Genomic DNA, 57,671 nt, shown 5'->3' with positions numbered 1-57,671 from the left:
ACACCGCGGCCATACGCAGCGACTAAAAAAGCTGAAATGACCATCATCGCACCTAATCATACCAATGGTTCAGTGCAAGGTCAGAGCGCCAAGAACAAATTAGGCAAAGCGATGTCATCCCAAGTAGCGGCTCAGGTGCAGCAAAAACGCCAAGCCACCGCCCAGCAAGCCACTAAAGTTAACAAACTCAATCAAGACTTAGTGGGCGCTGAAAATCGCTTGAAGATACAAAACACCAAGCTTGCCCAATTAGAAAAACGCTTAAAAGAGTTAAACAAAAAATAATATAGCGCGTGGATGATATTGCCTATGTGCTGTATCATTTCATACCGTACAACAAATTTGTGGTGATTCATTAGTCGCACGGTAGCTTATATCTTGCTATGCCCTAATGATAACTATCTACCGTAACGATGAGGTGAAAGATGGATCCGATAATGATGGGTATCGCAGCAGTAGTGATTTTGGTAATTGTTGCTGGCGTTTTCTTGATGAAAAAAGGTAAAAGCCAGACAACGGTTGATACGCAGACCCAAGTCAAACGTCCAAAAACCTTGGCTGAGCAGCAGCGCGAATTAGAACTGCAACGTCAATCGCAGATGACAAGCCCAGCTGCGCCTGACCTACCGCAAACGACTTTACAGACTGCTCAAACCCTCAATACTGCAGAGAATGCGCAGCATGAGTTACAAGCGGCTGAGCAATTGATTCAAACCCAAGACTATGATGGCGCTATCACAACGTTACGTCGTGCGTTAAAAAATCACCCCTCACATAGCGGGTTGAATTTTACTTTACTTAACAGCTATGCCTTGGCTAAAGATTATCAGCACTTTAATACCTTCTACCCAGAGGTATTGGCACTCAACGATGCTGATCTCACTAGCCAAGCCAATAACCTAAAAATGCTGGTAGATGAAGAACAAAGGATAAATGCACGCAGCACAGTGATGACCCATACCGCTGAAGCTGTTGAATCAGATGGACTTGATTTTGATTTGTCAGGTTTTAAACAAAACAGTGATAAGCCAGCAGTCAATAGCACTTTACAGGTTGCCATGCCGAGCGTCACTGGAGCGGCACAGCCAACAACCCTAGCTAATGGCGCTAGCAACAATGCCGATAATGAATTAGATTTTGACTTTGCACTCGATTTGCCTGAAACCAAAATCGCCCCTGTTAAACCTGTCCGGCCTGAAACTGATCCTACTACTGAAACCACAGCGGCGCAATCGCAATCAAATGAGTTAACTTTTGACGATTTTGATTTTGATCTACCTAGCAAAGAGCCCGCGACCGCTGAGACTGTCGCTGCCCCTGTCCTAGAATCGCCTACCGAAATTGTTGCCCCAGTGACAGAGGAACTTGTAACCACCACTTTGGCAAGTAACGTCAATAACGAGGCTATTAGCGACAGCGATTTTGATTTTGATTTTAGTTTACCAGAGGCGCAACCAACACCTACCGCTACTGCTGTAGAACCAATTATAACGACCCCAACGGCTGCACCGAGCGCTCACGAAAGCGCAGATGAGTTTGATTTCGACTTTGATTTGAACGCTGAGCCAGCGGTTACTCCAACCAATGACGCTACTACAGAAGCAGCCTTAAGCTTTGACGCGTCAGATACCAAAGCATCTAGCAATCTAACTTCCGATGCAGCGACTTCTGTACCGGTTGCAAGTGATGAAGCCACAGATATTACATCGTTTGATTTGGATGATGAATTACTACTCCAAGCAGAAGCAGCCACATTAGCCACAGCTACTACCCCATCAGTCGCTGAGCCTGTTGTTGATTTGGCAGAAGTCAGCGCTCCTATAGAAGTCAAAGCCTCTAGCCAGTCTGATTCGCTACTCATCTCAGATGATATGTTTGATTTTGCGTTAGACGATGACACGACCAAAGCGCAAGACGCTACGTCAAATGTCTTGGTTACTGAGCCTGTCACATCGGACGACTTGATTGATTTGTCTTTTGATGATACACAAGCAACTAATCAGACAACTACGACCCCAACCGCTAGTCCTGAAACGACATCGATAGCAGATAATGCAAGCCTAACAACGGCACCAGTTGTTGAAGATTTATCAGCAATACTCGATATGATTAAGGATATCGATACGGATACGTTAAACGTAGATTTGGCAGAACAGTATGTGAATTTAGGGGAATACGACAGTGCCAAACGCTTGCTTGATGAAATCAAAGACAGCAACAACACGGCGTTGGTAGAACGTGCTACAGCGTTAAGACAACGTATTGCTTAATAGTCAAGTAACAGGAATAACAGGGCATAAAGAAACACGGCATAAAAAAGGAGCGTGCATTCACTGTCCTTTTTTTGCACTGATCTGTATGCGCCAATAGCTGCTATAACTTAATACACTATCGCTAGAGGTTTAAGTCCAGCTTTAAAAGCATGGGCTTTATCAACATAATGTAAAGCTGATTGCTGAAGCATTACTTCACGCGCCTGCGGCAAGGTTTTGACAACTTTAGCTGGGCTACCCATCACGATGGAATTATCTGGGATTTGCATATTTTCGGTGACAAGCGCATTGGCACCGATGATGCAGTTTTTGCCGATTTGGGCATTATTGAGCACAATCGCACCGATACCAATCAAGCTATTATCACCAACAGTGCAGCCGTGTAGCATCGCCAAATGTCCAATCGTCACGCCTTCACCAATGGTGACGGCGATACCTTCATCGGTGTGTATCACGCTGTTTTCTTGCACATTACTATTTTTGCCCAAATAAATCGGCGCATTATCTGCGCGTATCACCGCGCCAAACCACACACTGACGTTATCAGCTAAATGCACATCGCCGATGACTTCAGCCGAGTCTGCGACCCAGCCTGTGAAGGGTGCCTGATAGGTGGGTTTTTTGTCTTGCCATTGATACAGCATATCAAATCCTTATGAAAAAAAAGAGCGTCAACTAAAAAATTGACCCTCTAATTTTAGCAAGTGCGGATAAATTAGCAATGGGTTATTGTAGGCAGCACAGTTAAATCAAAGCCCTGCTTTTAGGCTCGCTTCGATAAATTTATCCAAATCACCATCCAGCACCGCTTGGGTATTGGACGTTTCCACCCCCGTACGCAAATCCTTAATCCGCGAGTCATCGAGCACATACGAGCGAATTTGACTACCCCAACCAATATCCGATTTGGTTTCTTCTAGCGCTTGTTGCTTTTCCATACGCTGCATCATTTCACGCTCGTACAGTTTGGCGCGTAGCATTTTCATTGCCGTGTCTTTGTTGGCATGTTGGCTACGTTCATTTTGACACGCAACCACAATTCCTGTCGGTTGGTGGGTGATACGTACCGCAGAGTCGGTGGTATTAACGTGCTGACCGCCTGCACCGCTTGAGCGATAAGTATCGATACGTAAATCGGCAGGGTTGATATCAATCTCAATATTATCATCAATCTCAGGCGATACAAACACCGCTGCAAACGACGTGTGGCGACCGTTGTTGCTATCAAACGGTGATTTTCTTACCAAACGATGCACGCCGATTTCGGTACGTAACCAGCCGAACGCATAGTCACCTTTGACATGAATCGATGCGCTTTTAATCCCTGCGACACCACCTGCTGATAGTTCCATGATTTCGGCTTTAAAGCCATGTGATTCACACCAACGCAAATACATCCGCAGCAGCATCTCTGCCCAATCCTGTGCTTCGGTACCGCCTGAGCCTGACTGGATATCAACATAGCAATTGTTGCCATCCATCTCACCGCTAAACATACGTTTAAACTCTAAATCTGCGACTTTGGCTTCGGCCTCATCGAGTTCCGCTTGTACGTCTGCCAATAGCGTTGCATCATCGGCTTCCACCGCTAAGTCAATCATGGCTTTGGCGTCTTCCAACTTGTCATCTAAAGCGGTAATCACGCCAATGACATTATCAAGCTGCGATTTTTCTTTACTGATTTTGGTGGCACGCTCTGGGTCGTTCCACAATTCTGGGTTTTCAAGCTCTAAATTGACTTCTTCCAAACGCTCTTGCTTGGCTTCGATGTCAAAGATACCCCCGAAGCTGGTTGCCACGGTCAGTTAAGTCTTTGATATGCTCTAAATACGGGTTAATTTCCATGCGAGGTTACCTTAACGTGTTACTATGAAAAATGCGCTATTATACCTGAATCTGTCACTGGATTCATCTTAGCTGTTGCCCACTAAGCCTGCGCTTTTATCGACCAATCTTCCACTGCCCAATGATACGCTAAGGCATGCGCGTGTAGGGTATCATCGGGGCATACCGCAATCGCCACATCTGCCCATTCTAATAACGGCAAATCATTTTTTGAATCCGAATAGGCATAGGTTTTAGTATAAGTAATACCTTGCGCATTTTTTTGAGCAATCCAATTTTTTAAATGAATGATTTTGCCTTCTTTAAAGTTTGGCTGTCCTGCGACTTTACCCGTGTATCCCTGCTCGGTGACTTCAAGCTCAGTGGCTAAAATATTATCTTCCTCTACCAAAAATAATTTGTTAGCAATCGCTTTGACCACAAAGGCATTGGTGGCAGAAATCACTACTACATCGTGCCCTGCTTGTAAATGTGATTGGATAGCGTTAACCGCTTTTGGACGCACTTTTGGCGCAATTTCTTCTTGCAAATATTGCTCACGCCATTCATGTAATTGGGCTAAGGTATGCTGTTTTAAAAACCCTGCTACAAACTCGTTATACACCACCGCATCGAGCGTCCCTGCGATATAGTGCTCATAGAACTCCCGATTTTTAGCACGATACAGCGATTCTTCTACCAGATTATGTTTGACCAAAAACTCGCCCCACATATAGTCACTATCGGTATCAATGAGGGTGTTATCGAGGTCAAATAGCGCCAATTCTTTGTGTAGTACGGTTGACATAGGACAGCCTTTAGCATAGTTAGTGAAAAGTTAAATTGCGGGGTTTTGGTCATCAACGGTTAAGGTATCACCAAATCGCCAAGTACGGATAATGCGCAGCTCCAAATAATCTTGCATTTCCTTTGAAAATTTACCAAATGGCGCGGCTTTACGCACCGAATTTTTTGCTGCTTCATCCAAGATGGTAGCGCCTGATGACTGTAAGACTTTGATGGATTTGACTTGCCCGTTAGGCTCGATAATCACCATCAGCATGACATCGCCTTTGATGCCTTTGGCGCGGGCTTCTTGCGGATATTGCTGGTTGCCAATATGATAGGCTTGTTGGCGAAAATTCTCGATATAGCGTGCGGCCTCACCCGTGGTGGTTGAGTTACTGCTGATAGTTTTGACCGCAGATTTTTTGGCTAGTAATTGGCGGTTACTGCTGATTTTGGTTTCAAGGGTGGCAATTTGTGCCTGTACCCGTTGTTCTTGCGCGGCTAGATTTTCGCTATCGTCTTGTTTTTTATTATTATTTTCTCTGCGGATTTTTTCAAAGCTTAACGTGGTACGTAAATAACTTTCTTGAAACGCTTCTTGACGCGTTTGGCGTTCTTGACTCACGATATCATCGGTTTCATTGATTGCTTCGTCTTGTAAGGGGCTCATGGTATTGTTTTCAAGCCGTAGCTTTTCGTTGGACTCACCGCCACCTTGCTGGCCGGCATTGGCGATAAAATCGGCTTTTTCATTCTTTTGCAGATTTTCGGTCAACACCGTGGTGACTTCTTGTACCGCTGCGGTTGGTGAGCTTTTATCTTCAAATTGGATACCAAAAATAACAGCCGCATGAATTGCCACTGCCGTAATCGTAGCAAATAGCATAACGCTGTCTTCGTAAGCCGCGGTATGTGGCATTAACTTTTGAAAAAGATAACTGTGGCTGTCTTTGCTATACACCAAAATATAACCCTTTGAACGATTAGGACACGATCACTACAACCTTGCTAAAAAAATACAAATCACTCATGTATTATAACGCGCAGATATTATAGATTAAATCAAACCTTGGCTGAAGCTAAATTAATACGCCATCAGCAATGAGTGGTTCTTAATCAATAAGTAGCGATCAATGTTTACCAATTACTGGTACAAGATTTTTTGTAGACGGGTCAGCAACTTTATGATTAGTGACTTTATGATTAGCAACTTTACAATGCCCAAAAACTGACTACAATAATAGCTTTCAATACAAATATAAAAAAACTGAGAAACGATAGTGATAACGAGCAAAACGCAACTGGATGAATTTTTTGCCACCCATTCTGAAGAAATCGCACGTGAGGTGATGCAAAAATCGCAAACGTGGTATGAAAAAATTGAAGATTTTGCCAGTCAAGAGTTTATCGTACCCGCCACCGAAAAACAGCTAAACGATGCCATTCAAAAATTTGTGGTTGAAAAAGTCAAAGCGATATTGGCCATGCATCTGGAGATTCATGAAGGCTGGCTTCGACTGTATGCAACGGTTAACTATAGTGGCATCTACGCTGACCTTGCTGTCAATTTAGGTGTGGTACATGCCCAATTTGACCGTTATCGCCAGCGCCTAGTATTTCAGCAACTGACTGATACCGATGTTATTGCCTTGTATTCAGATTCCTATGTTAAATCAAAAGCGATTCATGCGGCGCTTTGGTTTTTTAAACGGGTGTTAAAGAAAGACCCGCTCGGCATGATTTTGGAGAAAATCAATTTGGTGCACCAAAAAGATGATATCTTGTATCTCGATATTGGTCGCTGGCTGAAGAAAAACGAAAAAATCATGGCAACGCTGCGCAAGGTGCAAGTTAATCATGGCTATCTTGCTGAACAGCAACTACTGCTGAGAGCCAATGCCAACGTCGGTGAAATTCTCAATATAGGTAGTAGTGACCAATTGATTACCGAAGCGGATAATCCTGCAGTGACCAATAACGCAACAAAAGCGGCTTAGTATTTTTTCATGGGTATCAACCCTCATCCTTTACCGCTTTTGTTTCACCAATTTTTTTTACCAATTGTGCTTTGCCAATTAACGAGATGATTACCAATAGTTTTCAACGGCGATATTGCCTTCGCCGCGGCGATTCATGGTCAATCCAATCGATTTTAAGGCTTCTTTGGTATCTTCGACCATTTGTGGATTACCACATAGCATCACGTGACTACGCTCTTTATCCAGTTTTTGCCCTACCAACTCGGTTAACTTGCCCGACAATATCAAGTTAGGAATACGCGCTTTTTCCCCCGCATAATCCGCTTCCCGCGTGACAATGGGCAAAAATACAAACGCTGCCCCATCGTCGCCATAGATTGACTTAATTGAGCCAATCTCCTCTTGATAAGCAAGCTCTTGCGAGGTGCGTGCGCTGTACACCAAAATAATGCGCTGATATTGCTGCCATACATCAATGGTCTTTAAAATCGATAAAAATGGTGCTAAACCCGTGCCTGTTGCCAGTAACCACAAATCATTGGGCAGGGGTAACTGGTAGCGGGCTAAGGTCAAATAGCCAAATGGCGTGGTATTGAGCAATAAACTATCGCCCACTTGGATATGATTAACCTTACTGGTGAATTCCCCCTTAGGAATGACCACCGAGAAAAATTCAATAAATTCATCATAGGGCGAAGATGCGACGGAATAGGCGCGAAACACATAGCCATCAAGGTCAACGAGCTGACCTTGCGTCTCAGAAGTTATTAACTTGGTCTCATGATTTTGTGCAAAATATTGCAAATCTTTGCCATGGATACCGAGCCTAACAAATTGCCCTGCGGTAAATTTAAAGCCATCGGGACGCGTGACTTTAAAACTTAGCAAAGTGGGTGCCCAACGGGTCACTTCAATCACTTTAACGCGAATACTTTTATCATCTGACATGTTATCTTGACCATTTTTTTTGCATCATTATAAACAAAAAAGCGTACCTTAATGAGCTAAGATACGCTTTTTTATCTCGCAGTCTTAAAATTGGATTAATATATGCGAACTAGCGTGATAATTTTTGATAACGTTTCGGGGAAAATACCGAAGTACAATACCGCTAACGTCACCAACAACACCATAATGCCGCCTGCTTGAACTCCCCAATGATTGACTGCATCGTGCGGCTGTACTTCTTGGGGACGTCTAAACAAGGTGACCATAAGATTTAGATAGTAATACAAGCTAATTGCACTACCCACGATAATCATGGCAGTGAGCCACCAACTTTGCGCTGAAACCGTAGCAAAAATCGCAAAGAATTTGCTGATAAAGCCTGCGGTCAATGGAATACCTGCCAATGATAATAGCATCACAGTCAATACAGCGGTGAGTACAGGACGTTGCCAAAAAATACCTTGGAAGTTGTCAACCAATTCCGCTTCACCTTGACGTTTATACGGGCTTGACATGATAGTCACGACACCGAACGCACCAATGGTGGTAAACGCATACACTGCCATATAAAGGCTAACAAAACCTGCCGATTCAACTTTCACGGCGCTGATGATGGCTAATACATATCCGATATGCGCAATAGAGGAATAAGCTAACAGACGTTTTATATTTTGCTGACGAAGCGCCAGTACGTTACCGATAATCATCGATAAGCTGGCAATTACCACAATCAAGGTATTGACTGCTGGCAAGGCTAAGGTTGCCGTCGACAATAAGAAACGTAACCCTAGCGCCATCATAGCTACTTTGGACACACTGCCTAAGAAAGTCGCCACAGGCGCAGGCGCCCCTTGGTAAACATCTGGCGTCCAAGTGTGAAATGGTACCGCTGAGAGTTTAAAGGCGATACCAAATAGCATTAATGCCGTACCCACCACCAAAATCGGCATAATCATACCATTTTGAAACATGGGAACGATTGCCATACCAATTTGACGGAAGGATAAAGTCCCTGTGTTTGAGTAAATTAATGCCATACCCATCAACATGGTAGCAGAGGCTGTCGCCGATAAAATGAGGTATTTGAAACCCGCTTCTAACGATTTACCACGCGCATAAGTATAAGCCAACATACCATATAGCGGTACCGACAATAACTCTAAGCTGACGAAGAAAGAGGCTAAGTTATCAGCGCATACCATAAACAGTGCGCCCAATGTTGAGATAAGCATTAGCAAATACAACTCTTCTTTGTTGTCGCCGTAGCCCTCAATGTAACCATATGCCAAGGTAAAACACGCCAATGAGCTGATTAAAATAATCACCATATTGAACTGGGCAAAGCTATCCACCACAAATAAGGGGGCAATCAAGCCTTGTGATGGCGTAAATAATTCATACAGACCATGCAACATGCTATCAGGATTGCCACCTAATAATTGTATGAGCACAACAAACAAGGCAGCATTAAGACCAATGACACTAAGGGTACCTGCCACAAAATTTGAACGCTTCATGGCGATGGCAATCATCACCACCACCGTGGTAATAGAAATTAAAATCATTGGAAACAATGGCATGAGCACATTGCTAGCAAATGGAATAATAGGATTCATCTATTTTACCTCCATATGAGCAAATGGCTCTTGAGAAGTAGGTACAACTTGCTGGACATGATATGCCTCACTAATCCACTGCATACTGTGATCAGAGGTATCTAAGAATGATTGCGGATATAGACCTAACCATATTAAACCAAACGCAAGCACCAACAAGATTGCCGCTTCACGCGCATTGATATCACGCATTGGTGACATTTTCTCAATCGTCGCTGTTGGCGTACCAAATAATGCTTTATAAATCATAATTAATGCGTATAAACCTGCAACGACTAAGCTAAAGGTTGCAAACACCACTGCCACAGGATGCGAGGCAAAAGACCCTAGAAGAATTAAGAACTCACCAATAAAGTTACCGGTACCTGGAATACCTAATAATGCCGCAGCAAAGAACATAAGTAACGGTGGGTAATAACGCATTTGACCCCACATACCACCCATTTGGCTCAAATCACGGGTATGTAGACGTTCATAAAGCTGACCGCTCATGATAAATAATGCCGCTGAGCTAAGACCATGTGCCAACATTTGAATCATCAAGCCTTGGAAACTAATTAACGTACCGGCATACAACGCAAGTACCACAAAACCCATGTGTGAAATACTGGTATAAGCAAGTAACCGCTTGATATCTTGCTGCATAAACGCAAGCCAAGCCCCGTAGAAAATACCAATACCGCCCAAAGTAATCGCAATCGGTGCAAACTGAGCACTGGCTTCTGGGAATAGTGGTAGGACAAACCGCAATAAACCATACGCCGCAGTTTTAATCAAAATACCGGCCAAATCCACCGAACCTGCAGTCGGTGCCTGTGCGTGCGCATCTGGTAACCAACCATGCAGTGGGAAAATTGGCAATTTAACCGCAAAGCCAATAAAGAACATCAGCATGATTGGGTATTGCCATTTACCAAGATCTGTACCTAGCAAGTCCATATAGTTAAAAGTTATTTGACCTGTGGTTGATGCATGAATCATCACCAAAATCAAAATACCAATCAACATAATCAGACCTGATGCTTGGGTATAAATAAAGAATTTGGTTGCGGCATATTCTTTGGTTTTACCACCAATCGCATTGTGTCCCCAAACTGCAATCAAGAAATAGATAGGAACTAACATCATCTCCCAAAAGAAGAAGAACAAGAACATATCGATTGCTAGGAAAACACCAATAACGCCGCCCAAGCTCCAAAGTAGATTGAGATGGAAGAAGCCCACACGGCGAGTAATCTCACCCCATGAACACGCCACCGCCATCATACCCAAAAAGGCTGTTAGGCTCACCATCAACAGGGATAACCCATCAATGGCTAGATGGAAACTGACTCCCAATGAGGGCATCCAAGATAATTGAAACTCTGCCAACCAAGTTGGTTTAGCAGTCACTTCCGCAATGGTTTGTGCTGAACCAATAAAGTTACCGTTTTGCCAAATAGCTACCGTAATCAAAAACGTTAATAGCATGCCAAGAAACGCAATCCAACGCGGAAAACGTTCATCAACTTTTTCAACCAACCAGCACAGAAAACCTGCAATGATTGGAATAAATATCAAGGCGGGTAATAAGAGATTATTTTGCATAACTGTTACTTCCCTATCATCATCATTACCAACACCAACAATACTGCCATGCCAAGACCGAAGCTAGCAGCATACCCACGAATCGAGCCAGATTGGAACCATGTCGCCACTCGGTTACCTGCCAGCGATAGGGCTGGTAAAATATTCCAAGTACGGTCAATCGGGTCAATTTTAATTAACTTACCAATCAATAAGAATGGTTTAACAAATACAATGTCATACAAAGCATCAAAGCCTAAACCATGATAGCACCAGTAATTAAGCGCACGGCCCAAACCTGTTTGGTTAAATTTACTCACAATGCGACCTTTATCTAGTGCAAACAAGAACGCACCAACAATCAAACCCGCCAACATCGCAGCCATCACAATCATTTCTGCTGTATGCTTACCTGATTCTACCTCAGGATGAATCATGCTAAAACTTTGTGGCAATACGCCTGCTAATGGTGGATGAATCATCGCCCCCACCGCAGTTGATAACACTAGCAATACCGCGAGTGGCAGCCAGTATGTCCAACCTTTAAGATCGTGAATAGGCGTTTTTTCTTCACCAAAGAACACAATCCAAATCATACGAAACGTATAAATCGAGGTTAAAAACGCACCCACTACTGCCATCCAAAACAAATTCATATGACCTGATGCGAAGGTTTCCCAAATGATTTCATCTTTTGAGTAATAACCAACTGTAATCCAAGGAATCGCAGCAAGTGCCCCACCCCCGATCGCAAACACCGCAAATAGGAATTTATTTTTATAAAACAAGCCACCCATTTTAAAGATATTTTGCTCATGATGATAAGCCAAGATAACAGCACCTGACCCTAGGAATAATAAAGCTTTAAAGAACGCATGGGTCATCAAGTGGAAAATCGCAACTTGCCAAGCGCCTACCCCTAATGCCAAGAACATATAGCCGATTTGACTCATGGTTGAATAAGCTAAGATACGTTTGATATCGGTTTGTGCCAGCGCACAGAAACCAGCAACCAACAATGTTGTTGCCCCAACGATACCCACCCAACTTGCCAACACATCAGGGGTCAATAAGAACACAGGATGTAAACGGGCAATTAAATACACACCCGCGGTAACCATCGTTGCCGCATGAATCAAGGCTGAAACAGGCGTAGGACCTGCCATCGCATCGGCAAGCCAAGAATGCAGCGGAATCTGTGCAGATTTACCCATCGCGCCAAGCACTAGCATCACAGCCGCAACTTTGATGGTAGGATAGCTATGACCAAAAATCGTCACCGTTGACCCTGCCGAAGTTAGCATTTGAGATACATTGGCATTGATATCTGAGATGTTTAACGTACCTAATTCACGGAACAACAAGAATAAGCCAAACGCTAAAAACACATCACCCACACGGGTTACAGTAAAGGCTTTCATCGCGGCACGGCCATTGGCGCGCTCGTGATAATAAAAACCAATCAATAAGTAAGAACAGATACCAACGCCTTCCCAACCTAAGTACAACAGCACTAAATTGTCAGCAAGCACAAGTAACAACATACTTGCGACGAACAGGTTCATATAGCCAAAAAATCTTGCGTAGCCTGTTTCACCGCGCATATACCATGACGCGAAAATATGAATTAAAAAACCGACACCAGTAATCACGCCCATCATGGTCACGCCCAAACCATCCAGCATGAGACCAAATTTTGGGGCAAAACTACCGACTTGCATCCACGTCCACAATGGCTGATTAATGACAGCGCCTTGTGGATGGTTCATTAAAAAATCACTGCCTGCCATCAAGGCGCATAAAGCAGCCAAACCCATACTGCCGACACCGACCACTGCGGCTGCGTTTTCGCTTAAGCGGTCACGCATGGTCGCTAGAATCAGAAAGCCAATCAGCGGCAGCATAAAGGTTAAAGGTAACATACTCATTTTGATTTCACCCTTTCATCTCATTTGCCGTATCGACATCTAAATGACCACGCTTATGATAAAACTGTAAAAGAATAGCCAACCCAATTGCGACTTCAGCGGCTGCCAAAGTTAGCACCAAAATAAACATAATCTGTCCATCAGGACTGACCCAGCGACTACCTGCCACTACAAATGCTAAGGCAGCAGCATTCATCATAATCTCAAGACTCATCAACATAAATAAAAAATTACGTCGTACCATCACACCACAAAAACCAATGGCAAACAAAATCGCTGACAAGATTAGACCGTGCTCTAATGGCACATGCTCTAATGGAAAGTGTCCCATTATGCCTTCTCCTCCTGAACTTCACGTAACACAGCCGGTTGGCTGGGCTCTTTATCAATAAAATTCGTTAAGGCAGGTTGTATGGTATTACCAAGCTCACTGTTATGACTTTCGTTTTCATCATCCAAGGCAGATTTTGCCAAATGATAAGCCGCCACCAAACCCGCTAGTAATAAAAACCCTGCAATTTCGACCAACAATAAATATTCGGTAAATAATTTGGCACCGATCATTTTTGCCGTAACTGGCTCCACCCCGATAAAAGCTGGCATCATTCCTTCAAAACCATGTTTCATGCCAATCAAACTAAACAAGGTCAAACCCACAATAAATGCAAGTCCTGCCGGCACTGCCCAAGCTGAGGATGCCAACCAGCTTTCTTCTTCTAAGGTGCTTTGGGTGCCTAAGTTCAGCATCATCACCACAAAGACGAACAATACCATAATCGCCCCTGCATAAACGATGATTTCAAGTGCACCAGCAAACGGCGCACCTAAGGCAAAGAAAATACCTGATAATGCCAGCAGCGTGACAATCATGTTTAATAACGCATGCACAGGATTGGTACGAGTAATAACTCGCAAACTAGCCAAAATAGCGACAATCGCTAATAAATAAAACCCTATCGTTGCTCCGGTTATCATGGCAATAAACTCCGTAAATCAATCGGTGCAGACTCATTTTGGTGTGCCCCTTTAGGTTTATCTTTAGTCGCCATCCCAGTCACACGGTAATAATTATAGTCAGGGAATTTACCCGGGCCTGAAATTAACAAATGCTCTTTTTCATACACCAAGTTTTGACGGTTGTACTCACCGAGCTCAAAATCTGGCGTCATCTGAATAGCCGTTGTCGGGCACGCTTCTTCACACATACCACAAAAGATACAACGCGAGAAGTTAATACGGAAAAACTCTGGATACCAGCGTCCGTCTTCACGTTCCGCTTTTTGCAGTGAAATACAACCCACTGGGCAAGCGACAGCACATAAATTACAGGCCACACAGCGCTCATCCCCATCTGGGTCACGTGTCAGTACAATACGCCCCCGAAAACGCGGCGGTACAGGAACAGGTTGTTCTGGGTATAAAATCGTATCACGTTTACGGGTCGCATGACTGGCGACCATGATTAGGGTGCGCAGAATTGAGCCAAAACCCGTAATCGTGTTTTTTACCATAGTCAAATACATACGTTAATCTCCACCTTACCCTACACCATGGGTGCGCCATAATACATAGGCCGCCGTCGCGAGTAAATTAATCAAGGTAATGGGTAGACAAATTTTCCAGCCAAAGTTCATTACTTGGTCATAACGTGGACGCATCAACGCCCCACGCGCCAATACAAACATGGTCATGAAAAACAGCGTTTTTAACATGAACCAAATAATCGGCGGGATAAAACTTAGTCCATCAAATAATGGCAACCAACCACCAAAGAATAAAATAGTAATCAGCGATGATACCAACACGATATTCACATACTCACCGACAAAGAACATACCAAATTTCATACCTGAGTATTCAACATGGTAACCTTCTGCCAATTCTTGCTCTGCTTCTGGCTGGTCAAATGGGAAACGGTGGGTGACTGCCACACCCGCCACCATAAAGGTTAAAAACCCTAAAATTTGACCAAACACATTCCAGTGCCAAAAACCACCCGCTTGTGAGTATACGATATCGCGTAAGTTAAATGACCCTGCCAACGCCACCACACCCATTAGCGATAATCCGAGAAAGACCTCATAACTAATGGTTTGGGCAGCAGAGCGTAGGCCACCGAGCAAAGCGTATTTATTGGCTGATGCCCAGCCACCAAACATCACGGCATAAACCGCCAACCCTGCCATCGCAAAAAAGAACAAAATACCGATACTCCAGTCTGCGCCACCGAGGGATGGCGTAACTGGCACAATGATATAAGCGGCTAAAGCGGTAAACAATGAAATCGCAGGCGCCAAGATAAAGATAAATTTATCGGCAAATTTGGGGGTCCAGTCTTCTTTAAAGAAGATTTTGAGCATATCCGCGGCAACTTGAAGCGAACCCTGCCAACCCACACGGTTTGGACCATAACGGTCTTGCCACAGTGCCAACATGCGACGTTCATAAGGAATCATCAATGCGGCAAAAATCACCACCGCCAAGAAAATAACAATTGATTGCACTGCCAAAAATACAATTGACCAAGCTTCAGGGGACATTACCCCAGCCAGCCATGCAGGTAAATCGGGCATCTGTCTAACAGAATAATCCATTATACCCCCTCCCCTGGAGTTACTTGAGCTGTCACGCTACCATTATTAGCTGCTGGTGGTACGACAGTGTTGGTAGTTGCTGATTTTACGATACTGATGTCCGTATAAGGCTGCGCTAGCAAGGCTTCTAAGTCACCCGCCTGACCCACAGGATACCCCACACAGCTTTCGGCTAAGTAATCGACAAGCTGCACAGGTAATGTGGTCGCTACACCCTTCACTGTGACCGTTAACATATCACCTGATTGCAGCTGCCATTTATCCGCATCATCCGTTGATACACTAAAAGCAGCTGGCATCAATTGTGAGGCAACTACTTCACTACGGGCAGTGAGTTCATCACTAGCAAAAATATTATACACCGGCACTAGCTGGGTTGAACCTTGTTGGCTAGCTGCCGCAGGCGCAATATACTCACGTTTTGGCAATGCGGTTAACGCATCAAAAATACGCACCCCTGGATCGCCATGTTTTAAATGACCACCCACTTTATCTTGGTATTTATTCCAAGCTTGCGGTGAGTTCCAACCTGCTGACCAAGCAAATGGAATCATTGATGAATCCGTTTGGGTGCCCACATAACCTTCTTGTGAGAAGGTCAGGCCCGTATCAATATCTTTTGGCTGCTCTGGCTCATGCACAGAAATCGGCGCACGCATCGCTGTACGACCTGAATAACGGCGTGGCTCACGCGCGACTTTTAGACCGGTAATACGGTAATCGGCTGATGGCGCTGCTTGTCTGATTGCGGCTAATTGTGGATTGGTGTCTGCGACCGCAGTAATCACATCATCAAGCTGCGTCCAGTCAATCGCACGGCCATTGAGCTCGGACTCTACCGCATGCAACCAACGCCAGCTTTCTTTGACCATGCTGTGCGGGCGATAGTAAACAGGATCATAAACTTGGAAGAAACGCTGTGCACGACCTTCTGCTGAGATTAGTGTACCGTCTGCTTCTGCAAAGGTTGCTACAGGTACCATCACATCTGCCTGGTTATGCCATTGGTAAGCTTCATGATCAAGTACAATCAGTGATTTGTTGATTAGCAATTGGTTCATTTGCACCGCGGTTAAGCGGCGGCTGATGTCATTTTCCATGACAATCACCACATCGGCATCATCACCTAATTCATCAATCGCTTTACCACCGAGTAAGTTGACGCCTATGCTATTGGCAGCAGGTACTGACAAGTATAAACCCGCTTTTTCTTGATAGCCTTTGGTTGGGTTCATACGGCTTGGGCGTTTAACTTGCTTGGCTTGTTCAGCAAATGCCGCTTCATCCATCTCTTGTTTGAGCTTGGCTTGCTCTGCATCGATTTTGGCAATCTCTGCATCCACTTGGACGTTGTGGGCGTCAACCACGCTTTTTTCATAGATGACCACTTCACCGCGTTTTTGCTCAGCGATATTGGCAATTTGTGCAGCCGCTTCTATGATGGCGGTGTGGTACAGTGACGAGCCTGAGATGATAAGTGGTTTGGTTGCTTTAAGCAGCGTCTGCGCGATATGTTTAGCAAATGCTTGCATATCAGCATTATCGTCTTCATCGATGACCAAATCTTTTGGTAATTGTGAGGTAGCCAACGTTTTCATATGCTCAGCAATGCTAAAGCCTAACGCAGCGATATCGCTTGGGGTGGCGACGCAGCTTACTTCGGCAATATCATCAAGGCGCGTATCTTTCACATCCACAATAAAGATTGGGCTGTAATCTTTTTGACCGATACGAGCCACAGGCTCTGCCAAGAAATCTGGCGTTTTTAGTGCATCTGCCATTTGTTTGGCGCGATTTTTTGCTGCTTGGCGTACTGCCAGTGCAATACGTGGACTGGTTTGGGTAATATCTTCACCCAAAATCAATACCGCATCATAATCCTCAATCTCACGCATGCTTGGATTATGGATATTTTCTGTGGTCAACACATCGATACATTTTTGTACCACGGTTTTTTCTTGACTGGTAATACCAATGCTAAAGTTTTCGGCGCCGACTAAGCGTTTTAGCGCATAGTTTGATTCAAGGCTGGCAACAGGTGAACCAATACCGATGGCTTTTTTGCCTTGCAACCGGTTTTTGATGGCATCGATAGTATGGTCAATGCTTAGATTGGTTTGTTTACCGTTTAGTGTTTCAATTGCTTGAATTGGGCGGTCTTGGCGGTTGACATAGCCATAGCCGAAACGACCACGGTCACACAGGAAGTAAGCGTTAACTTCCCCATTAAAACGGTTTTCGATACGGCGCAATTCACCATAGCGCTCACCCGCTGAGATATTACAACCTGCCGAACAGCCATGACAAATGCTTGGGGCATATTGCATGTCCCATTTGCGATTGTAGCGCTCTGAGTGAGTTTTGTCGGTGAATACCCCAGTTGGACAAACTTCGGTAAGGTTGCCTGAAAATTCACTTTCAAACTGACCGTCTTTATCACGACCAAAGTACACACGGCTTGCTGACGCGTAAACCCCTAAATCTTCACCACCCGCGTAGTCTTTGTAATAACGCACGCAGCGATAACACGCGATACAGCGGTTCATCTCATGATTGATAAATGGACCCAAGTCTTGGTTTTGGTGGGTACGTTTAGTAAAGCGGTATTTACGATGATTGTGACCTGACATGTAGGTCATATCTTGCAGGTGACAATGACCGCCCTCTTCACAGGTTGGACAGTCATGGGGGTGGTTAGTCATTAAGAACTCAACCAAGCTTTTACGGAAGTTTTTCACTTCTGCATCAGTCACTGAGATCCACATGTCTGGGGTCGGATTGACCATACATGACATGACCAAACGACCACGACCCGCTTCATAATCTTCTTTGTTATTATATTGCTTGACGGCACACTGGCGGCAAGAACCCACCGAGCCCAATGCAGGGTGATAACAAAAATAAGGGATATCGATGCCAAGCGATAAACAAGCTTGTAGCAAGTTATCGGCACCATCAACTTCGACGTCTTGACCGTCTATATGAATAATTGCCATGCTAATTCCTTACACTGATTGCCCATTGGTGGTCTTAACCGGTTGATACACTTCAACTTTTCCGCTGTTTGCAGATGAAGGCACGCCCGTTGGGGACAATTGTTCTTCAGGCGCCACATTGTTACCAATTTTGGCTTCAAATTCTGGTAAAAAGTATTTTAACGCACTTTGTAATGGCTCAACCGCACCCGGTGCGTGGGCGCAGAAGGTTTTACCTAACCACAAATCTTTGGTCAATTGGCGCAGCACGTCAATATCGACAGGTTGACCATTGCCTGTATCGATGGCATGCAAGGTTTTGACTCCCCATGGCAAACCATCACGGCAAGGCGTACACCAACCGCAGGATTCACGAGCAAAGAATTTTTGCAAATTGAGCGACAATGACACCATATCTTGCGATTCATCTACCACCATAATCAAGCAGGTACCTAAACGGCTACCTGCTTTCATAATAGGTTCAAAGTCCATTGGCAGGTCTAAATGCTCATCACTGGCGGTTAAGAAGTCGGTTGATGCACCGCCTGGTAACCAAGCTTTTAGTTTACGACCGTCTTTCATGCCTTTGGCATAATCAAAAATAATTTCGCGAGCGGTGGTACCAAATGGCAGTTCCCATAGCCCTGGTTCATTGACTAGACCTGAACAACCCATGATTTTGGTGCCGGGGTTTTCTGATTTGCCTTGCGCCAAGCCTTTATACCAATCTACGCCATGTAGCATGATGCCCGGCATGTTGTTTAAAGACTCTACGTTATTGACCACAGTGGGACGACCCCATGCCCCTGATACTTGTGGGAAGGGTGGCTTGGTACGTGGATTTGCACGGCGACCTTCAAGCGAGTTAATGAGCGCAGTTTCTTCACCACAGATATAACGGCCTGCACCGGTATGCACGTGTAAATCAAAGCTATAACCTGAACCTAAGATATTATCACCTAAATACCCTTTGGCACGGCACTCATCCAATGCATTATTTAAGCGTTTCGCGGCTTCAATGTACTCACCACGGATAAAAATATACCCTGCGGTTGCACCAATGGCATAACCTGAGATTATCATCCCTTCAATCAGCTGAAATGGTAGGCGCTCCATCAATAGACGGTCTTTAAACGTGCCTGGCTCCATCTCATCTGCGTTACAAATCAAGTAACGGGGTCCGCCATCGGGTGGCGTCATAAAGGTCCATTTAAGACCTGCATTAAAACCTGCACCACCACGTCCACGCACGTTGGCATCTTTAATCATGTTGCCCACTTCTTTGGCAGATTTAGCCAAGGCATTTTTTAGACCTTCAAACCCTTTTAGGCTTTCATAGGTTGCCAAATCTAGCACTGAGTCATAATGCGCCAAACGCCAAGTCAAGGGCTTGGTCTCACTGGTGGCTGTCGCTTTATCACCATAAATAGGAATGCTTTGCTCGCCCAATTGACTGGGTGATTTGCCAATTTTTCGATTATTAATTTGACGGGTTATATTCATGCGTATTGCTCCAGCAATTCAGCAATCTCTTCAATTTGGACAGGACCGTAGGTATCTTCATCAATCAAAACCGCTGGACCTTTATCACAGTTGCCTAAACAACAAATGGGTAATAAAGTAAAACGATTGTCTGGGGTGGTTTGACCAAAACTAATGCCTAAGGTGCGCTCAAAAGCTTGACCTAAATTCTCTGCACCTACCAGATAACAACCAATCGAGTCACAGACTAAAATCACATGACGACCAACCGGTGAACGGTAGATACGGTTATAAAATGTTGCAACCCCTTCCACATCGGTGACTGGGATTTTTAAGATATTAGCAATCGCGTTGACTTGTGCATCATCCACCCAGCCGTTACGGCGTTGGACAATTTTTAGCGCATCAAGGGATGCCGCGCGGCTTTGTGGGTAATGATGCATAAATTCATGAATGTCGTGAATTTCTGCTTCGGTTAGAATGCTTTCGACATCCACCTTTGGGGTTTTATCAGTTACAATCTTCATCGGTGGTTTTCTCCTAACGGTCAACGTCTGCCATAACAACGTCAATTGACGCTAGATAAATAATTAAGTCAGAAACCAAGCTACCATTAATGACTGACGGCATTTGCTGTAAGTGCGCAAAGGTCGGGGTACGAATACGGGTACGGTAACTCATGGTTGAGCGATCAGACGTAATATAATAGTTGGTAATGCCTTTCACTGCTTCCACCATAAAGGAGGACTCACCTTCTGGCATAACAGGACCCCACGATACTGAAATAAAGTGGTTAATCAAGGTCTCAATGTCATTTAAAGTGCGGTCTTTGGGTGGTGGGACAGCCAGTGGGTGATCGGCTTTGTATGCCCCCATTGGCATGTTGTTAAGGCATTGCTCAATGATACGCAGTGACTGACGAATCTCTTCAATTTTGACCAAACAGCGGTCATACGCATCGCCATTAAACTCAATTGGCACTTCAAAATCAAAATTTTCATAGCCAAGATAAGGACGCGCTTTACGTACATCGTAAGGGATACCTGTGGCACGAAGTCCATGACCTGATACGCCCCAAGCAAGGGCAGATTTAGCATCGTATTGGGCAACGTTTTGGGTACGCAGTTGTAGCACCTTGTTTTTCATGGTGGCTTTGACGTATTCATCGATACGTTTTGGCATCCAATCTAAGAATTCACGAACCAGTTTGTGCCAGCCGTTTGGCAGGTCCATCGCAGTACCACCGATACGAAACCACGCTGGGTGCATACGATAACCGGTTACCGCTTCAATCACATCATACGCTTTTTGACGGTCGGCGAACATATAAAATACTGGCGTCATACCGCCCGCATCTTGAATAAAGGTACCCCAGTACAGCAAATTATTGGTGATACGGAAGAATTCACTCATCATGATACGAATGGTATTCGCGCGGTCCGGTACCGTAATACCTGCCAGTTTTTCCACTGACATGATGTAAGGTAATTCATTCATTACCCCACCAAGATAATCGATACGGTCAGTGTAAGGAATAAATGAATGCCAAGTTTGGCGTTCGGCGATTTTTTCAGCGCCGCGATGGTGATAACCAATATCTGGGATACAGTCGATGACTTCCTCGCCATCTAGCTGAAGCACAACGCGAAAGGCACCGTGCGCAGAAGGGTGGTTAGGACCCAAGTTTAGGAACATAAAGTCTTCGTCACGGCCACTACGTTTCATGCCCCACTCTTCTGGAACGAATCGTAGGTTCTCCTGCTCAAACATCTGCTTGCCTTTATCGAGATAATAAGGCGGCACTTCAGTCGCACGAGAGGCGTATTCTTTACGCAGTGGATGACCTTCCCAGTATTTTGGCAATAAAATACGGGTTAAATGGGGGTGACCATCAAAGGTAATACCAAACATATCCCACGCTTCGCGCTCATACCAGTTGGCATTGGGCCAAATGCGGGTTGCCGTTGGGATGTGCAAATCAGCTTCTTTGAGCGCCACTTTGATGCGAATGTCCGTATTGCGCTCTAGCGACATTAAGTGATAGAACACGGTGAAATCACTGTCAGGCAAGGCATTGCCGTCCCTGTCTTTACGATGCTGGCGTAAGCGCTCATCAATCGCTGAAATATCCAGTAACATCACGTAAGGCTGTGGCAAGGTGCGAAGGTACAGGAGTACTTCGATGACCTGTTCACGGCTGACCCAAATAGTGGGAAAAGCGTCAAAGGTTTTTTGTACAACAAACTGCCCCTCAAACTTGCGATTTAATTCTGCAATCACTGCTGGGACATCAGTTTGTGCTTGATTATCAGTTACCGTTACCATGAGTGGCACTTTCCTCATTCACAATTATTAAGAAGGTAGTGGAATACCTTTTTTTGTTTTGAACGCAATTCGATAAGCTTTCACTCAGCGAAAATTCATCATAAATCTATCCAGAGACTTACTCTAGCATTACTCAATGTTATCTGGGCTGCGTAGGTTTTTGACCGCGATGCGATCGGCTTGTTTACGGTCGCGTTCTGGCTGCATGACAGGTTGGTAGATACCTTGGTCATTGACATGAATACCGAGTGGACGACGTTCTTTAGTAATCGATTCTTGCAGCAGCATAATGGCTTGAATCAAGGCTTCTGGACGGGGTGGGCAACCAGGGATATAGACATCGACGGGAATGATTTTATCAACGCCTTGCACCACTGAATACACATCGTACATGCCGCCTGAGTTGGCACAGGCACCCATTGAGATGACCCATTTAGGCTCAAGCATTTGCTCGTAGAGACGCTGAATAACAGGCGCCATCTTCATAAAGCAAGTGCCTGCCACAATCATCACGTCAGCTTGGCGTGGTGACGCACGAATAACCTCAGCGCCAAAGCGCGACAAGTCATGCACGCCTGTCAATGTCGTTGCGTATTCTACATAGCAGCACGAGGTACCAAAGTTAAATGGCCACAACGAATGCTTGCGACCCCAGTTTGCAAGGCTATGGGTCAAATCTTCTAATCGCGTCATGACGACGTTTTTATTGACTTCCTCTTCGTCAATAATTTGACGGGTTTGGTCTGGAAATCTGTCGGCATCTGGATTGGCTTTGGTTAATGTATATTTCATAATGCTCGATCACCTTGATTTTTAAAGCAGGATTTCGCTCTATGTCACTACAAATGCAAAAGACCTTGCAACATAGATTGCAAAGTCGGGTTATTATTTTACCGCGTTATTGTTTGGGTTTTGGTTCATTGCGCCAGACAACTGGGCAGGGATTTTACCAGTAGGGTCTACTTCTAACTCTTCAATACCATTAAAGCGGGTAATATCCGCCAGATTAAAGCCCGCAGGCGCCGCAGCCAAACGTTTTGGTTTTGGCTTTTTGTCTGCAGGTGACCAGTTAAGCGCCCCTAGTTTGAGCAGATAATATAGACCGATTAATAGCTCTACCACAAATAGCACAACGGTCCAAAATCCTAGCCAACCTGCTTCTTTGACCGATACCGCATAGGTATATAGATATAATGCTTCTAAATCAAAAATAACAAAGAAGATAGCGACGATATAGAATTTTGCAGATAAACGGATTCTGGCAGAACCAGCACTGACCACACCCGACTCGAAATTTTCTTGCTTTTGAAAGCCTTTAGAAGTACCACCTAACAATCTTGGTACAACAAGCATGAAAATACAAAGTCCTATGGCTGCCAAAATAAATACAATTGCAGACCAATCAATGACTGGAATCATGAGGATACTCCTGGGCAATACGACTAACCGTTACGTAGGTTAAGCAATTCAAGTTGGGACGATATTTTTGATACTTCCACCAAGCCCGTCTGGCTCAAGCGTAATATCACAAAGACGATGGCAGATAACGTCTTAAGAACTATTTTCCTTAAGATTACCTCGTACCAGCTAACAAGCTGCCCCGCTGCACATCCATTGACCATTATTGTAATCGGTGAGTGATTGGCTAGTTACTAAACAGGCTAGTCAAATATATTGCTAAAACCACGATGAAAACCTAATATAAAGTAGCATTACACCACTTTATAAAAATGCGTATTTTAACAAAAGTAACTATATATTGCTGTTAACTGGCTAAAACACGGATAGTTTACTCATTTTATGTAAAAAATGCTAGTAGCAGGCTTCAATCTTCCGTTAATTAACCGTTAATTGAATAGCAACACTTTAGCAAAAAAACCCTGCCATAAGCAGGGTTTATCAGCCAAAAATCATTTAAATAATGTCTTTAATGAAATAGTTAAATACTTATTGGTTAATAACATCAACGCCTTTAGGTGGCGTGAAGCTAAATTGATTACTGCCAATTGACGTATTGCGTTTCACATTTGAGAATCGAATAGTGGTGGTTTGTCCCAAGTTATCATTTAATACCATCATGACAGGATTACCGCTATTAAAAGCGATGCCTAAGCTTTTAAAGTTGGCATTGCCACTTTTTGGATAGAGCACGTAATAATTTTTTGAGGCAATCGGCTGGGTCACATTAAAACTATTGGCGATTTTGCTGGGATCACCTGACAAAATCAGTGCTGGGGTATCACCCACTTGATTGCTCACACTTTGCTTGGTTGCTTGATTTAAGTCTTTATCGTACACCCAAAGCGTATTGCCATTGGCAACAATCAGTTGCGATGCCGTGCCATTAATCTGCCAACGAAACTGATTTGGACGTTGCACGGCCATAGTACCTGAGAAATTTCTTGATGCCTTACTTAAGCCTTTGCCGCCAGTGCCAGAGGTAGTTTGACTAAAATTGGCGGTCATGCTTTTGACATTTTTAAGTAGGTTATTTAAGTTTTTTGCCGCAGTTGATGAGTTGGCAACAGCGGCATTAGCTGATTGCATGGCGACTGTCATCGGCATGCTAGTAATCAATAATGCTGATAATGTACCGGTGGCTAATTTATTGATAATTTTATTGGTAGATGTTGTCATAGTAGGTTCCTCATTCAATAAAAATTGTTAAAAATTTAGAAAAAGTATTCAAAAATAATACCAGCTCAACAGGCTAATCAATAAATTATAAATTAACAAGTTAAGCTAAATTCGCTGACAGGTATTGTCGCTAAATTTTTCTTACCCTACTAGACGCCCCATGCAATGATTATTGTTGAAGTTGTAACAAATGTAACAATAGCTGAGTGATAAGAAAGTTTTGACTAGATAATGACTAACGACTGCCAAGCCATTGAAGACTCTCCAAAACCCGTTAACATGCTTAGCTATAAGCAATAAAAAACCCAATAAGTGCGACTTATTGGGTTGATTTGTTTAACAACAAGCTGAGTGATTATTCAGCTGCGCCTTCAACAAATACGTAGCGACGATTGAATTTACCTTTAACAGCAAATTTTACAACGCCGTCAGTTAAAGCAAATAATGTATGGTCACGACCCATACCTACACCTTCACCTGCGTGAAATTCTGTACCACGTTGACGTACAATGATGTTACCAGCAACAACTTGTTGACCGCCAAAGATTTTTACGCCAAGCATTTTTGGGTTTGAATCACGACCGTTACGGGTAGAACCTGCGGCTTTTTTATGTGCCATGTCGATGTCTCCTAGAGATTAATGTGTTTGAAATAGTCAATTAAGCAGTGATTGCTTTGATTTTTAACAAAGTATACCATTGACGGTGACCTTGTTCTTTATGATAGTGTTTACGACGTCTGTGTTTTACAATACGTACTTTTTCGCCACGACCATGTTCTACTACTTCAGCTTCGACCACTGCACCGGCAACCACAGGTTGACCAATTTTGATATCGCTGCCATCAACGACCATTAAAACGTCTTCAATTTTGATGGTATCGCCTTTTTCAGCTTTTAGCAATTCAACTTTTAAAAATTCATCTTGAACGACGCGATGTTGTTTACCACCACTTTTGATTACTGCATACATCTTGGTTGCTCCAATAAACCCGTACACCGTGGCTACCAAGGGCGATAACACTTCTACGACGGATACACAGGGAAATATAAGGTCGCGATTTTAACGTTTTTAGTGTTTAAAATCAAGTAAAACTTCACGGATGCGGGTGCGATTTTGGCTGATAAATTATTGCGCGTTTCTCAACGCAATGGATGCCCAGTAATACAAGTCGCCAATAAAAATACAGAGCAATAACTTACACAAAAAACGGCAGTATGGTATGATTTTGCCGACTTTCACCACAACCCAAATTTCACGAATTTTCACTCCAAGCTTTGAGCCAACCTATGCTAGACAATCAACAATTAAATCCTACCTCCACTGCTATCAATGCTGATGTCATTAAAGACAGTAACAGCACGCCTGTCACCTATCAGCAGATTCAATCTATTATCGCTGACGATTTCGAGATTATGGATAAGCAGGTGTATGGCAGTCTAAGCTCAAAAGTCAAACTAGTCATGTCGGTGAGTCAGCATGTCATCAATGCAGGCGGCAAGCGTATGCGCCCGCTCATTTCGCTGCTTTGCTCACGTATTTGTAACGACCAGCCCTCACAAGCTGCCATGCATTTGGGCGCAATCACCGAAATGCTTCATACCGCAACGTTAGTACATGATGATGTGATTGATGCGTCAGGTATGCGCCGCGGTAAGCCGACCGCGAATGCAACGTGGGATAATGCAACGGCTGTACTGGTCGGTGACTATCTGATTGCCCGTTCATTCAATCTTTTGGTAGGCTTTGGCTCGTTACCGTTATTGCAGTTATTCTCAGATGGCACCTGTGATATCGCTGAAGGGGAAGTATTGCAGCTCCAACATCAGCATGACCCCAAAGCCACCGAAGCCGATTATATGAAAATCATCGACGGTAAAACCTCTCGGCTATTTATGATGGCAAGTCAAGGCGTGGCTATTTTGGAAAATCGTCCTGAATACAATGACGCCTTCGCCAAATTTGGTCAGCACTTTGGTAATGCCTTCCAAATCATTGATGACGTGCTCGATTTTGTCGGTGACAGTGAGGTGCTCGGCAAAAACGTGGGTGATGATATTGCTGAGGGCAAGCCAACCTTGCCGCTGATTAAAGCGCTTGAAATGACCACGGGTGATACGCATGAAAAATTGCGGATTGCAATTCAGACAGGGGAAGTGCAAGACACGGGCGAGATTATTGAGATTGTCAAAAACAGCGGTGCACTGGCGTATTGCCGCGACAAAGCGATGCAAGAAAGTGAGATTGCTAGACAAGCAGTGCTGACTTTGCCTGATTCACAATACCGCCAAGGTTTACTCGATTTGATGACGCTTGCCAGCCAACGGCTTTATTAATTGTTAATCATTAATAAAGGCGGCGTGGTGATTAGTTTGATGTCCAATTCGATGCGCGGTAAATCATACGTCATTAAATCGTCATACAGGTTTGCTAATTTTTTGATAGTTTTGTGATTGATGGTTTTTTGATGGTTAGCTTTTTAATTATGGATGCTGTATGTCTGATGTTATACCCACTTTATTACCAGCTATTAAACAACAATTTATCGAAGATAAAGCCAAAAAAATTCAAGAGCAATCGGCATTAGACACCATTGAATCACCTACCACGATCGACCCTGCTAACCCTGCCACCATCGACATTAAATTCCGACCTTCCAAACACGCGGATTTTATGCAAGCCGCTAAGGTGCGCACCCCAAAGTATAAATTCTACGTTGAAGTCGGTGGCAACCCTAACCACCCTACCATTGTACTGATTATGGGCTTAGGCGCGCAAAGCTTAGTATGGCCCAATGAATTCTGCTATGCGTTAATTACTGCTGGATTTCGGGTCGTGCGATTTGACAATCGTGACATAGGCAAATCCAGTAAGCTTAAGCACAAAAAACTGACCCCCGCTCATGATTCGCCCATTTATAAAGCCAAATTGCTGGGCAGATTTGGACTGGGTTTACCGCTTAAAAACCTGCAAACACCGTATGATTTGTACGACATGGCAGAAGATGCCTATCAACTGCTCAAAATGTTGGGCATCAAAAAATACTTTGTGATTGGTCAATCGATGGGCGGTATGATTGCGCAAATCATGGCGGTGCGTTATCCACACCAAGTAGAAAAATTGGGACTATTATCCACCAGTAACAATCGACCCTTTTCGCGCCCACCCGCCATTGAAGCCATCAAGGCCTTTACCCAGCCACTACCCAAAAGCCAAGATGCTGACGCATTGACCCAGCAGTTTGTGCAGACCATCAAAACCATCGCCAGCCCCGATTACTTTGATGAACAAGCGGCATTCAGCAAAGCTAAAAAACTGTTTAAACGGCGTTTTTATCCAAAAGGTACGCAGCGGCAGCTACTGGCGATTTTGGCGACGGGGTCACTGGTCGATATTGACAAACAAATCCACCAACCCACCCTCATCATTCATGGCAAACAAGACAAACTCATTCCATTTAGTCATGCCTATTCGCTTGCCAAGCATATTGCGCACAGTCAGTTGATACTAATTGATGAACTCGGTCACGATATGCCCGTGGCACTGGTCGAGGTATTAGCAAGTTATTTTATTAATCATTTTCGTTATGATAGCCAGATGGGCTAGCTTTTTATGATGTCCAGCATTTGTTGCCAATCCATTGGCAAGTTTTTCGGTAATGGCAAATCCCTTTCATAAAAGTATTTCAAACTTGCCATAAAAACAGTTGCCATCATGGTGGCTTGGTAATCAATCGCCTCCGCCGTCAAATAGTCTGTCGCCTTTTGTTTTTTAGCCAGTTCAATAAAGTTTTGTTTACCCATCAAAAACATATCATGATAAAGATTGTGGTGTTGGGTACGGATTTTCCACAGGGCAAGCATCTGTTGGCGGCGTTCAAACAGCTTTTGTGAATGATTTTCCATAATCATTTGTAGCATTTGACTATCGGCATTGAGCCTGTCTTGAAATAGCTGGCTGACTTCCTGCTTGAAATCATCAATCATCTGCCCTGCCAAATCACCCTTACCGCTGTAATATTTATAAAAAGTAGCACGATTGACTTTGGCGCGATTCAAAATTGCTTGGATAGCAATATCGTTGTACTCCTGCTCGGACAACAACATAGTAAAGGCTTCACGGATGGCTTTATGGGTTTTGACAACACGTAAATCAGGTGACTTGTTGTGAGTTAAAGTCATGCGCAAATGTTTCCTTATTAAAAAAATCTATCAATGGCTTTGACATTTTAAAATTTTTATCCATACAAATAGGAAATAATTGTTGCTTAAACATTTACTTTGTTTAATATTGTTGGTTTCCCAATTGCAGATTTTTTTTTAAAATAACCGCTGCCGATAACTAGGTAGTAATATAGCTATCCTTTAGTTATCCTAAAGTTTTGTGTCTTATCGTAAATATTGCAACAACAATGTCGCATTTATTTTATAATATTTTTTTTAAAATTCCCTATTTTTTATGAGGTTGGTATGAGATACCCAGTGTTGTTCATGGTGTCATTAGCGAGTTGTAGCTTATTAATCGGGTGTAATAAGTCAGACACAGCAGCCCAGCAACAAAGTGGCGGCGGTGCAGCAGGTGCACAGGCGCAAATGCCACCCACGATAGTCAATGTACAACCTGTAACATTCCAAACGATTCCACTTACCAAAGAGTTATCAGGTAAAGTGGTCGCCTATCAAGAAGCCACCGTTACGCCGCAAGTGTCAGGTATTATTGACCGCCAGTTGTTTCGTGAAGGCACTTTTGTCAAACAAAATCAGCCGTTATATCAAATCAATACTGATAGCTACACCAGTGTACTTGCCGGTAGTCGCGCAAGCCTTGACCAAAGCCTTGCCAGTGTCAATACCGCAAAAGCCAACTATAATGACGCCCTAGCGGGTCTAGAAACTCGCCAAGCCGAACTTGCGCTGGCTCAAACCAATTTAAACCGTCTAAAACAGCTACGTGGTACTGAGGCTATCTCAAGTCAAGAATATGACCAAGGGGCAACCGCCGTGCGTACCGCTCAAGCAGCGGTTAAAAATGCGCAGGCGCAAGTCGGGGTGGCACAAGCCAATATTGATGCTGCCCAAGCAGCGGCTCGCGGCGCACAGCAATCAGTGAATAGCAATCAGCTCACCATGAGCCGTACTGTGGTTAAAGCGCCTATTAGTGGTATCACCAGTCGCTCAAATGTCAATGTCGGTGCGCTTGCCACCGCGGGCACGACGCAGATGGTAACCGTCTCGCAACTCAATCCAATTTATGTCGATATCAGTCAATCATCCGCCGAGTTATTGGCGCTTCGTCAGCAATTTGCGGCTGGTAAACTTAGCACACCACGTACCGCACAGGTTCAGTTAAAGCTCGCTGATGGCTCAACCTACCCGATGGTGGGGCAACTTCGCTTTGAAGAAGCTAAAGTGGATAGTACCACAGGCACGGTCAATCTGCGTGCCGTATTTAGCAATGATAACTTTGTGTTGTTGCCAGGGATGATGGTGAATGCCCAGTTGATTCAAGGTATTATCAATAATGCCGTATTATTGCCACAAAGTGCCATTAATCGTACAGCTAAAGGTGAATCAACCGTGTATGTGGTTGACGCCAATAATAAAATCCAAGTACGCCCAGTTACGGTTCAAGGTACCCACCAAGGTCAATGGATTGTCACTAGCGGTCTAAAACAAGGTGAGCAAGTGGTGATGGTTGGCGGCGCCAAAGTCAAACCAGATCAACAAGTCAAAGCCATGCCATATGTGGCGTCTACAACTGCCTCAACTGCGGTACCGACCAATGCTTCTACCACGACGACGACCACCAAGACGACCGTAACAAATAGCTCAACTACCGCCAAAACTGCGCAACCATAAGCACGGGAGATATCATGTCACGCTTTTTTATTGATAGACCCATCTTTGCTTGGGTGATTGCCATGCTCATCATGCTGATGGGTATCTTGGCAATTTTTAAATTACCGATTGAGCAGTATCCACGTATTGCCCCACCTACCATTAGTATCTCAGCAACTTATCCAGGTGCTGCAGCCCAAACCATTGAAGACTCTGTCACGCAGGTGATTGAGCAAAAAATGAAAGGGCTTGATGGATTGATGTATATGTCCTCAAGTTCATCATCAAGTGGGGCTGCGCAAATTACCTTGACCTTTGAGAATGGGACAGATCCCGATACAGCACAAGTCCAAGTCCAAAACAAACTGCAATCTGCCATGAGTTCGCTGCCAGAGATGGTGCAGCGCATGGGGGTCAACGTCAATAAGTCCACGAGTGGCTTCTTGATGGTACTGGCTATGACATCTGAAGATGGCAGTATGGATCGTGCCGATATTGCCGATTATCTCAACTCCAATGTGGTCGACCAGCTCAGCCGTGTCGATGGTGTGGGTAACGTCAACGTGTTTGGCTCTGCGTATGCCATGCGTATTTGGTTAGACCCTGAAAAACTTCGTACCTATGGTTTAATACCCTCGGATATCACCAGCGCAATTCAAGCGCAAAACGCGCAAGTATCAGCCGGTCAGCTAGGACAAACGCCGACTGACGAAGCCCGTCAAGCCATTAATGCCACAGTGACTGTGCAAAGTTACTTACAAACCCCAGAGCAATTTCGTAATATTTTGCTTAAAAGTAATACAGATGGTGCGCAAATTCGCTTAGGTGATGTCGCCAAAGTGGAAATTGGTAGTGAAAGCTACAGCGCCATTGCCCGCTACAATGGTAAAGATGCGGCAGGTATCGGTATCTCACTGTCATCTGGCGCCAATGCGCTGAGCACACGTAACGCCGTAGAAGCCAAACTTAAAGAGCTTGAACCTAATTTTCCTGCGGGCTTAAAAGCCTCGGTTGCTTATGACACCACGCCATTTGTACGTTTGTCGATTGAGGAAGTGGTCAGAACACTTGCTGAAGCGATTGCACTCGTATTCTTAGTGATGTTCTTGTTTTTACAAAGCTGGCGCGCAACGATTATTCCTACGTTGGCAGTACCTGTGGTACTACTGGGTACGTTTGGTATTTTGTACGCATTTGGCTATAGCATCAATGTCTTGACGCTGTTTGCCATGGTGTTATCCATCGGTCTATTAGTCGATGACGCAATTGTCGTGGTCGAAAACGTTGAGCGTTTGCTGGAAGAAAATCCAGATATGACGCCACTGGAAGCCACCCGTGAATCAATGCGCGAAATCAGTAAAGTGGTTATTGGTATTGCCTTGATTTTGTCGGCTGTATTTTTACCGATGGCATTCTTTGGCGGCTCAACTGGGGTGATTTATCGCCAGTTCTCAGTGACACTCATCAGCAGTATGGCACTATCTGCCTTAGTTGCGTTAATTTTTACCCCTGCCCTATGTGCAACTATCCTCAAACGCACTAAAGCCCATGACAAACACAGCGAGCATCAGACCGGTTTCTTTGGCGCATTTAATCGCATGTTTATGCGTCTTAGTAAAGGCTATGAAAGCTTCGTGGGTCGCAGCATCAAAATGCGCTGGCTGTATATGATTCCTTATGCCTTGGTGATTGCGGCATTGGTGTTTTTATTTACCCGTATTCCAAGTTCGTTTATTCCCGAAGAAGACCAAGGTATGCTGATGACATTGGTGCAGCTGCCTGCCGGTAGTACCCAAAATCAAACGCAAGCGGTTATCGAAAAGGTCAACGCCTATTATAAAACCCAAGAAAAAGACCTTGTGCAGTCTGTATTTACGGTCAATGGCTTTAGTTTTGCCGGTCAAGGACAGAATATGGGCTTGGCATTTATCCGCTTAAAAGATTGGGATGAGCGCCCTGGTAAAGAAAATACCGCGCAATCTATTGCCAAACGTGCCATGGGTTATTTTATGACCCAAGTTAATGAAGCCCAAGTATATGCCATTGCACCGCCTGCTATTCAAGGTTTGGGTACGGCAACGGGTTTTGATTTGCAGTTACAAGACTCCGGCAACTTAGGTCACGAAGGCTTGCTGCAAGCCCGTAACATGCTACTGGGTATGGCGGCGCAAAATAAACAAGTCAGTGGCGTGCGTCCAAATGGACAAGAAGATTCACCCCAATACAAAGTCAACGTCAATTATGATTCTGCCGCGGCTATGGGCGTGGCGCCAAGCGTGATTAACAGTGTTCTTAGTACCGCTTGGGGTAGTAGCTACGTCAATGACTTTATGGATCGTGGTCGTATCAAAAAAGTGTATATGCAAGGTGAAGCTGATAGCCGTACCACCCCCGAGGACATCAACAAATGGTATGTACGTAACAGTGATAATCAGATGATTCCGTTTAGCTCATTTGCCACCGGTGAATGGCAGTATGGTTCGCCTACGCTAACGCGTTATAACAGCTTGTCATCAATGAACTTACAAGGTAGCGCAGCGCCAGGACTCAGTACCGGTCAAGCCATGACTGCGATGGAACAAATGATTGCCAAACTGCCAAAAGGCATCAGTTATGAATGGACAGGTTTATCATTAGAAGAGAAAAAATCTGGCGCACAAGCACCTATGCTGTACGCAATTTCGATTTTCGTGGTGTTCTTATGTCTAGCTGCGCTGTATGAAAGCTGGTCAATTCCCTTTGCAGTGCTACTTGTTGTGCCACTTGGGGTATTGGGTGCTGCGCTGTTTACGGGTTTGCGCGGGCTTTCAAACGATATTTATTTGCAAGTGGGTCTGCTGACCGTTGTGGGTTTATCAGCTAAAAATGCGATTTTGATTATTGAATTTGCCAAAGAACGACAAGATTTGGGACATAGTCTATATGACTCGGTTACTGTCGCTGCTCGCCAACGCTTGCGTCCGATTATTATGACATCATTGGCGTTTGGTATTGGTGTGGTACCCTTATTCTTGGCAACAGGCGCAGGCTCAGGTAGCCAAAATGCGATTGGTACGAGTGTGTTAGGCGGCGTGGTCAGTGCAACTATCCTAGGGGTGTTCTTTATCCCAATGTTCTATGTGTGGGTACGTTCACTGATTAAAGGTAACAAACCGCATGACCCCAATGATGGCAATGATGGCAACATTGGTGATTTACAACCTGTATCACCCTACTCACCTAATCCTGCTGAACCTGTCGCTGTCACACAGCCAACACAGGTGAGTATCTATAAGCCTGATGATAGTTCACAATCAAACCATCAATAAGACATAAATGGGTAAACATTTTACCCATTTAATCTTTTACAATAACAAACACATTATGTTTATACAGGTAAGTTATATGAATTCTACCTTTCGCCTAGTACCGCTGACCGCTATAGTAGCCACCCTACTATCGCTCAGCGCTTGTCAAACCATTCCAAAAGCCAAAACTGAGCCTGTCGTGGCGCAGCCGCATATCGCAATTAATCAGCCTTATGAAACCTACGACAGTCAGACCGTCAGCGGCACCAATCAGCCGAGCATCGCCTCTCAGCGTTGGCAGGACTTTTATAGCGATGCCAAGTTAAAACAACTGATTCAATTGGGGTTAGACAACAACAAAGACATCAGTGCCACGATTTTGGCGATTCAAAAAGCCCGCGCACAATACCAAATCCAAGACATCGCAGATGTGCCCACTATCAATTCATCTGCCAATGTAAATCGTGCAGGTGATTTTAAGGGCAATGCTGCCAACACTTATAATGTTGGACTAGCCATGTCAAGCTACGAGTTTGACTTTTGGGGACGTATTGCGAGCCTCAAAGATGCCGCCTTACAAAACTACCTTGCGACCACTGCTGCCAAAGATGCTGCGCAAATTAGCTTGATTAGTAACATTGCACAAAGCTATGTGGCATACAGCTATAGTCTGGCACAACTGCAACTTGCCAAACAAACCTTAGCCACACGCCAAGATTCACTTCGCATTAACCAGTTACGTTTTAAAGCAGGTCTTGATTCGCAGCTAACTAGCGTACAAGCGCAAGCTGCGGTTGAAGCCGCTAAAGTGTCTATCGCCCAAGCACAAACCAATTTGTTGACCAACCAAAATGCCCTGCGCTACCTAGTAGGTGCCCCTGTGGATAATAGCCTACTACCTGCAGCGGGCATTAGTAGCATCACCAATAATCGTATTTTTGGCACGGGCTTACCCAGTGATTTATTATTGTATCGTCCTGATTTGCGTCAAGCGGAATATAATTTAAAAGCAGCAGGTGCAAATATTAATGCCGCGCGCGCTGCGTTTTATCCAACCATTAGCCTATCAGGCAATGTGGGGGCTGCCAGCTCAAGCTTAGGCGATTTGTTTAAAACAGGCGCATTTAGCTGGGGTTTTGGACCGAGTGTGAGCTTGCCTATTTTTGATGCAGGTCTACGTAAAGCCAACTATCAAGTGAGTGAAATCGAGCAACAACAAGCGCTAAATACTTATGAAAAAGCAATTCAAACCGCTTTTAAAGAAGTCAATGACGTATTTGCCAATCGCGCAACATTAAATCAGCAATTGGCCGCGTACAACCAGTCGCTCGCTGCCAACCAAAAATACTATCAAATTGTTCAAGCCCGCTTCAAAGCAGGTTTAGACAATTATTTGGGCGTATTAGATGCACAGCGTTCGATTTATAGCAGCCAACAAAGTATTCTAAATACCAAGCAGTCGCAATTGCTCAGTCAAATTCAGCTATACCAAGTTTTAGGTGGTGGGGTGAGTCGCGATGTGCCGCTCGAAACACCCACAGAAAAACATACGAATTACAGCACCAAGTTGTCACAGGTTGCCAATAATGCCCAGCAAAAAATTACTGATGCAGCCCAACAACCTACCCAAGTGACTACTAAAACGACCTCAACAACCACAGTCCAACCTTAATACATTAGATCTAGTGCATTAGATTAGCCATAAGCTATTTATAGTAAAAAACCCACACTGATGTGGGTTTTTTATGGGATTTTTTACTATAAATGGCTGTTTTAAAACGCATAACTGGCGATGCCATGCGCGATGAGTTTTCCTTCATCATTGACTAACATCATCCGCGTGGTGCAGCCTTTGCGTCCCATACGAATCACTTCGGCTGTGACCATAAACTCATGACCGCGACCAGGAGCTAGATAATCAACACGCAAATCGACGGTTGCCATGCGTTTGATTTTTTTGGTCTGCTCCTCAAACGTGCCTTGGTCACGACGATAGATTTCAAGCATGCCTTCAAGCCCGCCTATGGTATCTAATAGCGTAGCTGTCATACCGCCATGCAAAATCTCAAAATTTGGATTGCCGATGAGTGCGGGATTGGACTTGACCTTGCCATATACTTTGCCATCTTCATAATGATAGGTAGTAAAGGTATGCGCAACAAATGGGCTTTGGGACATGATGCTGGCGAGCTGCTGCCCTAGCACATCAATACTAGGTTTGCTGATAGCGTGATGCTCACTGTCTTCATTGAGCTGCAGTTGCAACTCGTTTGCCAAATCAGAATGCTCGTCATTTTCTTTAGACGTCGTGTCAGTCATGTTAGTGCTGTCAGTCGATGACTGAGCGGCTAATTGATTGGCATTTACAGGGTTTAAACTCACGGCGCCCTCCATGCGTAAGTAGATTGTGGTAAGATAGCTTTTTAAAAAATGATCATTCTAGCAAATTTTGCTTATTTATCCTTATACAATTTCTGCGTTACTTGATAACGTTATTTGATAATAAGTGTCACTCGATAACAAGAGGTCTTCATGAGTTATATTTTTAACCGTTCATTCCCCAATACTCGCTTACGTCGCCTACGTTACAACGACAATATCCGCGCCATGGTGCAAGAAACCAGCATTGAACCCAAGCATCTGATTGCGCCCGTGTTTGTCATTGAGGGTAAACAGCAGCGCCAAGCTGTGACAAGCATGCCAGGCGTTGAGCGTTTGAGCGTAGATTTGCTGATTGAGTATGCCAAGCAACTACTCAGTCTAGGCGTCACCACCATTGATTTATTCCCTGTCATTAGCCCAAGCCTCAAATCGCTACAGGCTGAACATGCCTATGATGAAAACGGTCTTGCCTGCACTGCTATCAAAGCAATTAAAGACGCCCTACCTGAGATGGTGGTAATGACTGATGTGGCACTCGACCCCTATACCACCCATGGTCAAGATGGTATTGTCGATGACGATGGCTACGTACTCAATGACATCACCGTTGAAATCCTCGCCAAACAAGCCCTGAGCCACGCCCGCGCAGGCGCGGATATCATCTCGCCAAGCGATATGATGGATGGTCGTATTGCCGCGCTTCGTCAAGCATTGGATGGAGAAAATTTTATTAATACCGCCATTATGGCGTATTCTGCCAAATACGCGTCTGCTTATTATGGACCGTTTCGTGATGCCGTCGGCAGCGCAGGCAACCTTAAAGGCGGACACAAAAAACAATACCAAATGGATTTTGGTAATCGCGCCGAAGCCCTGCATGAAGTCGCCCTCGACATCCAAGAAGGTGCGGACATGGTAATGGTGAAACCAGGTCAGCCCTACCTTGATTTGGTACGCGAGGTCAAAGACACGTTTGGCGTGCCGACTTATGCGTATCAAGTATCAGGTGAATATGCCATGCACATGGCTGCAATGCAAAACGGCTGGTTAAGCGAGGACGTTATTTTGGAATCACTGTTAGGGTTTCGCCGTGCAGGTGCCGACGGCATCTTAACTTATTTTGCAATGACGGCTGCCCAAAAGCTCAATCAATAATATTCTAAAGCTTGATTAAAACTAAAGGCGACACTGGTTTATCAATCAGTGTCGCCTTTTTTGTGATGTTACACTCGTTAACTTAAAGCCATCGAGCGCGCTAACGAGCGTGATAAAAAGTTACTTAATGTCATAGAGAATAACAAATCTGTTAACTTTAATTATTTTTTTATCCATTTATTTACTAAATACAAACTTAGTTTATCCCTCAATTTCATGCACAATAAGCTAAAGCAAAAATACACGCTCTTATTTACCCCTATTGACTAAACTTATTAATTTTGGACGAGCCTTTCTTGAAGTCACTTTTAGCGTTTTGCAATAATTGATTACTTTTTGGCATTATATTTTTGAAAAAAATAAGCAGATAATGGGGTTAATAACAAATAAAAGACGAAAATGGTATCTGCTAGCTGATTAATCGAGGATAAGATGATGAGTAATGAACCAATTTCTAATAGTTCGATTTCTAATAGCCCAATCAAAAATGCCATGATGGCAGTGGCTATGATGTCATTTTTGGCACTCAGCTTTAAACTGTCAAGCGATTTGACAACGGATACTCAGCCATCGATAAGTCCGACTGACGCGGTTGTTAGTACCTTAAATCAGCCAAGCCAACAGGTGGTATTGTCTACCCATAATTAATATATTGTTATCAATTCAATTAACAGAAAATTAAATTAATAGAAGATGCGATGCCGCATCTTTTTTTATGGCAGCACTCTACCACTGGGTTAGCTATTTTTGCAGGGATTTTTCTCAAAATTTTACCGCCAACTATGTCCTTATCTTTTGCGCTTTAGACTATAATAGTCGATTGTCCATTTTTTACTGAGCAACTTTTATTAACGGTGGAAGCGAATATGAGCCAATTAAACCCTCGCCAACAAGAAGCCATGCAATATGTCTCTGGACCCTTGCTGGTACTGGCAGGTGCAGGTTCGGGTAAGACATCTGTGATTACCCGTAAAATCGCTTATCTGATTGAAGAATGTCAAATGCCAGCTGAGCGTATCACTGCGGTCACCTTTACCAACAAAGCGGCTCGCGAGATGAAAGCCCGTGTGCAAAAATTATTACCGAGTGACAAAACCAAAGGTTTAACTGTCTCGACTTTTCACCAATTTGGCTTGCAGTTTTTACGTTACGAGTTATTGCATACGCCGCTTAAAGGCAATTTTTCCATCATGGATGCCGAAGATAGCAAGCGGCTGTTGATGGATTTGATGGTGCGAGACAACATGAGTGGGGCTGAGAGCCGCGAATTGGTCGGTAAAGCTATCAAAATGATATCCGATTGGAAAAATGACCTCATCCCTCCTGAAAAGGCAGCAGATACGCTGACTGACCCTGAAGATATGCTATTTGCAACGCTGTATCAACTCTACGAGCGTAACCTACGTGCCTACAATGCAGTAGATTTTGATGACTTAATTGTAATGCCGACACGGCTATTACAGGAAAATAGCCAAGTACGTGACAAATGGCAAAATCGCATACGCTATCTATTGGTAGATGAATACCAAGACACCAATACCGCGCAATATGAATTGATTAAACTGCTCGTTGGCGTGCAGCCGCGTTTTACGGTGGTGGGTGATGATGACCAATCCATTTATGCATGGCGTGGGGCAAAACCTGAAAACATGGCACTGCTGCAAGAGGATTTTCCCAAATTAAAAGTGGTTAAGCTTGAGCAAAACTATCGCTCTACGTCGCGTATTTTGCACGCTGCTAACTCAGTGATCACCAATAATGAGCATTTATTTGAAAAAAAATTATGGTCAGATAAAGGGCATGGTGAGCTGATTCGCATCATCAATTGTCGTAACGATGATGATGAAGCAGAGCGCGTTGCCAAAGAAATCATCACCCACAAACTTCGCAATGCCAATGAATGGCAAGATTATGCGGTACTGTATCGTAGTAACTTTCAAGCGCGTATGTTGGAAGCCCAGCTACGACAACTGCAAATTCCTTATAAGTTATCAGGCGGCACGTCGTTCTTTGCCCGTAGCGAAATCAAAGACATCATGAGCTATTTGCGCTTGATTCTAAATCCTGAAGACGACAGTGCCTTTTTACGGATTATCAATACCCCAAAACGTGGGCTTGGACCTGCCAGCCTTGAAAAACTCGGACTATTTGCCCAAGAACACCAAGTCTCGCTCTTGATGGCAAGTGGTCATAGTGGACTGACGCATGTGTTACCCAAAAAAGCCAGTGGCGAGCTTAAAGAATTTGCTGATTTTATCGAGCGTTACACCCAAGAGCTATACCAGCATCCCGACCCTGTGCCGCTGGTCAAGCAAATGATTGATGAAACTGGCTATATTGATTTGGTACGAAGCGAAGCAAAAACCCCGCAGCAAGAAAAAATTCGTATCGATAACATCGAAACCCTATACGCCAGTATTCAAAACCTGATTAACCGGGCGGATGATGACGATGATCGCACCATTGATGCAGTCATTCGTAAGCTTGTGCTACTTGATATGCTAGAGCAACAGCAGGAAGAGGAAAATACCAACAAAGTCAATTTGATGACGCTACACGCCGCTAAAGGGCTTGAGTTTGATTATGTCTATATCATGGGACTTGAAGAAGAACTATTACCGCATAAAAACTCCATTATTGCTGAATCCATCGAAGAAGAACGACGTTTGATGTATGTGGGGATTACCCGTGCCCGTAAAGAGCTGACCATGACGATGGCTGCCCAGCGCCGTGCAGGCGGGCAAATGAAAACCACCACCCCTAGCCGATTTATCGACGAGTTGCCGACAGAACATATCGATGCCCCTGGCATGAAAAAATCAGCGGCAGCGCATCAACCCAAGAAAACCGCAGAGGATTATTTGGCCAATATTCAGGCGTTACTCAAAAGCAAAGCCGCCAAATAATTACTTGATAAAAAAATGGCATAGCAGAAAGGGCGTAAAAAAAGGGCAAAAAAGGTAACTTTAAGCCCTTTTTTTATTGCAAAACAGCCTGTATGACAAATATTTGACCCAATCACCCACGTAAATGTAACTAAATATTTCTTGGAAAACAGGTGTTTGATAGGAGATGTAACAAAAAATTTCAAATAGGTAGCTTAGTTACCTTTTTGGCAAATTTCATTTCATAACTTAACGTCCGACCTGTTAAACACAGACAGTAATCTAAATTTATTTTGTTATGATGGCTTTAACAAAACAAGCAGGGCAATATTTGAATTTCACAGATTCAAATTAACTTAACTAATAATTTTACATGACTTGTTGTGACACTTTTCAAAAAACTTCTAAAGGAGAAGACGATGAAAACTTTAAATAAAACCCTTTTAGCTTTAATTGCAGGTACAGTTATGACTGCAGGTGCAAACGCTGCCTTATATCAAACCAATACTGTTGGCTACACCGGTCAACCCTATGTAGGTGTCAAAGCGGGTCAATTTAATACTGATGTTGACCGTCTTGATGCTGACAACCAAACGGCTTATGGTGTATATGCAGGTTATAATTTTACCCCTAACTTTGGTGCAGAAGTTGAATATGTAGATTCTTCAAAAGAAGATCTAAAATATAGCGGTACGAAAGTAGGTGAAATTAGCACTAACACGGCGGGTTTATATGGTACTTATAAATACCAATTCCCAGCATCGAATGTTTACGCCAAAGGTAAATTAGGTATTGCGCAAACCCAAGTTGATGATGGTGATGATAAATATGATGAGTCAGGTCTTGCAGGTGGTGTCGGTTTAGGTTATAACCTTTCACCAAATGCGTCTGTAGAAGCTGAATATACGCGTCTGCCTTCAGTGGACGTAACAAACAATGTTTCAGTTGACTCAGACTTAGTCACTGTCGGTGCTCACTATAAATTCTAATTGAATTAATAAATGAATACTTGACATCAATATAAAAGAGTAGCTTATCGCTGCTCTTTTTTTTGGTTTCTTTTTTGGTATCTTTTTTCTGGTTAAGAAAACTTACTTTGGTATTTGCTCAGTATCGTGCCATTTAGGTTTATAATATAGTGGTTTTTATACCTATATGATAAGTTGGTAAGCATGAAGCAAGTACAAGTCAAGATTTTAAACCCCAAAATTGGTAATGATGATAAATTTCCCCTACCTCATCGCGCGACAGACGGCTCGGCGGGCATAGATTTACGTGCTTGTATCGATGAGCCTATCACCATAAAAGCTGGTGAAAGCCAGTTGATTGGCACAGGACTCGCCATCTATATTCAAGACCCTGATTATGTTGGGTTTATCATGCCGCGCTCAGGGCTCGGACATAAGCATGGTATCGTCCTCGGTAATTTGACGGGCGTGATTGATGCTGATTACCAAGGCGAATTAATGGTCTCTATCTGGAACCGTAGTCAAACCGATTATGCCTTACAACCAGGCGAAAAAATGGCGCAGTACTTGGTTGTGCCGGTTGTGCGTCCGACTTTTGAGATTGTAGCGGAATTTTCTGATATCAGCGTACGCGGTGAAGGCGGTTTTGGCTCAACAGGAACGCATTAGTTATTAGCATTTTTTCAGTTCTTTTTAACAATTTATAACAGAGTATTTGATTATTTTGCCAAATTTCAATGCTATGATTTTGGCAGTGTAAAATCAATTAGATGTTTTTTTATGAATACTCTGTTTATTCATCCTTTTTTTCCGCAAAAATCCCTTTTTAAAGCTTATGATATTCGTGGTGATGTCACCTTATTTACCGATGATTTTGTTTGGTCATTGGCAAGGGCATTTGCCGAGCTTTTTGTCTATGCTCACCAAACCGCAGCAACAACGCAAACTTTAGCGCCGAACAAGCCTACGGTTGTCATCGGTTATGATGCTCGTCACCAAAGCCAAGAAATTGCCAAATATATGGCGTATGCTTGCCAGCAAGCAGGTCTAGTGGTGCAGTGGTTGGGATTGACAACCACACCGATGATGGCATTTATGGCTCAGCAATTTTCGGGTAATGGGCTGATGGTCACCGCCAGTCATTCGCAAAAACATATCAATGGCATTAAATGGCTTATCAATCATGAGTCGCCAAGCGGTGATGATTTGCAGCATCTTTATGAGGCTTTAATTGGGTACAAAGCCATCGTGCCTGATGACAGGCTCATTGATGCCATCAGGCAAACCCATTATTCAACGCCCAAGGATTTTTTTGCAACTTATATCCAGGCTATCGAGCAGGCTTTTACTCACATCAATCAAGCCAAACTCACCCAAACCACCTATTTTCATGCACCCCAGCAAATTGTCATTGACTGTATGAACGGTGCGACCAGTGATTTTGCCCAAGCTTTATTTAGCCAGCTTGGCTATTGTTGCATCATGCTAAATGCCTCCCCCGATGGCAATTTCCCCCAAGGCAACCCAGACCCAACGCAGTCCAATCGCTTGACGCAGTTAGCTCACACAGTCAAAGCTACAGGCTCAGATATCGGTTTGGCTTTTGATGGCGATGGCGATCGGGTGATGGTAATTGATGCACAGGGTCAGATGATTAGCCCTGACAATTTGCTTTATCTACTCTCTCGCATTGCCATTGAAGAGTTGCCCAGTGCGCATACATCAACTGATAAAAAAGTCATTTTTGATGTCAAATGCTCGCATCATGTACCCAATCTCATCGCTTCACATGGCGCCGCCCCGATGATGACCAAAACTGGCAGTAGCTTGATGCGAAAGTCGTTACAAAACAAATCAGACAACGCGATTTTTGCAGGCGAGTTATCAGGGCATTTTATTTTTAACGATGGCTATTTTGTGCTACATGACGATGCCATGTATGCGGCTGCCCGCTTGCTCAATTGGCTGAACCATCAGCCTATTAGCCTCACTGATATCCTAGCGAGTTTGCCCACTTGCATTAGTACGGCAGATATGTACTTACCTATTGTGGATAACCATTATGGTCAAACCGTGATTGCTCGTATCACGGCACTGGGGAAAAAGCCGTTTAAACGGTTAAAATCCTCATTTGCGGTCAAAAATGTCAATACGATTGATGGGTTACGCTTGGATTTTGCTGAGGGATTTGGTATTTTACGCAAGTCAAATACGGGCAGTTTTTTGACCGTGCGTTTTTCTGCCAATGACGTCGCCGAGCTGCGGCATATTCAATCTATTTTTGTTGAATTATGTCGTACGATTGATGACAACCTTGCCGAACAAGTCGCACTGATTCAGCCTGTATAAGCATCGCTGTTAAAAACGAATTTTAAAAAACGTCTCTAGCAAAATTATATAAGGATTTGAAATGGCATTAGATCTTGAGCAAGCCATGCATACCGCTGACGTATTGACCGAAGCACTACCCTACATCCAGCGTTTTGAAGGTAAAGTGATGGTGGTCAAATACGGCGGCAATGCCATGACTGATCCGATATTAGAGAGTTCTTTTGCCAGAGATATCGTCATGTTAAAAACCGTAGGCATTCATCCTGTGGTCGTCCATGGCGGCGGTCCACAAGTCGATAACTTGCTTAAAGAATTGGGGCGCAGCTCTGACCGCATTGATGGCATGCGAGTGACCGACAAAGCCACCATGGATGTGGTGGAAATGGTACTTGGTGGTAGTGTCAACAAATCTATCGTCAATCTCATCAACAAACACGGTGGTCGTGCTATTGGCTTAACCGGTAAAGATGCCAGTCTCATTCGCGCTAAAAAATTACCCATGACCAAAACGGATGAACAAGGCAACGAGCAACAAATTGATTTGGGATTTGTGGGTGATGTGGTCAGCATCAATCGCGATGTGATTGATTTGATGATTGCCTCTAACTTTATTCCTGTCATTGCACCGCTTGGCGTAGATGATGAAGGTAATACTTACAATATCAATGCCGATGTGGTGGCGGGGAAAGTCGCTGAGTTCATGCTCGCGGAAAAACTGATTTTACTCACCAACATCAAAGGGGTGCTTGATAAAGAAGGCAATGTTGCCACTGGACTTACCCCTGCCAAAGTGGATGAGATGATTGCCGATGGTACTATCTCTGGCGGCATGATTCCAAAAATCAGCTATGCGCTAGAAGCGGTAAAAAACGGGGTAAAAAGTGCGGTGATTGTCGATGGTCGTGTCCCGCATGCGACCTTGCTAGAGGTCTTTACCGATAAAGGCGTTGGCACCCTCATCAGCCGTCATCCTTAAAGTAACTTTTGCGTTACTTATATTTCTGAGTTGTTTTTTGGGTCAATAAACCGCTGATTTAAGCGGTTTTTTTTCGCTCATGATATGGGTCAAATATAGGATATATTTTAGTATTACAACACAAATATATTTGGTATTTTTTCTAATATTGACTATCATGACTATTTTAATTTGCAAATTTATATAATGTTGCAAGCAGCTGTAGCGGATAATAGCAATTATTTGAAGTTGATATTCACGTACCACTTACCAAGGACTGTTGGGATGTCGCAAAAATACTTTATGGCTTATTGTAGTGAGATAACGCTGACTGCGGCGTTAAATCAACATACATTTACCCACATTCTGAATCAATCTATTAAAAATAATACCCGCTCTGGTATCACTGGTTTTTTGCTGTACGATGCGGGTAAGTTTTTTCAGTATTATGAAGGAGATGAGTTAGCGTGTGCAAACTTGCTGCATGCTTTAAAACAAGATAATCGCCACACCCATCTCAAAATCATTGGTCAAGGCTATATTTCAAACGCCGTATTTGACAACTGGTTTATGGGTTGTTTTGATTTATCCAAGCATTCCTATACCTTTAAACACCATGCTTTTATAGAATCATTTGATGTGTATAGTTGGGGCATGCAGGAAGTCGTCAAGCTGATTGATATCATGTCAGAGCAAAGAATCACTTACATCACGCCGCAACAACCTATCAAATCACTGTTTAGTAAACGCTTTATGCGTATCCGAAATTTCACCCTGCCATTTCAAGGTTAGTGGCTAATTTCAAATCTACCAAATCGGCAAGTTAAGCTAGTTTCACGCTTTATGATAATCAGGAAGTTAAAAAGGCACGAGTGTCGACCATAAAAATAAAAAACCTATTGATAACAATAGGTTGATTAAAATAAGCATGGCAAACCGATAAGCCGGGTTCTGTCTAGGACGAACATTCATCTAGGCGTATCGTTACCAATACGCTCAAGCAACCTACCCGTGTCCAACGCGGGCAACGCCATACGGACACCTATTTGGTCTTGCTACGAGTGGAGTTTACCTTGCCATGAACTGTTACCAGTCATGCGGTGGGCTCTTACCCCACCCTTTCACCCTTACCTTATTGCTAAGGCGGTCTACTCTCTGCTGCACTTGTCGTAGGCTTACGCCCCCCAGCCGTTAGCTGGCACTCTGCCCTGTGTAGCCCGGACTTTCCTCCCCTTACCCACTGTAAACAGGGGCAAGCAGCGTTCGTCTGGTCTGCCAAGGCAAGCATTATAACAGGCTTTATCTATTTAGTCACGGTCAGCAGGCAACGCATACGTACCGACTGCATGCGCCACAGGTTTGTCATCACCTTCTGAATAAATCAATACATCGCCTACCGCAAGCGTGCGCCCGACTTTGATAAGCTGGCATTTGGCGATAAGGTTGGCTTGTGCAGAGGGTTTTCGCAGAAAAGACACGTTAAGATTGGTAGTCACTGCCAATGGTACGATACCGATTTCACCCAAAATAGCCACATATAGAGCCACATCGGCCACTTTCATCATTACAGGCCCTGATACCGTGCCACCCGGTCGTAACTCATCATCACCGATGGGATGGGATACAATGGCTTGACCGTTACCGACCGATTCGATGTGGCAGTTGGCTTGGGGGAAAGATTGCTTCAGAAAAGCACTCAGTTCTGCTTTATTGGCGGGCATAGACATTCCTTATCTACAATAGCTTTGTTAAAAATCGACGTTGTCAAAAATAGCGGTTATAAAAATTTATTGACTGGTTTTAGTTTGGGTGATGCGCTCAAATTTGAGCATCAACTGCGCTGGCGTCTCCAGATAGTTGGGATCTTTTGGGATACAATCAGGTACAGGACAAAACAGCGAACACTGCGGCTTATCAAAATGACCGACACACTCGGTACACAGCGCAGGGTCAATTTCATAAATCAACTCGCCCACATAAATCGCATCGTTGGGGCAAAGTGGCTCGCAGACATCGCAGTTGATACATTCATCAGTGATTATTAATGCCATAGCTTTTAAAACGTTTACCAAGAAACCTTTATTTTACCACGACTTACCAACCCTGTTGTTTTTTTCGTTCAAATGCTTCTTCGACACACGGCGGTACAAATTTACTCACATCACCCTCTAATTTGCCAATTTCGCGCACCAGCGTTGAGGAGATAAAAGAATATTGCTGCGATGGGGTTAAAAACACCGCCTCAAAGTTTGGGTCTAGTTCACGATTGAGATTAGCGAGCTGAAATTCATACTCAAAATCTGACATCGCACGCAATCCACGCAGCACACCTGTGGCTTGTTGATTTTTTGCCAAATCCACCAACAACCCATCAAAGCCAATCACCGATATATTGCTCAAGCCTTTGTCATGACAGGCTTTTTCTACCAATCCAATCCGTTCCTCTAAAGTAAATAGCGGTTTTTTATGATGCCCAATCGCCACCGCGACAATCACCTCATCGAATAGGCGGCAAGCGCGCTTAATCAAATCAAGGTGCCCTTTGGTAATCGGGTCAAATGTACCCGGATAGATAATTTTAGTATAAGGCGTGGCAAGTGGCTGGCTGGCTGCTGACATGGCTGTCTCTTTATGATAAATAATGCGCTATTTGGCGCTAACAATACGGCTAAAACAAAGATTGCTAGTTTGTTGCTAATCCTAGCAAAATTTGACCCCAATTAACAATCAAATCTCACTATCAATTTGTGTTTAGCGTGTTATCATGACAGCTTTGCAGCATTTTACCCAAAGCCTAATTAAAACTTAGGGTAAAGCCTAGCAATCAAAAACTTAAATTTAGTAATCGAAATCTATGAATTGATTTATTGGGATTTATCGCCATATTAAACGGCTTGTCATACTGATTTATGGCAACACGATTGTTGTAATAAGATTATGGCAATAAGATGATTAACGCACGCTGTGCAGCATTGGGTACGTCCGCGATGTTGCAGCAAGGAAACCTAAATGACTAAAAAACCAAAAATGCCTAGCCTGATTGCTAGCAACAAAAAAGCGCGTCATGAATACTTTATTGAAGAAAGCTTTGAAGCGGGGCTTGAGCTACTCGGCTGGGAAGTCAAATCCATCCGTGCGGGTAAAATGCGTATCACCGAAAGCTATGTGATTTTTAGAGATGGTGAAGCCTTTTTGTTTGGCGCGCACATTCAGCCGCTGTTATCGGCATCAACTCACATTGTCGCTGACCCCCTTCGTACCCGTAAGCTGCTACTACACCGCCGCGAAATTGATAAGCTCTTTGGCATGGTTAACCAAAAAGGTCATACCTGTGTAGCGCTCAAAGTGTACTGGAGTCATGGCCGCGTCAAATGCGAAATAGCCCTTGCTAAGGGTAAAAAACTGCACGATAAACGCGCCACCTTAAAAGAGCGTGATTATCAACGCGAAAAACAACGCGGACTGAAAAATCTTGTATGATGAACCAAGACCGCAATTTTGATGACATCAGCGCGCATTTTGAAAAAAAAATATACGGCGGTTTAAAAGGTGAAATTCGCCTTGCCGTCCTGCGCCATGATATCTTTGGCTGGGTAAAGTCATGGCAACAGACACACACCCGACCGCTTCGCATATTGGATGTTGGTGCAGGTTTGGCACAAATCAGTATCGCACTTGCCAAAGACGGGCATGAGGTCACCATCAATGACATCTCCGCCAATATGCTTGAGATTGCCAAACAAAACGCAGGCGAAGCGGCACAAAATATCACTTGGCATACTTGCCCTTATCAGCAATTGGATGCTAAATTAACGGGCAAATACGATTTGATTCTGTGCCATGCGGTGCTTGAGTGGTTGGCTGAGCCAAAATTGATTATGGATTTTTTTGATCGGTGGCTTGTCGATGATGGGGCTGAAAAAGGGGTGCTATCGCTGTGTTTTTATAACCCTACCAGCTTTGTGTACCGTAACTTGGTGATGGGCAATTTTAATCTATTAAATAACAAAGATTTTAAAGCCGATAATGGCAGTTTGACGCCCAATCACCCGGTGGCAAAAGATGAGGTGATTGCTTGGATTAATGACCATCACTACCAAATCTTGCATACCTCAGGGTTACGGGTGTTTCATGATTACTCACCGCTCAAGCGTGGTGGACATACCAATCCACAAGCGGTGATTGATATGGAAGTCGCCTATAGCGGACAAGACCCATATAAATGGCTAGGGCGTTATTTGCATTTTTTGGTGAGCAAAGCTAATTAGTAATAACCCGCTTGCTGCATTGAATCGACAGCCAGCGCTTGTCTTTCACCATAAAATCTGACAGGTATCGGGCTGACTTCGATATCCCCCCAAGACTTGAGTAATACTGAGGCTTCGGCATTGGGGTCAATCGGAAAGGTGTTACTTAAACTGGCATACAGCGATTGCTGATCTTTGGCAGCCAGCCATTCAATCAGCCCAAGCGCCAACTCGGTATGCTTGGCGGCATGCGCAATGGCAACCCCTGTGATGTTGGTACTGACGCCGCCGTAGCCCTTATTGATCCATTTGATTTTAATCGGGGTATCCGGATGCGCTTGTAGATAGCGTCCGTAGTGGTTGCTGTTGACCAGACCTATTTGGCATTTGCCGCTTTCTATGGCCTTTAGCACTTCACTGTCATCCAGCAGCACAGGGACACTTATATTGGCAAGCCAGCCTTGCATCACTTCTTGGGTGCGTTTATCGCCCAAATTATTGATGAGATTGACCACCAGTGATTGATTAGGGATGTATTTGCCTTGGCTTAGGCACAGTTTTTGTGACCATTTTAGTTTAGCCAAGTCGGCATAGCTTGAGATATCATTGGTATGGAGTACACGACTATCATACACCGCAGTACGCGCGTAGCTAGATAACGCAATCCAATTGCCATCAGGATCACGATAACGCTCCGGCACATGCGCCACTGCTTTTTCGGCATTAAAGGGTTGTAACAGCCCCTCTTCGACTGCGGTACTAAAAATCCCCGCATCTTCAGTCAAAATCACATCTGCAGGGCTATTGGCACCTTCTGCTTTTAACCGTGCCAAAATTGACATTGGCGCATCTTGCACGATATGAATCGGCACATTGATTTGCCTAGCATAGCTAGTTAATAACGGCTCAAGCGCCGCTTTGTCAATGGAGGTGTAAATCGTGAGTTGATTAGGCACTGCTGCAGTCGCACTCGCAATACTTGCATTTGGTGTCGTATTGGTATTACTGGCATTATTGCCATTAGCGCTCGAAGCGGTGCTTGAAGCCGATTGCGACGTTGGGGATGGCGGCGTCGATGACGGACTACAGGCAGTTAACGCACCCGATATACTCACCAAGGCAATTAACAAAGCGCTGATGGCTGATGATTGCGCATTGACATTGGTACGCGCCTTATGACCCATCATACAACACATCACATCACTTGCTTTCAACACAGCTTAACCTTCTTCAACAGCTTTGCCTGCCCATCGCTAAATGGATTATGGCTAAATACATCATCGCTCAATAGAGCGTCTAAAAAACTTTGGATGATTATAGCATTTTGCCCCAACATAATTCTTAAAAAAACTTTGAATTGATGGGTTTTTAACCCTAGTTTATCTCAACAATTTTTTGTATGCAAAAAATGCCCTTGTTGCAAAAAGTGATGGATTTGTATCGCCACTTCATCATTTATCAGAAGTCCCGTATGGGACGCATTGACGATGATATGGTCTTTGGCAGCGGCAAGCTGGGTTTCATGCACAAATACCGTGCCGTCATTGTGCTGGAGATGCGGCTCAAGCTTGGCAAGCTCACGGTTACGAGGCAATACCACTTTGCCAAGCCCCACCGAACGAACCCCCGCAATACTACCTAGCTGTACTTCATCTTTGAGTGCCGGCGCATTGCCATCTAGCCCCTGCAGATACGAGCGACCGACGAATTTGGGCAGGATTTTGACGATGTTATTGGCACTGATGCTACCATTATGGGGCGTCCCAAGTGTCACACAGCGGGTAATCTGCCACTGTGGGTAGCGCTGCAAAAAGTCTCGAATGACCAGCCCACCAAGACTATGACCGACCAAATAAATTGGTACATCCGCTTTTTCATGTTTGGTCAGCCACCGGTGCAAACGGCGGCTATGATTGGCAAGATTATGCGCGACACTAAAATACCCAAACCTACGACACTCGTAGCCGAGTTTGGTGAGTTTTTTGGCAAGCGGTCGCATCGCCCAGGCATGCATGTGCAAACCATGAATGAGAATGACAAGCGGTTTGGATTGGCGTTTTATCATACAGCCTTTTGTATCTATTATTTATATCTATGATGCTAAAAATCTGAAAAAAATGCGTCCTGCTTAGCTTATCATTTTCTCGGTTGCCCCGACGAGTTTGCAAAACATTGTTACCATTTCATACTATAATTACGATTTGTGAATTGATGATAATGATTTTATACAGGCTTTTTTCTTTTGAAATTTTGGTTTAAATTGGCTTAAACTTAAATTGGTTTACATAAGGCGCGCTATGGCATTTGAATCCCCAATCCGACAAGCTTTACAATACTACCCTATCACGTTGGCGCTGGTGATAATTTGTATTGGGGTGTTTGCATTACAGCTATTTTTTGGCGTCAATCCGACCAATCCGACTAACCAATCGTTAATTGCTTGGGGTGCCAATTTTTTACCCTTTTCACTGGGTCAAGCCCCGTGGCGATTGGTGACCAGCCTGTTTTTGCATATTGGTTTTATGCATTTGCTGTTTAATATGTTTGCTTTATATTATTTTGGACAAGTGGCAGAGCGGATGTTTGGCGCTGTCAATTTTTTAGCGTTGTTTTTGTTATCAGGTGTTGGCGGCAATTTGCTCAATAACTTTTTGGGCTTGCATAGCGTGATGGCAGGTGAGCCGCCGATCATTAGTGCCGGTGCGTCAGGCGGTATCATGGGCATTGGGATGGCGCTATTGGTGGCAGCGCTAACCAAAACATCATTCAATAATTTTGCATTAAATTTTCGCTCGTTACTGATAGTGATGGTAATTAATTTAGGCTATGGTTTTTTGGTGGGCGGTATCGATAATGCTAGTCATGTGGGCGGTGCAATTATAGGTGGCTTGCTGGGTATGGTGTACGTCATGCAGTATCGCGCTATCCGCCAGCAGCAGCTATTCGCCCATAAAGCTAGTAGCGCGCCTTGGCCACCCAATCATCTTGGCGATGGACCCATCTCTGGTAGCACTGCCCTATTCATCCCGCCTTCTTTAGTTGTGTTAAAGGGTAAAATCATCACTGCAAGCTATGTAGTGTTGATAGTGGGATTTATGGCGATGTATGGCTGGCTACATATCAGTTTTATGCAATTACTCAATCTTGCATTGCCAAGTATTATCCATTAAGTGTTAATAACTTTTTAATGGGATAAAAATTTTAGGGGTTAACCGTTTAAAACGCTTATTCCTGCGCCCTTCTGCCAATCTTGTTTGCCAATCTAGCAAGTGACAATGCTATAATAGCGCCACTATTTAGCCAGTGAAAAGGACTAGCCAATGACCGTCATCAAGAAAGACGACTTTATCAATTCTATCGCCAACGCCTTTCAATATATCAGTTATTATCACCCAAAAGACTTCGTTGATGCTGTATATGAAGCATGGCAAAAAGAAACCAACCAATCTGCCAAAAACGCCATGGGGCAAATCCTCACCAATAGCCGTATGTCAGCGATGGGTCATCGTCCGATTTGCCAAGATACTGGTAGTGCGGTGGTATTCCTTGATATCGGTATGAACGTGCAATGGGACTTAGGGGATGACGCGAATATGAGCGTTGAAGACATGGTTAATGAAGGGGTACGCCGTGCTTACAACAATCCAGACAACCCACTAAGGGCATCCATCCTAGTAGACCCAATTAGTAAACGTCAAAACACCAAAGACAACACGCCGGCGGTGGTTCACATGAGCGTGGTACCGGGTGACAAAGTTGATGTGATTTGTGCCGCAAAAGGTGGCGGTTCAGAAAATAAAGCAAAATTTGCGATGCTAAACCCCTCAGACTCGATTGAAGAATGGGTGTTAAAAACCGTCCCACAAATGGGGGCAGGTTGGTGCCCACCTGGTATTTTAGGTATCGGTGTCGGTGGCACACCAGAAAAAGCCATGATGCTTGCCAAACGCTCACTCATGGAACACATTGATATCCATGATTTACAAGCCAAAGCCCAAAGCGGTGCCGAGCTTGATAGCGTTGAGCGCTTACGTCTCAATATGTATGACAAAGTGAACGAGCTTGGCGTTGGCGCCCAAGGTCTTGGCGGCTTGACTACGGTACTCGATGTAAAAGTACTAGACTTTCCTACCCATGCCGCAAGTAAAGCGGTTGCCATGATTCCAAACTGTGCGGCGACTCGTCATATTCACTTTACCCTAGACGGTCAAGGTGAAGCAGAACTACCAGTGCCTTCACTATCAGATTGGCCAGAAGTATCCTTTGGCTCCGATGATGTGATTAAAGTCAATGTTAACGACTTAACCAAAGAAACCTTAGGTCAGTTTAACATCGGTGATACCTTACTCCTTAGCGGTAAAATCTTGACGGGTCGTGATGCCGCGCACAAACGCATGGTCGATATGATTGCCAAAGGCGAAGCGTTACCCGTGGATTTACAAAATCGCTTTATTTATTATGTCGGTCCTGTCGATGCAGTCGGCGATGAAGTGGTTGGTCCTGCGGGTCCCACCACCTCAACGCGCATGGATAAATTCACCGACACAATCTTAGATCAAGGCTTGATTGGGATGATTGGTAAATCCGAGCGTAGCCCTGCGACCTGTGAAGTCATTGCCAAACATGGCGCAATTTATCTCATTGCAGTGGGCGGTGCCGCTTATCTGGTCTCAAAAGCTATCAAAGGCGCTAAAGTGCTGGCCTTCCCAGAGCTAGGCATGGAAGCGATTTATGAGTTTGAAGTAGAAGATATGCCTGTGACCGTCGCTGTTGACAACCAAGGCAATAGCATCCACCGCTTTGATAAAGTCGCTGAACGCGCCCAACAAGTGATTGCCGAGCCTGTACGTTTTGTTCCTTAGTCAATTTTTTCAAGATTTTTGATACAAGATTTATGATATTAGCAAAAGCCTTAAGCATTCCCTTAAGGCTTTTTTTAGGTTAAAAAAATACCCAGATAATGTAATATCTGGGCAGGAGGAAAAGTGGAGAAGTTTATAGTTATTGTTATAGCTAATTGTTATTATTCATAATATTTCTGATTGTTTGGCTACTTATCTTTTAGCGATTTGTTTGTGCTACAAATACACCTATAAAACCATTAAACCGTACGATAGGAGCTTTGGGTAGCATTTGGCATGACAATCCATAACACGATGTATATCAAAATGCCTGGTACTGCGACACTTGCAGTCGAGATAATGACAAACAACAAACGCACCAATGTTACATTCCAGCCTAAATACTCTGCAATACCCCCCATCACACCTGCAATCATACGATGATTCTGAGAGCGATGAAGTTTTACCATTTTATTTGCCATTCAATTTTTTACCTGTTAAAAACAAAGAAAACCACTTACGACTTAATTAAAACCTAACATCTTTTTTGAAATTTAACGCCTTTAAAACTTTATGCCATCAGCTAAAATTATTGGTTAAAGATGCTACGTTTTGGTTATGATTTATTATAAGCAAATGCAGCATGTAGTTGGGTGACAAAACGTAGAATGATGTTTCTTTTAGTAACTTTTTCTACAGCATTATTATCATGAACGATTATAACGAGCGCAGTTTTGCGGCTATATAGCGTGTGTGGTAGCGTGTGCACCGGTTCTTACAAATTGTGATACTAGCGTTACAAACGATTGTAACTTCATCGGGGCTAATCGATTATCATAGCGTTACTTCATATCCTTATTAGGGATATCTATCCAAGTAATCAAAAAATCGAATCGATAAAAAATAGTTAAAAAAACCATGATAAAGTGTTGAGGAAAGCATGATGCAAGATGTGGGTATCATTATTGGACATTTTGAGCCGCTGCATTTGGGGCATGTAAGAACGATTTTGCATGCGTCTGGGCAAGTCAAAGATTTATATATTTTTATTACCGCTCACCCCGCGCCAAATCCAAATTTTTCCATTGATTTGAAAGATAAAGCGCGCTGGATGACGATGGCATTCGCTGATTTGCCATTTGTGCATATAGAGATTTTACCTGATTTGGTAACCCCCTCGTATGAAGACAATTATCAAGATTTGAGCGTTGATCAGGTCAATGCGGTATTAGCGGATTTGCAACAAAGTTATCTCAACAAGTTGAGCGCATCTAGCCATGACACAGAGACAGTAGCCCCTGTGGTGTTTATGGATGAAACCCATCCGTTTGTCGATTATGATTTACATTTACCTGTGGTGACCACGCCACGCCAGCATGGTTTTGATAGCCGCAAGATTCACAATAACCCCGCGCTGTATTGGTCAGCCATTCATCCGCAAGCGCGAGGTGACTACACCAAAACTGTGGCATTGGTGGGTGGTGAAAGCTCAGGTAAAACCACACTACTGCATAAGTTAGCCAACTATTATGGTGCAAGCTATGGCTTAGAAATGGGACGGCTATTTGTGCAAACCGATTTGGGGGGTACTGAGCTTGGTATGCAATACGATGACTATCCGCTCATGGCAACTGACCATGAACAAGCGATACGGGCTGCCAAACGCTTTGCCCCTGCCCCAATCACCTTGGTGGATACGGATTTTGTGACCACGCAAGCATTCTGTGAAGAGTATGAAGGGCGTACCCACCCGTTTTTGACCGCCTGTATCGATGAGTTTCGCTTAGATTATACCCTGATGCTTGCCAATAATACCCCTTGGGTCGCTGATGGGATGCGCTCTCTAGGCAGCGAGTCCCAGCGTGAGCGTTTTGAAAATCGTTTAAAACAAATCTTTGCCCGCCATCATATTGCGCCGCTGTTTATTGATAGTCCCGACTATCATCAGCGATTCTTGGATGCGATTGCGCTCATTGATGCACACGTTTTTCACCATTATCAAGATATCGAGGCATAAAATAATTTTCTAGACATACTTGGTAAATATACTAAAAATTTTTGGTTTTATTTTTTGAAGCTTAGTTAAAAAAATGTTGTCATGTTGTAATGACTGTTGGAGGCGAAATGCGAATTGCAATTTTGGATAAAATTACCGGTGAATGGGCACAAGAATGGACGGTGGTATGGTTCTTTTTTGGGGTCGTGGCATTGGGTACCGGTTTTTGGTTGACCACAGAACATCGAGCGTTGGACTGGTTTTATTTGGGTGTGTCTTTTATCGGGCTATTGTGTGTGGTATCGCTGAGTTTTCGCCGCAATATCGCAGGTAATGGCTTTGGTATGTTGGCAACGGCAGGTGAAACCATTGTACAGGGAACCGCGGGTGCGGTGGGTTTGATGCTCGCGCCATTGTTTAACTTTTTTACCCATTTATATGGCATTTTTTATTGGTCAAAAAATACCGATGGCGATGGCAATATGATTCCTAAATCAGCCAATAAAATTGTGTGGTTGGTAACCATTGCCTTTATCGCAATTGGCTTGGCATTATTTCCAACTGTCAATAATTGGCTAGCGTCGATGGGTTATGGCGTGGTCGCCAACGATGGCAGTAAATTTTTGGGCGTGATTGATTTTTTTTGGATTAACGTGTTGGCATTTGTGCTATCTATCACAGCGCAAGCCACGATGATTTTACGCTATTCATTCAACTGGTGGTTATGGATTGCGGTGAATTTTGTCTGGCTAATTGTCAACTTGATGTCGCAAAATTATATTTTTGCCATTCAAACCATGGTGTACCAAATCAATGCGTTTGTGGGTCTGTATGAGTGGTATCGCAGTGAGCAAAAAGCTAAAGGCTTGGCGTAACAGCCACTGATATCAAAAGCCATTGATATCAAAACCTATCAGGGTAAATTCGCTGATTTGACAAACGACTAGGGTGTGATACGATTCAGTGGTAACTGATGGGTTTCACACCCATTTTTTATCAGCAATTTTTCTTATTGTCTTTATTATCTTTAAGGAAGAAGATTATGGCAACCGTGACCCGGCTTCATTCAAAAAAATCCCTACAAAGCTGGCTGGCTGACTACGCCGTGAGCCACCAACACCCTATCAATAAAAAAATTCATTGGCTGTGCGTACCCACGATTTTTGCCAGTATCTTAGGCATGGGAATGTCATGGCAGGCGGCGTTTACGTTGGTATTGATTGCTTTGGTAATGCTGTTTTATCTACGCTTGTCTACGCAATTATTTATTGCTATGGGCATGTTTGTGCTGTTTTGCTTGGCAGCGATTGCTATTTTGCCAGTTGGGTTTAAGTTTTATTTTGGCGTATTTGTGGTAGCGTGGATTGGGCAATTTGTCGGTCACAAAATTGAAGGCAAAAAACCGTCATTTTTTGAAGACTTACAATTTTTGTTGATTGGTCCAGCCTGGGTCGCGAATTCGTTGAGTGAAAAATTGGCAAAACCTAAAACGTCATAGAAAACTTCATATTCACTAAAAAATGCAACATACTATATCGCCTATTTCCTAGATAATAATTGCAATGGCTTTGACTATCGCTAGGTTTTTTGGCGATGTATGGTCGACCTACTCACCTTGAGTGCCATATCACTTGTTAGCTTGCTGTTATTATGATTAAAAAAGTATCCAACCGCTGGCAACGTATTGACGTGCCGCAAACCTTCCCGACTATTCACGCGGCTTTGGCTTATTGTAAAAGTCAATTAAATAACTTGGGGGATAGAGGCTTTATTCAAATCAAAATTGCCGATGGCGAGTATTATCTAGACCAAGTTGAAATTGATTTTTTTAGTGATCGGGTAGAGATTGTTG

At 43.9% G+C, this 57,671-nt stretch carries 53 protein-coding genes and 1 other RNA gene (2 of these 54 running past the window's edge); 24 read left to right on the top strand and 30 right to left on the bottom strand.

Annotated features, from left to right (window positions below; translation table 11 throughout):
• Positions 1 to 285, top strand: the 3' end of a protein-coding gene (locus tag RTJ53_RS07770) for a type IV pilus assembly protein FimV (protein ID WP_312276525.1). The gene continues 1,167 nt to the left of window position 1, outside the view; 285 of the gene's 1,452 nt are visible here — the last part of the coding sequence; its start codon lies off the left edge, out of view; it ends in the stop codon at positions 283 to 285.
• Positions 286 to 425: 140 nt separating this feature from the next.
• The gene (locus RTJ53_RS07765) at positions 426 to 2,270 is read left to right on the top strand and encodes a hypothetical protein (protein ID WP_312276524.1); all 1,845 of its coding nucleotides are present in this window, start codon (positions 426 to 428) and stop codon (positions 2,268 to 2,270) included.
• A gap of 110 nt (positions 2,271 to 2,380) precedes the next feature.
• Here the strand turns inward: RTJ53_RS07765 and RTJ53_RS07760 are convergent, their stop codons facing one another.
• The 4 genes from RTJ53_RS07760 to RTJ53_RS07745 form a co-directional block, all read right to left on the bottom strand.
• Complete coding sequence (locus RTJ53_RS07760; protein ID WP_312276523.1) at positions 2,381 to 2,917, bottom strand: gamma carbonic anhydrase family protein; 537 nt, start codon at positions 2,915 to 2,917, stop codon at positions 2,381 to 2,383.
• Positions 2,918 to 3,022: 105 nt separating this feature from the next.
• A protein-coding gene (gene prfB / locus RTJ53_RS07755) for a peptide chain release factor 2 (RefSeq protein ID WP_099807750.1) occupies positions 3,023 to 4,118 on the bottom strand; the annotation gives its coding sequence in 2 pieces (ribosomal slippage) (positions 3,023 to 4,045 and positions 4,047 to 4,118; 1,095 coding nt in all).
• A gap of 82 nt (positions 4,119 to 4,200) precedes the next feature.
• Positions 4,201 to 4,905 carry an HAD family hydrolase gene (locus tag RTJ53_RS07750; RefSeq protein WP_312276522.1) on the bottom strand — a complete coding sequence of 235 codons (705 nt, stop codon included), beginning with the start codon at positions 4,903 to 4,905 and terminating at the stop codon, positions 4,201 to 4,203.
• Between the two features lie 30 nt (positions 4,906 to 4,935).
• On the bottom strand, positions 4,936 to 5,805 hold the full coding sequence (locus RTJ53_RS07745) for an energy transducer TonB (RefSeq protein WP_312276521.1): 870 nt from the start codon (positions 5,803 to 5,805) through the stop codon (positions 4,936 to 4,938).
• 361 nt (positions 5,806 to 6,166) lie between these two features.
• On the opposite strand from RTJ53_RS07745, the gene RTJ53_RS07740 reads away from it, so the two are divergent.
• Positions 6,167 to 6,883 carry a hypothetical protein gene (locus tag RTJ53_RS07740; RefSeq protein WP_312276520.1) on the top strand — a complete coding sequence of 239 codons (717 nt, stop codon included), beginning with the start codon at positions 6,167 to 6,169 and terminating at the stop codon, positions 6,881 to 6,883.
• A gap of 90 nt (positions 6,884 to 6,973) precedes the next feature.
• On the opposite strand, the gene RTJ53_RS07735 is transcribed toward RTJ53_RS07740, so the two are convergent.
• From RTJ53_RS07735 to rplU, 17 genes are all read right to left on the bottom strand, one after another.
• Positions 6,974 to 7,813, bottom strand: coding sequence for a ferredoxin--NADP reductase (locus tag RTJ53_RS07735; RefSeq protein WP_312276519.1), 840 nt, complete (start codon positions 7,811 to 7,813; stop codon positions 6,974 to 6,976).
• 95 nt (positions 7,814 to 7,908) lie between these two features.
• Positions 7,909 to 9,429, bottom strand: a complete 1,521-nt coding sequence (locus RTJ53_RS07730; protein ID WP_312276518.1) for an NADH-quinone oxidoreductase subunit N — start codon at positions 9,427 to 9,429, stop codon at positions 7,909 to 7,911.
• Positions 9,430 to 11,016 carry an NADH-quinone oxidoreductase subunit M gene (nuoM, locus tag RTJ53_RS07725; RefSeq protein WP_135889014.1) on the bottom strand — a complete coding sequence of 529 codons (1,587 nt, stop codon included), beginning with the start codon at positions 11,014 to 11,016 and terminating at the stop codon, positions 9,430 to 9,432. It abuts the gene before it with no gap.
• A 5-nt stretch (positions 11,017 to 11,021) separates the two neighbouring features.
• Entirely contained in the window at positions 11,022 to 12,923 is a 1,902-nt protein-coding gene (nuoL, locus tag RTJ53_RS07720; RefSeq protein ID WP_312276517.1) for an NADH-quinone oxidoreductase subunit L, read from the bottom strand.
• Positions 12,924 to 12,930: 7 nt separating this feature from the next.
• On the bottom strand, positions 12,931 to 13,254 hold the full coding sequence (gene nuoK / locus RTJ53_RS07715; protein WP_007115476.1) for an NADH-quinone oxidoreductase subunit NuoK: 324 nt from the start codon (positions 13,252 to 13,254) through the stop codon (positions 12,931 to 12,933).
• Complete coding sequence (gene nuoJ / locus RTJ53_RS07710) at positions 13,254 to 13,898, bottom strand: NADH-quinone oxidoreductase subunit J (protein ID WP_159374377.1); 645 nt, start codon at positions 13,896 to 13,898, stop codon at positions 13,254 to 13,256. Before nuoJ ends, nuoK begins: the two co-directional genes overlap by 1 nt.
• The gene (gene nuoI / locus RTJ53_RS07705; protein WP_007115474.1) at positions 13,895 to 14,446 is read right to left on the bottom strand and encodes an NADH-quinone oxidoreductase subunit NuoI; all 552 of its coding nucleotides are present in this window, start codon (positions 14,444 to 14,446) and stop codon (positions 13,895 to 13,897) included. Before nuoI ends, nuoJ begins: the two co-directional genes overlap by 4 nt.
• A 15-nt stretch (positions 14,447 to 14,461) precedes the next feature.
• A complete protein-coding gene (nuoH, locus tag RTJ53_RS07700; RefSeq protein ID WP_144917308.1) occupies positions 14,462 to 15,517 on the bottom strand; it encodes an NADH-quinone oxidoreductase subunit NuoH in 1,056 nt (351 codons plus the stop codon).
• On the bottom strand, positions 15,517 to 18,513 hold the full coding sequence (gene nuoG, locus RTJ53_RS07695; protein WP_312276516.1) for an NADH-quinone oxidoreductase subunit NuoG: 2,997 nt from the start codon (positions 18,511 to 18,513) through the stop codon (positions 15,517 to 15,519). The genes nuoH and nuoG overlap by 1 nt, the downstream gene beginning before the upstream one ends.
• 9 nt (positions 18,514 to 18,522) lie before the next feature.
• Positions 18,523 to 19,995 carry an NADH-quinone oxidoreductase subunit NuoF gene (gene nuoF / locus RTJ53_RS07690; RefSeq protein WP_312276515.1) on the bottom strand — a complete coding sequence of 491 codons (1,473 nt, stop codon included), beginning with the start codon at positions 19,993 to 19,995 and terminating at the stop codon, positions 18,523 to 18,525.
• Entirely contained in the window at positions 19,992 to 20,501 is a 510-nt protein-coding gene (nuoE, locus tag RTJ53_RS07685; protein ID WP_312276514.1) for an NADH-quinone oxidoreductase subunit NuoE, read from the bottom strand. Before nuoE ends, nuoF begins: the two co-directional genes overlap by 4 nt.
• A 13-nt stretch (positions 20,502 to 20,514) precedes the next feature.
• Positions 20,515 to 22,317 (bottom strand): NADH-quinone oxidoreductase subunit C/D, encoded by a 1,803-nt coding sequence (gene nuoC / locus RTJ53_RS07680; protein WP_404935798.1) that lies wholly within the window; start codon positions 22,315 to 22,317, stop codon positions 20,515 to 20,517.
• Positions 22,318 to 22,428: 111 nt separating this feature from the next.
• Positions 22,429 to 23,091: a NuoB/complex I 20 kDa subunit family protein gene (locus RTJ53_RS07675; protein ID WP_135889007.1), complete on the bottom strand. Its 663-nt coding sequence runs from the start codon at positions 23,089 to 23,091 to the stop codon at positions 22,429 to 22,431.
• A gap of 93 nt (positions 23,092 to 23,184) precedes the next feature.
• Positions 23,185 to 23,718 carry an NADH-quinone oxidoreductase subunit A gene (gene ndhC, locus RTJ53_RS07670; RefSeq protein ID WP_135889006.1) on the bottom strand — a complete coding sequence of 178 codons (534 nt, stop codon included), beginning with the start codon at positions 23,716 to 23,718 and terminating at the stop codon, positions 23,185 to 23,187.
• A gap of 528 nt (positions 23,719 to 24,246) precedes the next feature.
• Positions 24,247 to 24,936, bottom strand: a complete 690-nt coding sequence (lolA, locus tag RTJ53_RS07665; RefSeq protein ID WP_312276513.1) for an outer membrane lipoprotein periplasmic chaperone LolA — start codon at positions 24,934 to 24,936, stop codon at positions 24,247 to 24,249.
• Between the two features lie 355 nt (positions 24,937 to 25,291).
• Complete coding sequence (rpmA, locus tag RTJ53_RS07660) at positions 25,292 to 25,555, bottom strand: 50S ribosomal protein L27 (RefSeq protein ID WP_036591251.1); 264 nt, start codon at positions 25,553 to 25,555, stop codon at positions 25,292 to 25,294.
• A gap of 40 nt (positions 25,556 to 25,595) precedes the next feature.
• Positions 25,596 to 25,907 carry a 50S ribosomal protein L21 gene (gene rplU / locus RTJ53_RS07655; RefSeq protein WP_065252357.1) on the bottom strand — a complete coding sequence of 104 codons (312 nt, stop codon included), beginning with the start codon at positions 25,905 to 25,907 and terminating at the stop codon, positions 25,596 to 25,598.
• 443 nt (positions 25,908 to 26,350) lie between these two features.
• On the opposite strand from rplU, the gene RTJ53_RS07650 reads away from it, so the two are divergent.
• Positions 26,351 to 27,271 (top strand): polyprenyl synthetase family protein, encoded by a 921-nt coding sequence (locus tag RTJ53_RS07650; protein ID WP_257621476.1) that lies wholly within the window; start codon positions 26,351 to 26,353, stop codon positions 27,269 to 27,271.
• A 160-nt stretch (positions 27,272 to 27,431) separates the two neighbouring features.
• Positions 27,432 to 28,541: an alpha/beta fold hydrolase gene (locus tag RTJ53_RS07645; protein WP_312276512.1), complete on the top strand. Its 1,110-nt coding sequence runs from the start codon at positions 27,432 to 27,434 to the stop codon at positions 28,539 to 28,541.
• Here RTJ53_RS07645 and RTJ53_RS07640 read toward each other — a convergent pair.
• Positions 28,538 to 29,116: a TetR/AcrR family transcriptional regulator gene (locus RTJ53_RS07640; protein WP_312276511.1), complete on the bottom strand. Its 579-nt coding sequence runs from the start codon at positions 29,114 to 29,116 to the stop codon at positions 28,538 to 28,540. The genes RTJ53_RS07645 and RTJ53_RS07640 overlap by 4 nt on opposite strands.
• A 288-nt stretch (positions 29,117 to 29,404) precedes the next feature.
• On the opposite strand from RTJ53_RS07640, the gene RTJ53_RS07635 reads away from it, so the two are divergent.
• The 3 genes from RTJ53_RS07635 to RTJ53_RS07625 all read left to right on the top strand — a co-directional run bounded on the left by RTJ53_RS07635 (position 29,405) and on the right by RTJ53_RS07625 (position 35,731).
• Complete coding sequence (locus RTJ53_RS07635; protein ID WP_312276510.1) at positions 29,405 to 30,793, top strand: efflux RND transporter periplasmic adaptor subunit; 1,389 nt, start codon at positions 29,405 to 29,407, stop codon at positions 30,791 to 30,793.
• 14 nt (positions 30,794 to 30,807) lie between these two features.
• Positions 30,808 to 34,080: an efflux RND transporter permease subunit gene (locus RTJ53_RS07630; protein ID WP_312276509.1), complete on the top strand. Its 3,273-nt coding sequence runs from the start codon at positions 30,808 to 30,810 to the stop codon at positions 34,078 to 34,080.
• Positions 34,081 to 34,156: 76 nt separating this feature from the next.
• The gene (locus RTJ53_RS07625; RefSeq protein WP_312276508.1) at positions 34,157 to 35,731 is read left to right on the top strand and encodes an efflux transporter outer membrane subunit; all 1,575 of its coding nucleotides are present in this window, start codon (positions 34,157 to 34,159) and stop codon (positions 35,729 to 35,731) included.
• Positions 35,732 to 35,832: 101 nt separating this feature from the next.
• Here RTJ53_RS07625 and RTJ53_RS07620 read toward each other — a convergent pair whose 3' ends face one another.
• Positions 35,833 to 36,441, bottom strand: a complete 609-nt coding sequence (locus RTJ53_RS07620) for a thioesterase family protein (protein WP_312276507.1) — start codon at positions 36,439 to 36,441, stop codon at positions 35,833 to 35,835.
• Positions 36,442 to 36,591: 150 nt separating this feature from the next.
• Here RTJ53_RS07620 and hemB point away from each other — a divergent pair, with 150 nt between their 5' ends.
• The 8 genes from hemB to RTJ53_RS07580 all read left to right on the top strand — a co-directional run bounded on the left by hemB (position 36,592) and on the right by RTJ53_RS07580 (position 45,527).
• Positions 36,592 to 37,596, top strand: a complete 1,005-nt coding sequence (gene hemB / locus RTJ53_RS07615) for a porphobilinogen synthase (RefSeq protein WP_312276506.1) — start codon at positions 36,592 to 36,594, stop codon at positions 37,594 to 37,596.
• 435 nt (positions 37,597 to 38,031) lie between these two features.
• Positions 38,032 to 38,244 (top strand): hypothetical protein, encoded by a 213-nt coding sequence (locus RTJ53_RS07610; RefSeq protein WP_312276505.1) that lies wholly within the window; start codon positions 38,032 to 38,034, stop codon positions 38,242 to 38,244.
• Between the two features lie 218 nt (positions 38,245 to 38,462).
• A complete protein-coding gene (locus tag RTJ53_RS07605; protein ID WP_160002294.1) occupies positions 38,463 to 40,502 on the top strand; it encodes a UvrD-helicase domain-containing protein in 2,040 nt (679 codons plus the stop codon).
• Between the two features lie 398 nt (positions 40,503 to 40,900).
• Positions 40,901 to 41,470 (top strand): porin family protein, encoded by a 570-nt coding sequence (locus RTJ53_RS07600; protein ID WP_312276504.1) that lies wholly within the window; start codon positions 40,901 to 40,903, stop codon positions 41,468 to 41,470.
• A 183-nt stretch (positions 41,471 to 41,653) separates the two neighbouring features.
• Complete coding sequence (dut, locus tag RTJ53_RS07595; RefSeq protein ID WP_312276503.1) at positions 41,654 to 42,118, top strand: dUTP diphosphatase; 465 nt, start codon at positions 41,654 to 41,656, stop codon at positions 42,116 to 42,118.
• Positions 42,119 to 42,229: 111 nt separating this feature from the next.
• The gene (locus RTJ53_RS07590; protein WP_312276502.1) at positions 42,230 to 43,798 is read left to right on the top strand and encodes a phosphomannomutase/phosphoglucomutase; all 1,569 of its coding nucleotides are present in this window, start codon (positions 42,230 to 42,232) and stop codon (positions 43,796 to 43,798) included.
• Between the two features lie 61 nt (positions 43,799 to 43,859).
• The gene (gene argB, locus RTJ53_RS07585; RefSeq protein WP_219333768.1) at positions 43,860 to 44,756 is read left to right on the top strand and encodes an acetylglutamate kinase; all 897 of its coding nucleotides are present in this window, start codon (positions 43,860 to 43,862) and stop codon (positions 44,754 to 44,756) included.
• 264 nt (positions 44,757 to 45,020) lie between these two features.
• Positions 45,021 to 45,527 (top strand): BLUF domain-containing protein, encoded by a 507-nt coding sequence (locus RTJ53_RS07580; RefSeq protein ID WP_219333769.1) that lies wholly within the window; start codon positions 45,021 to 45,023, stop codon positions 45,525 to 45,527.
• A gap of 132 nt (positions 45,528 to 45,659) precedes the next feature.
• On the opposite strand, the gene rnpB is transcribed toward RTJ53_RS07580, so the two are convergent.
• The 4 genes from rnpB to coaD all read right to left on the bottom strand — a co-directional run bounded on the left by rnpB (position 45,660) and on the right by coaD (position 47,354).
• An RNA gene (gene rnpB / locus RTJ53_RS07575) (RNase P RNA component class A) lies at positions 45,660 to 46,014 on the bottom strand.
• Positions 46,015 to 46,042: 28 nt separating this feature from the next.
• On the bottom strand, positions 46,043 to 46,456 hold the full coding sequence (locus RTJ53_RS07570; RefSeq protein WP_312276501.1) for a PaaI family thioesterase: 414 nt from the start codon (positions 46,454 to 46,456) through the stop codon (positions 46,043 to 46,045).
• 66 nt (positions 46,457 to 46,522) lie between these two features.
• Positions 46,523 to 46,786, bottom strand: a complete 264-nt coding sequence (locus RTJ53_RS07565) for a YfhL family 4Fe-4S dicluster ferredoxin (protein ID WP_312276500.1) — start codon at positions 46,784 to 46,786, stop codon at positions 46,523 to 46,525.
• A gap of 43 nt (positions 46,787 to 46,829) precedes the next feature.
• On the bottom strand, positions 46,830 to 47,354 hold the full coding sequence (gene coaD, locus RTJ53_RS07560; protein WP_076774516.1) for a pantetheine-phosphate adenylyltransferase: 525 nt from the start codon (positions 47,352 to 47,354) through the stop codon (positions 46,830 to 46,832).
• Between the two features lie 390 nt (positions 47,355 to 47,744).
• Between coaD and smpB the strand changes: the two genes are divergently transcribed.
• Both smpB and RTJ53_RS07550 read left to right on the top strand, forming a co-directional pair.
• A complete protein-coding gene (gene smpB, locus RTJ53_RS07555) occupies positions 47,745 to 48,215 on the top strand; it encodes an SsrA-binding protein SmpB (protein ID WP_007115442.1) in 471 nt (156 codons plus the stop codon).
• Positions 48,212 to 49,003, top strand: coding sequence for a methyltransferase domain-containing protein (locus RTJ53_RS07550; protein ID WP_312276499.1), 792 nt, complete (start codon positions 48,212 to 48,214; stop codon positions 49,001 to 49,003). The genes smpB and RTJ53_RS07550 overlap by 4 nt, the downstream gene beginning before the upstream one ends.
• On the opposite strand, the gene RTJ53_RS07545 is transcribed toward RTJ53_RS07550, so the two are convergent.
• Positions 49,000 to 50,199: an extracellular solute-binding protein gene (locus RTJ53_RS07545; protein ID WP_312276498.1), complete on the bottom strand. Its 1,200-nt coding sequence runs from the start codon at positions 50,197 to 50,199 to the stop codon at positions 49,000 to 49,002. The two genes, RTJ53_RS07550 and RTJ53_RS07545, sit on opposite strands and share 4 nt — an antisense overlap.
• Positions 50,200 to 50,366: 167 nt before the next feature.
• Positions 50,367 to 51,047, bottom strand: coding sequence for an alpha/beta fold hydrolase (locus tag RTJ53_RS07540; RefSeq protein ID WP_312276497.1), 681 nt, complete (start codon positions 51,045 to 51,047; stop codon positions 50,367 to 50,369).
• Positions 51,048 to 51,279: 232 nt separating this feature from the next.
• Here RTJ53_RS07540 and RTJ53_RS07535 point away from each other — a divergent pair, with 232 nt between their 5' ends.
• Positions 51,280 to 52,152 carry a rhomboid family intramembrane serine protease gene (locus tag RTJ53_RS07535; protein ID WP_312276496.1) on the top strand — a complete coding sequence of 291 codons (873 nt, stop codon included), beginning with the start codon at positions 51,280 to 51,282 and terminating at the stop codon, positions 52,150 to 52,152.
• A 150-nt stretch (positions 52,153 to 52,302) separates the two neighbouring features.
• A complete protein-coding gene (locus RTJ53_RS07530) occupies positions 52,303 to 53,844 on the top strand; it encodes a fumarate hydratase (protein WP_312276495.1) in 1,542 nt (513 codons plus the stop codon).
• Between the two features lie 239 nt (positions 53,845 to 54,083).
• On the opposite strand, the gene RTJ53_RS07525 is transcribed toward RTJ53_RS07530, so the two are convergent.
• On the bottom strand, positions 54,084 to 54,293 hold the full coding sequence (locus RTJ53_RS07525; protein ID WP_409418150.1) for a PspC domain-containing protein: 210 nt from the start codon (positions 54,291 to 54,293) through the stop codon (positions 54,084 to 54,086).
• A gap of 473 nt (positions 54,294 to 54,766) precedes the next feature.
• Here RTJ53_RS07525 and nadR point away from each other — a divergent pair, with 473 nt between their 5' ends.
• From nadR to RTJ53_RS07505, 4 genes are all read left to right on the top strand, one after another.
• The gene (nadR, locus tag RTJ53_RS07520; protein ID WP_409418152.1) at positions 54,767 to 55,840 is read left to right on the top strand and encodes a multifunctional transcriptional regulator/nicotinamide-nucleotide adenylyltransferase/ribosylnicotinamide kinase NadR; all 1,074 of its coding nucleotides are present in this window, start codon (positions 54,767 to 54,769) and stop codon (positions 55,838 to 55,840) included.
• A 107-nt stretch (positions 55,841 to 55,947) separates the two neighbouring features.
• Positions 55,948 to 56,694, top strand: coding sequence for a nicotinamide riboside transporter PnuC (pnuC, locus tag RTJ53_RS07515; RefSeq protein ID WP_312276492.1), 747 nt, complete (start codon positions 55,948 to 55,950; stop codon positions 56,692 to 56,694).
• Positions 56,695 to 56,861: 167 nt separating this feature from the next.
• Positions 56,862 to 57,317, top strand: coding sequence for an Mpo1 family 2-hydroxy fatty acid dioxygenase (locus tag RTJ53_RS07510; protein WP_312276491.1), 456 nt, complete (start codon positions 56,862 to 56,864; stop codon positions 57,315 to 57,317).
• Positions 57,318 to 57,469: 152 nt separating this feature from the next.
• Positions 57,470 to 57,671: the beginning of a hypothetical protein gene (locus tag RTJ53_RS07505; RefSeq protein ID WP_312276490.1), read on the top strand. 989 nt of this gene lie beyond the right edge of the window; the window shows 202 of its 1,191 coding nt (coding positions 1–202); it begins with the start codon at positions 57,470 to 57,472; the stop codon falls past the right edge of the window.

The organism is Moraxella sp. CTOTU46711 (assembly GCF_031975715.1).
Classification (GTDB): domain Bacteria; phylum Pseudomonadota; class Gammaproteobacteria; order Pseudomonadales; family Moraxellaceae; genus Faucicola.
Note: the sequence above shows the minus strand (reverse complement) of the source record. Positions and strands in the feature narration are given on the sequence as shown.

Bases quoted from the DNA above. Each gene is read 5' to 3' on its own strand.
- nuoL (WP_312276517.1), bottom strand. From the start codon at position 12,923: ATGAGTATGTTACCTTTAACCTTTATGCTGCCGCTGATTGGCTTTCTG.
- RTJ53_RS07510 (WP_312276491.1), top strand. From the start codon at position 56,862: ATGGCAACCGTGACCCGGCTTCATTCAAAAAAATCCCTACAAAGCTGG.
- nuoH (WP_144917308.1), bottom strand. From the start codon at position 15,517: ATGGATTATTCTGTTAGACAGATGCCCGATTTACCTGCATGGCTGGCT.
- RTJ53_RS07735 (WP_312276519.1), bottom strand. From the start codon at position 7,813: ATGTCAGATGATAAAAGTATTCGCGTTAAAGTGATTGAAGTGACCCGT.
- RTJ53_RS07565 (WP_312276500.1), bottom strand. From the start codon at position 46,786: ATGGCATTAATAATCACTGATGAATGTATCAACTGCGATGTCTGCGAG.
- RTJ53_RS07645 (WP_312276512.1), top strand. From the start codon at position 27,432: ATGTCTGATGTTATACCCACTTTATTACCAGCTATTAAACAACAATTT.
- RTJ53_RS07635 (WP_312276510.1), top strand. From the start codon at position 29,405: ATGAGATACCCAGTGTTGTTCATGGTGTCATTAGCGAGTTGTAGCTTA.
- RTJ53_RS07745 (WP_312276521.1), bottom strand. From the start codon at position 5,805: ATGCCACATACCGCGGCTTACGAAGACAGCGTTATGCTATTTGCTACG.
- rpmA (WP_036591251.1), bottom strand. From the start codon at position 25,555: ATGGCACATAAAAAAGCCGCAGGTTCTACCCGTAACGGTCGTGATTCA.
- nuoG (WP_312276516.1), bottom strand. From the start codon at position 18,513: ATGGCAATTATTCATATAGACGGTCAAGACGTCGAAGTTGATGGTGCC.
- RTJ53_RS07525 (WP_409418150.1), bottom strand. From the start codon at position 54,293: ATGGTAAAACTTCATCGCTCTCAGAATCATCGTATGATTGCAGGTGTG.
- nuoJ (WP_159374377.1), bottom strand. From the start codon at position 13,898: ATGATAACCGGAGCAACGATAGGGTTTTATTTATTAGCGATTGTCGCT.
- RTJ53_RS07535 (WP_312276496.1), top strand. From the start codon at position 51,280: ATGGCATTTGAATCCCCAATCCGACAAGCTTTACAATACTACCCTATC.
- RTJ53_RS07580 (WP_219333769.1), top strand. From the start codon at position 45,021: ATGTCGCAAAAATACTTTATGGCTTATTGTAGTGAGATAACGCTGACT.
- RTJ53_RS07600 (WP_312276504.1), top strand. From the start codon at position 40,901: ATGAAAACTTTAAATAAAACCCTTTTAGCTTTAATTGCAGGTACAGTT.
- RTJ53_RS07630 (WP_312276509.1), top strand. From the start codon at position 30,808: ATGTCACGCTTTTTTATTGATAGACCCATCTTTGCTTGGGTGATTGCC.
- RTJ53_RS07730 (WP_312276518.1), bottom strand. From the start codon at position 9,429: ATGAATCCTATTATTCCATTTGCTAGCAATGTGCTCATGCCATTGTTT.
- RTJ53_RS07610 (WP_312276505.1), top strand. From the start codon at position 38,032: ATGAGTAATGAACCAATTTCTAATAGTTCGATTTCTAATAGCCCAATC.
- RTJ53_RS07675 (WP_135889007.1), bottom strand. From the start codon at position 23,091: ATGAAATATACATTAACCAAAGCCAATCCAGATGCCGACAGATTTCCA.
- dut (WP_312276503.1), top strand. From the start codon at position 41,654: ATGAAGCAAGTACAAGTCAAGATTTTAAACCCCAAAATTGGTAATGAT.
- rplU (WP_065252357.1), bottom strand. From the start codon at position 25,907: ATGTATGCAGTAATCAAAAGTGGTGGTAAACAACATCGCGTCGTTCAA.
- nuoI (WP_007115474.1), bottom strand. From the start codon at position 14,446: ATGTATTTGACTATGGTAAAAAACACGATTACGGGTTTTGGCTCAATT.
- RTJ53_RS07550 (WP_312276499.1), top strand. From the start codon at position 48,212: ATGATGAACCAAGACCGCAATTTTGATGACATCAGCGCGCATTTTGAA.
- argB (WP_219333768.1), top strand. From the start codon at position 43,860: ATGGCATTAGATCTTGAGCAAGCCATGCATACCGCTGACGTATTGACC.
- RTJ53_RS07640 (WP_312276511.1), bottom strand. From the start codon at position 29,116: ATGACTTTAACTCACAACAAGTCACCTGATTTACGTGTTGTCAAAACC.
- nuoM (WP_135889014.1), bottom strand. From the start codon at position 11,016: ATGCAAAATAATCTCTTATTACCCGCCTTGATATTTATTCCAATCATT.
- RTJ53_RS07765 (WP_312276524.1), top strand. From the start codon at position 426: ATGGATCCGATAATGATGGGTATCGCAGCAGTAGTGATTTTGGTAATT.
- nuoF (WP_312276515.1), bottom strand. From the start codon at position 19,995: ATGAATATAACCCGTCAAATTAATAATCGAAAAATTGGCAAATCACCC.
- coaD (WP_076774516.1), bottom strand. From the start codon at position 47,354: ATGTCAGCAGCCAGCCAGCCACTTGCCACGCCTTATACTAAAATTATC.
- RTJ53_RS07750 (WP_312276522.1), bottom strand. From the start codon at position 4,905: ATGTCAACCGTACTACACAAAGAATTGGCGCTATTTGACCTCGATAAC.
- nuoK (WP_007115476.1), bottom strand. From the start codon at position 13,254: ATGGGACACTTTCCATTAGAGCATGTGCCATTAGAGCACGGTCTAATC.
- nuoC (WP_404935798.1), bottom strand. From the start codon at position 22,317: ATGAGGAAAGTGCCACTCATGGTAACGGTAACTGATAATCAAGCACAA.
- pnuC (WP_312276492.1), top strand. From the start codon at position 55,948: ATGCGAATTGCAATTTTGGATAAAATTACCGGTGAATGGGCACAAGAA.
- RTJ53_RS07530 (WP_312276495.1), top strand. From the start codon at position 52,303: ATGACCGTCATCAAGAAAGACGACTTTATCAATTCTATCGCCAACGCC.
- smpB (WP_007115442.1), top strand. From the start codon at position 47,745: ATGACTAAAAAACCAAAAATGCCTAGCCTGATTGCTAGCAACAAAAAA.
- ndhC (WP_135889006.1), bottom strand. From the start codon at position 23,718: ATGATTCCAGTCATTGATTGGTCTGCAATTGTATTTATTTTGGCAGCC.
- hemB (WP_312276506.1), top strand. From the start codon at position 36,592: ATGAGTTATATTTTTAACCGTTCATTCCCCAATACTCGCTTACGTCGC.
- nadR (WP_409418152.1), top strand. From the start codon at position 54,767: ATGCAAGATGTGGGTATCATTATTGGACATTTTGAGCCGCTGCATTTG.
- RTJ53_RS07650 (WP_257621476.1), top strand. From the start codon at position 26,351: ATGGATAAGCAGGTGTATGGCAGTCTAAGCTCAAAAGTCAAACTAGTC.
- RTJ53_RS07625 (WP_312276508.1), top strand. From the start codon at position 34,157: ATGAATTCTACCTTTCGCCTAGTACCGCTGACCGCTATAGTAGCCACC.
- RTJ53_RS07590 (WP_312276502.1), top strand. From the start codon at position 42,230: ATGAATACTCTGTTTATTCATCCTTTTTTTCCGCAAAAATCCCTTTTT.
- RTJ53_RS07760 (WP_312276523.1), bottom strand. From the start codon at position 2,917: ATGCTGTATCAATGGCAAGACAAAAAACCCACCTATCAGGCACCCTTC.
- RTJ53_RS07540 (WP_312276497.1), bottom strand. From the start codon at position 51,047: ATGATAAAACGCCAATCCAAACCGCTTGTCATTCTCATTCATGGTTTG.
- lolA (WP_312276513.1), bottom strand. From the start codon at position 24,936: ATGACAACATCTACCAATAAAATTATCAATAAATTAGCCACCGGTACA.
- RTJ53_RS07605 (WP_160002294.1), top strand. From the start codon at position 38,463: ATGAGCCAATTAAACCCTCGCCAACAAGAAGCCATGCAATATGTCTCT.
- nuoE (WP_312276514.1), bottom strand. From the start codon at position 20,501: ATGAAGATTGTAACTGATAAAACCCCAAAGGTGGATGTCGAAAGCATT.
- RTJ53_RS07570 (WP_312276501.1), bottom strand. From the start codon at position 46,456: ATGCCCGCCAATAAAGCAGAACTGAGTGCTTTTCTGAAGCAATCTTTC.